The sequence below is a fragment of the Bacillus sp. ISL-41 genome (assembly GCF_018613235.1).
Classification (GTDB): Bacteria; Bacillota; Bacilli; order Bacillales; family Cytobacillaceae; genus Mesobacillus.
Map to the genome: position 1 here is coordinate 1 of NZ_JAGGQP010000011.1, position 57671 is coordinate 57671.

Below are 57671 nucleotides of genomic sequence, written 5' to 3' on the forward strand. Positions count from 1 at the left end.
GGCTTCATTTATTGAGGGAGTTTAGTTAATTCAGAAAGTAGGTGCAAAATGTCATCAGGAAGAGATAAAATGATAACCGCTTTAAAAGGCATTGTAGTTCCTAAACTTAGAGAAAAAGGATTTAAAGGTTCTTTTCCTCATTTTCGACGAATCAGCGATGAAAAAATAGATTTAATTACGTTTCAATTTGACAGGTATGGTGGAGGATTCTTTATTGAAGTTGCTGCTTGTTCTCCAGAAGGCTTTACCCATTCCTGGGGCGAGAAAGTTCCGCCAAATAAAGTAACCGCACACGACCTACATCCCGATGACAGGTTAAGATTGAATGATAAAGGTGGTCAATGGTTCAGGTATGACATAGAAAATGCAACTGAGAACATTTATGAAAATGTAGCAAATGAGGTCTTATACCATCTATATGAAGCCGAAGAACATTGGCATAAAAGCAATAATTCTTATTGAACTATCGGGTGCGTTGATCCAAGAAGGATTAACCGCCTTTTTTGTTGAATTCCTTATTGAACAAACGTGGCAGGTTAGCTAAAAAAGAAGGGGAAGGAGGTTTGGGCATGAAAGAAGTGTGGGAGAGATGGGAACCTGTTGAGGACTTTCCAGAGACAATTTATTTAGAAAGTTTAGTTGACGGTAAAAATGGTCTCACTTTGGTTTTTGAAACTGAAGACTCCAATACAAAGATCATTATAAATTTTGACAGCCACGTATTATCTTACAAGAACACCGATGAAGGGGATATTTTTGAAACTTGGCGTAATTTATCAAAGAATTTTGGTGATGAATTCTATACAAAATGGGCACTTTTCAAGGTTAGGAAGTCTTCATACCTAAAGTGGTTCCTGAGAGGAACACCGGGGAAATGGTCTGAAAAGGATATTGAGCATTTTGTATTTAAGACTCCAGCCGATGTGATTGAAGTGTTATCAAACTACTCACCGACTATTGAAATTCAAGTATAAATGCTATTGACTACCTATCCGATGCATAATAGGTATTGCTCAATATGTCCTTGGAGCAGTTTTCTTATTTAGAGATTGTGAAGGATTATACTTAAACTAAAGGGTGCTTTAGCGAAATAAGATAATACAAAAAAGGCTTAGAGTTGAAAATAACTCTAAGCCTTTTTGCCAGCGAAATATATTGTGGTTTGTGTTGTGAAATTTCCTGCTATTTGCCGTGCGATTTAACGTTTTGCACCTCACAAGTAAACCCGTTAAATTATGAATGGCGAGTTTAACTTTTTTTTATACAAATAACGATGCACTTCAACTGTCATTTCGGCATGTATTTTTAGGAAACTACCTCTAAACGGAACCCTTTAGTTTTTTAACGGGTCTAGCTTCTTATGACTTCAATGTAGCAGGAAAGAAAAATGGTTAATGTAGATCTGTAAGCCCAAGGTGATAACTTGCTTGTAGTCCAACCATTAATATAATTTGGCAAAACTCGTCCAGCCTATTATATATTGGGCGGTTCTTTCAACGATCCCAGTGAGGGGGAAAGAAGTTCAAATAAATCATTTAGATAAACATGGATATATTCTACTAGATCAATGGATAGAGTGAGGGGGCTAACAGGGAGGTTGATTACATCCCAGTAGCGGTCATCTTTTTTATTACAAAAAGTAAGTTATTCAGTTATTCCGAGAACAGCCAGAATAGTGAGGACAATAAATACAATTGATTCATTCTCCTATATTTGATGTTCTTTATAATTTTTTCACTCTACATACTTTCTCCATGATTCGCTTTTATATTTAAAGCATAGAAACAAACATCATCACCAGAAAGGAGGGGCTAGCATGATGGGACCTGGTTTTGGAGCAGCTGGGTGCGGACCGATTGGCTTACTTATTGGTTTGTTCTTGATTGGTCTCCTGATCTACTTGTTGAAGAACAGGAAGAAATCAGATGAGGCGAACCTGCCTGATTCTAGTAAAGCAATGGAACAATTGAAGATGCGGCTGGCACAAGGGGACATCACCCCGGAAGAGTACCAAAAGATGAAAGATATTGTTTCAAAATAACAGTTTTCGCTTCATACTTTCTACAAATTTTTAAAAGAGAATGAAAGTATAAAGAAATGGAAAGGAGAGAAGGAAATGATGATGGGACCTGGGTATGGTTACTTTGGAGGCTTCGGGATGGGAGGTGGATCCTTGATGATGATAATAGTTTTACTGGCAGTCGGCTATCTGCTGTATCTGGCTTTCAACCAGAATAGAAGGAGTGAACAAACGCTTCCACTCCAGGCAGTGAACAATCAAGCAATTGATCTTGCCAAGGGCAGGTTGGCAAGAGGAGAAATCACTGTCGAAGAATTCGAACAAATGAAAGCAAATCTTTTATAAAAAGTTGCATCAAAAATCTTATAAAAATAATAAAATTGGAGTGTTTACTATGATGAAAAAGACAATTATTACTGGCGCATTAGCAGCAGCCCTTATCGCAACAGGAGGTACAGGATTGTATATGGCATCCGCGAAGGAAAATGCAGTTAATCCTGCTGATTTTATGAAGGAGCAGGGAATTGATTTCAAGAATATGGCTAACATCATGGGTGAGGGCAACTTTGAAAATATGCAGGAGTTCATGGGTGAACAGGGTGTAAATATCGATGAGATGAATCAGATGATGGAATCAGGAGATTTTGATGATATGCAAAAATTCATGGATGACCAGAATATCAACTTTGGACAAATGAAGCCTTATATGCAGGAAATGCATCCTGATATGAGCACTAAAGACATTGAGGAAATGTATAAAGGGATGCATGGCACAGGTGGCGCATCTAACAGCAGGAATTTCCAGGGTATGGGGAACATGGGCTTATAAAATCTTACCGAGGGCCGGTTTTCCGGCCCTAATACCAAAATTCAGGAGGAATGGAACAATGTTTACGCTGTTGATCTTGGCAATAGGTTTTTACCTTTACAAAACAGGCGATTTACAAAAATTCTTTGGGAAGATGGGTACTCACGTTCCAGATAATAACTCGGCCAGACAAACCATTGATTTGAGGTATGCTGCAGGCAAAATTACCGAAGAAGAATACGTTAAATTGAAAAATCTTATTTAATATAAAGGAGTAATGACAAATGATGAACGGTCACATGGGTTCATTTTTAAACGGATATGGATATAGCGGTCCATCCGGCTTCACCCAGTTTGGAATGATGCCATACTTTAACTCGTCTACATTAATTTTCCTTGTTCTAATTGCAATTGGAGTATTTTTTCTGATGAAAAACCAGTCTTTATCCAAGGCGAATTCGGGGAATATCCAATCATTAGAAGCTGAAGAAATGGCAAAGTTAAGGTATGCAAGAGGAGAGATTACCTTAGAAGAATTCCAGCAAATTTTAATAACGATTAAATAGTAATCGAGGTGAATGAAGTGATTACTCTTATATTAGCAGCCATAGTCTTCTATTATTTATTGAGGACTGGAGATCTGTTCAAACTGATCAAGATGACAAGGAAGCTGATTGTTGACCTTATGTACTCTTTCAAAAAGCAGAAACAAGATTCATTACAAAAGGAATCTCCTTCTGAAACTCTTAAACTGCGTTACGTCAAAGGCGAGATTTCTCAAAGTGAATATGAAATGATTTCTAAAAACCTATTCTAAAAGAAAGCTGCCAAACGGCAGCTTTCTTTTTATCAGTTTTACGATGACTTCTTTTAGAAAAGCGAAACAAATCCCCAACCTGCTGTTGCAAATAGAGTGATGAGTCCTAGTGTCAGACCAATCAGTTGCCTGTTTCCCTTTTTCTGTTGATTTAAATATTCTTTGTAATCTATTTCCCCGCGAGCAAACTTGAGTCCGATTTCATCTGGCTCAATTCGGTACAGCTTACCACCCTTATCAGCCAGTGCGATTTTTGAAATCACTCCGTGGTTCTCAGCTGGAAAGGGTTGGCCTGCTTCAATGGCAAATCTGCCTTCCCCGATCAATTCAATATACAACGGGCGATATACTGTGAATTGAACGATTTGTTCGGCGGTATAGTATGATACCTGGTCGATATTATGATGAGAAACACACAATTTTTTCACCTCATTAAAATTATATTATAAAGGTTCAAAAATGGAACTAGAAATACCTTTATTCATTCTTTGTGCACAGTTTGCCAGTATAATGGTCACTAATCCGTATTCAGAGAGGATGGTTTCATTGGAACAGGAATTAAATGAGAAAATTAAAAAAAGATACAACCGAGTTTCAAAGATTTATGACAGTATGGATAAGATGATTCGAGAAGATTGGAGGAGGGACTTGTTGGCTGGCGCATATGGTGATGTCCTGGAAGCAGGGGTAGGTACTGGGGCGAACCTATCTTTTTATCCGAGTAGTATTAAGTCCTTGATTGGAGTGGATTTCAGCAGCGATATGTTAAAGTATGCAAAACAGAAAGCTTCACAACTAAATGCGCCTTATAAAATGGAACTGATTGAGGGTGACATCCAGGAACTGCCCTTTTCGGACAACGGCTTTGATACGGTAGTATCTACCTGTGTGTTTTGCTCTGTACCAGACCCGGTGTTGGGTCTAGAAGAACTGAGAAGGGTTTGCAAACCGGACGGACAGATTCTTATGCTTGAGCATATGAGAAGCGAAAACCAGGCGGCAGGACTTGTAATGGATTTACTGAATCCAGTAACAGTGCGAATGTGGGGAGCAAATATAAACCGGGAGACAATGGCAAACATTAAATCAGCAGGATTGTCAGTTGTTGCCGAAGAAAGACTAATGGGGTCAATAATGAGAAGACTGTTGCTTTCTCCAAATAAATAGATCTATGTAACAAAAAACGGTTCAAGAACAGAACCGTTTTTTGTTTGGTGTTACTAATTTTTTTTCGACTTATTCTCAATTGACTATTTGTGTTAGGAAAGCGAAATTCACCAATAAATAGGATATGCCATTCCTGCTAAAAGGGTAAGCATAGTATAGAACATGACAGTAGAATTGTCATTTCTGTGTCTGTCGAGGTTGAATCTGAAGTATTATTCCTTTTAAAATACGTTAGTGTCTCAGCGTGGACCTACAATCAAATTTTCTTAAGGCGGATTTTGTTGTTGGAGTTCACTTCCATTTCCAGGAGATTTTCTCCTTCCCAGTTTAGCAGTTTACGTAGTTCACAGGGTATCGTTAAGTTACCATTATATAGTGTTGCCTGATTTAAGTATTTATCTTCGTGGTCTTTCTCAATAACAATAGTATCTTTTTCGTTATAAATATAAAGCAATTGACCATCTTCAATTCCCAGCTCATGTGTTACTTTCTTCGGTATGATGATTTGGCCATTATTATAGAGTTTCCTGATTAGCATGTCTTCTCACTCCAATTAAGGATTGTTACTCTGTGGTGTTCACAAAGTTTTATTAACCTATGGTATCGAATAAATGAGAAGAAAGTATGCAGCGAGTTAATGTATATAAAAAAAATCCAAAATGTATTAATAAAAGTTCAACCCAAGTTGAGAAGAATGATTGAATATCCATAGTTATTGCACAAATATACGCTAACATGTAGGGTGGTTACTCCTTACCCCCCCTCGAAGAAACGGTCCGCATACAGCCGTTTCTTCATTTATAAATAGCTAATTAACCAATCTATCTAACAGTAATGCCCAACAAAGGAAATGTGGTAATCCTGTGTGTCCCTCCATAAAAAATCCACGATTTCCATGTATGATGGTGGAGAATGACATAGAAGAGGTGATATAAATGGGGAATTATGAACCAATTGATCGAATAGCCTTGGAATTAGGCCCTATCACTATTTATTGGTACGGCGTTATTATTGGCTTTGGGATGATTTTAGGATGGATACTTGCTACAAGAGAAGTAAAAAGAAGAGGGTTACATCAGGATGTCTTTTCAGATCTGCTTCTATGGGCGATCCCGATTTCTCTCCTTAGTGCTAGGTTATATTATGTTTTGTTCAAACTAGATTACTATTTGGACAATCCAGGACAGATTCTAGCAATCTGGGAAGGCGGCATAGCCATCCATGGAGGATTGATCGGTGCGGTAGCAACCTCGATAGTGTATGCGCGAAAAAAAGACATTTCCTTCTGGCAACTTGCCGACATAGCGGCTCCTAGCATTATTCTCGGGCAGGCCATTGGTCGATGGGGAAACTTCATGAACCAGGAAGCGCATGGAACAGAGGTGACAAGAACCTTTCTTGAAGATTTAATGCTTCCAGACTGGATTATTAACCAGATGTATATAGATGGAGCGTATTACCACCCAACCTTTTTGTATGAATCTTTATGGAATCTTTCAGGTTTTTTTGTACTCCTTGCCATCAGAAAGTTCGGAGTCAAGCGGGGAGAAGTTTTCCTTTCTTATCTCATTTGGTATTCAGTAGGCAGGTTTTTTGTGGAGGGATTGAGGACAGACAGTCTAATGGTAACGGATGGATTAAGAATAGCCCAGGTTCTGTCACTGGTTTTGATTGGCCTTTCTCTTTCACTCGTCTGGTATCGAAGGCGTAAAGGATTGGCAGATGAGTCATATAAAGAAAGTGCTGCTACTCAGTAGCTTAAACACAAATCATACCCCCAGACGCCCATAGAGATCTGGGGTTTTAAGTGAAGAATACCCATAAGATAAGAAAATGACACCCTCCATAAATTCTCCTAAATTAAATGATAACATGGTTACTAAACTAACAGGCAGGGGGAGTACAAAGATTAAGAATGTAATATTGAGTCATGCAATCATTCTGGTAACTCTCATATTTGCTTTCCTAATAGGTGCAATTTTTATCTTTTATGACAGAGGTGAATCACTTGATAAGGTGTTGGCATTGGGGGGGGATTTTGTAGGCCAAGCAACTTCAATAAAGGATTCGAATGAAAATGAGGGTCCAATAAAGGAAAAGGTGATTGTAAGAATAAAGGACAAAGTGCTTCTTGACGCACCGGTGGTTAAACAATTTCCGGAACTTCCACGAGGATGTGAAGTAACTAGTCTTGCAATGTTGCTTCAATATAATGATATTGATGTTGATAAAATGGAATTAGCTTCAGGCATTAAGAAGAATCCAGTGTTGCTCAAAAAAAGAGAGGGTGTAACTTACTGGGGACATCCAAACGATGGCTATATTGGGGATATGTATACCTATAAGAAACCCGGATTTGGTGTTTACCATAGACCAATAACTGAGCTAGCAGAAAAATACTTACCTGGTAAAGTAAAGGATATAACGGGGGCTGACTTTTCCGAAATTAAAACCTATTTATCCTTGGACCTTCCGATATGGGTGATCATTAATACAACTTATAAGAAGCTGCCGGCCTCTTCTTTTGAAGAATGGATAACGCCCTCTGGACCGGTATCAATCACATACAAAGAACATTCAGTCCTAATTACTGGTTACGACGATAAATATATATATTTTAACGATCCTATCACGGGAATAAAAAACAGGAAAGAACCATACAGCAGTTTTGAGGAGGCCTGGGAGCAAATGGGCAAGCAGGCCATAGTTATATTTACTGATTTCCTTATTTCTGAATAAGTGACATTAAGATTAACACAAATTTAAAAAGCTGTTTTGTAAATATGTTATACATAAATTAGAACCGTATCTGGTTTTCTTGATTGAATCATGGGGTACAAATAAAAAGCGACAATATCTGTTACAGGATAAAATTCACCTGGTAATTTTAACGAAATGTAATAAATGTGTAATATGAATTGCACACTATGTGCACGTTGATTCGTTATTATTTAATTACTAGGCCCCCCCCTTTTTAATATAGATTCCTTCCTATGCATGAAAGGCTGTCGTTTAAAATGCGACAGTCTTTCTGTTATAGGTACGTTATTGGCATATGCATAAACCCTGTTAAGTCCTAAAACAGGGGTCAACCAAAAGGCTCCGGTAAATCACCGGAGCCTTTTGCCTATTCCACATTAAATTGCCCCATCATCCCTGCGTCTTCATGCTCAAGAATATGGCAATGGTACATGAATAACCCTTTATGATCAAATGTTGCAATTGCTCGGACTTTTTCTCCAGGTGCAACCAAAATAGTATCCTTCCATCCGCGTTCATTTGGCGGCGGGGGATTCCCATCACGATCAAGGATCAGGAATTGGGTTCCATGGCCGTGGAACGGATGAGCCATGCCCATATTATTACCCATCATGCCCATTCCTTCATTCGAAATTTCCCAAATCTCGGTATCATGAAGCTTAAGTTGCTCGTCAATGCGATTCATGTCCATCTGTTTGCCGTTGATGCTGACATTACGGCCCATTCCTGACATGACGAATTTCCGAGTACGTGCAGCCATGGTTTCATCTGGATCTGGAATGTCAACCAATTTTGATGGAACATTATTTGGCCCTTTTTCCTCGCCCGTGACGATGAATTTCATAAATGAAGTTCCCTTATCGGTCAATTCCACGGTTTCTCCCTCTTCTATTTCTGAAAAATCAACAATCAACTCAGCACGTTCTGCAGAACTTAAAATAAGCTTGTCCATTTCTACGGGTTTTTCCAGGAGTCCACCATCTGTCCCAATCTGGTAAAATTTCTGATTGTTGCTCAGTTGGAATTGATAAATCCGTGCATTAGAGCCATTCAGCAGCCGGAAACGGACCTTGCCTTTAGGAACTTCAACATAAGGATTAATGGCTCCATTCACCATAATCGTATCTCCCTGCAGTCCCATCATGACATCGTGCATGCTCAAATCATAGGTAAACTGACCGTTTTCATCGAGCTGTTTATCCTGGACAATTAATGGGATATCATTCACCCCATATTCGTTAGGCAGATCCAGGTTCTCACTATCTTCATCATCAATTATAAATAGACCAGCAAGTCCTTTATACACGTGTTCGCCAGTTTCATGGAGAAGATGGGGATGATACCATAAAGTAGCAGCATTTTGTTCAATTTTGAATTGCGGGTTCCACGTGGTTCCAGGCTGGATGCCGGAATGAGGGCCGCCATCCTGGTCGCCGTCAACTTCTAGTCCATGCCAATGGACCGTGGTTGCTTCATCAATCTCATTTTTTACTTTTATTGAAACATCATCTCCAGTTTTTACACGAATCACGGGTCCTAGGTAATCGCCATTATATCCAAACGTATCTGTTGGTTTGCCTTCTATAAACTCCATGGATCCTTTTTGGGCAACAAGAGTGAACTCAGCTTTTCCTGGGTCCTGATTCTCGTCTTTTAGGATGGGGGGAATGGGAAGAGAGGTTCCTCCATCAGCGAATGAGTCATTCTTCATATCTTCGACCTCTCCGTTATCGTTACCCATCATACCACCATCCATCATTCCTCCCCCTTGTCCAGGCATATTGCCATTCATGCCGCCAAAACCCCTCATAAAAAACCATCCGCCCACAATGAGCAGAATCAATAAGATAAGTGCGGCCATAACAATTTTTTTCATCACTTTTACCTCCTTTAGTACTTATCTAGCTTTTACATGACATTATTTTTGAATACATAATACCTCGCTGTGTATTTTATAAACGCCGGTTTATAATTGCAAACAATACTGCTCACTGGGGTCAAATATGCATTTTCTATGGAGTTTAATTCGAGAAACCCGTGGTAGAAACTATAAAGTAAATAAAATTAAGGAGGAATAAAAATATGCTATTACCTGCATCTGACTTAGGGTTAATTGCAACTCACCTACCCGCCCATGACGGTATGATAATGAAAGTAAAGCTTATGGCAAGAGAAGCAAAAGAAGAAAAATTACTTGAATTGCTAAATACTAAGGTAGGGATTTTACGAAGCCATGTGCGTATCATGATGGATATGCTTGATCCTGACAAAAGTGATTTTGAGAAGCTTCCGGATTTCAATGAGCTTCCGGAGGGGCAGCTCGAAACTACATCTAGAGGGTCACAGCTGATGGACAAGCATATCGCAATGGAGATTAAGGCTTCAACAGAGGCAATGGCGAAGGATAACTTCGTCTCAGCTCTTAAAATGAAGGACCCACAGGTCAAACAGACTCATATTGAAATGGCACTTCAGCAAGTGCAGCTGCTTAATATGGTTACTGAATTCCTGAAGGAGATTGAAGCAGATGTAACACCTATGGGTACGCCAGATGAACAAAAGAAAGTCTTGAATCATTTCAGTCATATGATGGAAGAATAGATTTTGATTGGAGGTCGAGAGATGAATACTGAAAATGAACATAGTGCTGTAAACAATCATGACCACAGTCAGACCAGCAGTATGACTAAAGATAGTAGCCAGTCCAGTCGAACACCACATGACAGTCATGAACATCATCAAGAACATAGCATGATGGACTCCCATCAGGGACACACCGACCATAAGGAGAACATAGCAAAAGTACAGGTTGATTGGACCTCAACCCCTCATACGGTCAAAGTGGATCAACAAACAGAAATTTTTATTCACATAAAAGATTTCTCCGGGAAGGTTATCGAGACTTTTCAAGCTGTGCATGAAAAAGAAATGCACCTACTGGCAATTAAAAAGGATTTATCTGTATTCCAGCATCTTCATCCGCATTATCGTGGGAAAGGCAGATTTCAGGTGAAGACAACCTTCCCAAAGGCAGGGGAATATAAATTTTATGCAGATTTCCTGCCGGAGGGGGCAAATCAGCAGCTTGCTTCTCATGAGCTTGTCGTAAAAGGCTCAGAAACCAAGGAAGAGGTTGTTCCCGACAAGCTTTTGAAAAAGGAGATGGACGACCTGATAATCGAGCTAATTCTCCCAGAAGCGAAAGTGGATGAGCATATAAGTTTGATTTTCACTCTAAATGATAAGAATGGAAACCCAATTACTGAACTTGAACCATATCTTGGTTCTGCAGGACATGTCGTGATTGTCAGTGAGGATATGAATGAATTTCTCCATGTCCATCCAGTAGATGAAAACACAAAAGGACCAGATGTTGAGTATATGACCAGCTTTCCTCGTAGTGGATTGTATAAAATTTGGGGTCAGTTCAAGTACAAACAACAACTTTATACGGTTCCTTTTGTGGTTGAAGTCAAGTAAAAGGCATCAGTAACGGCAATGGCACACATGAATGTGTGCTATTGTTCAATTTTCTAGTTAAGGAGGTGGAACTGTGAAGGATATTGAGGGGAAAATCGACATGCCACAAACGAACAAAGGGAGATTGAAAATTATCACGGTGCTTGCTATTCCCGCAGTCATCGAAAATTTTTTCCAGACGATCCTCGGTTTTGTCGATACATACTTTGTATCAAAAATCGGTCTGGCAGAAGTTTCGGCGGTAGGGGTTACCAATGCCGTCCTAGCGATTTATTTTGCGTTATTTATGGCAATTGGGGTAGCAGCCAATGTAAGGATTGCGAACTTTATTGGTGCTAAACTTCCGGAAAAAGCAAGGCATATATCACAGCAATCAATCGTCCTTGCTGCTATATTTGGAATTTTAACAGGGCTCATTACCTTGATTTTCGCTGAACCGCTGCTGAAACTAATGGGAATCGAGGCAGAGGTCCTCGAGGCCGGTGCCCTGTATTTCCGGATTGTTGGTATACCTTCGATTGTGATGAGTTTCATGTTTGTATTAAGCGCTATCCTGCGGGGAGCAGGCGATACGAAATCGCCGATGAAGGTGAGTATTGTCATCAATATTGTCAATGCAGTTTTGGATTATGTCCTCATTTTCGGTTTTTTATTCATCCCCGAAATGGGCATCGTAGGAGCAGGGATTGCAACCGTAATTTCACGATTAATTGGCAGCATTGCGCTATTTTACTATGTCAATAAAACAGAAACCCTTATCTTCAGAAGAGATTACTGGAGTATTGACAGGACACATCTAATGGAATTGACTACTCTTGGAGCCCCAGCTGCAGGCGAGAGACTAGTCATGCGTGCCGGCCAAATCGTCTATTTTGGTTTCGTCGTTGCCCTTGGTACCAATGCATTTGCCGCTCATCAGATTGCCGGCAATGTCGAAGTATTTTCCTATATGATTGGATATGGATTTGCTACAGCCGCCACGATTTTGGTTGGCCAGCAAATCGGTGCGGGCAATCTTGAAGAAGCCAAGCATTATGCCAAATTATCCACCTATCTCACAGTAGGAGCGATGACCCTGCTCGGTGCCTTACTCTTCTTCCTCGGTGATTGGGCTGGCAGCTTTTTTACCGAAGAACAGCAAGTTATCGATGATATAGCAACCGCATTGAAAATCTCCGGTATTTTCCAGCCGTTTCTCGCTGTTTTAATGGTCCTCACAGGAGCATTCCAGGGTGCTAATAACACAAAGTTTCCAATGTACTTAACCGGATTCGGTATGTGGGCTGTTCGAACCGTGCTTGTTTACCTCCTCGGAATCAAGCTGGGATGGGGACTTGCGGGAGTATGGATAGCAATCGGAGCCGATATCGCATTTCGTGCAATAGTATTGGTAATCCAATTCAAACGTGGAAAATGGATGGCACTTGAAAAAGCACCAGATCCAGAATCTCACTGCCACCCGCAAACAACAAAAGAAACAATGTCAGCCTGCGCGAATAACTATTAATAAGGAGCATACAGTTGTCAATCTGTATGCTCTTTTTTTAGGTAACACTATTATAAAGTGAATCTAACCTTTATTGTGATGGTGTTCTTACTTAAAAAGGGGTTTAGTTTAAAAAAATAAGCCTTTAGACCAATTAATTAACTAGTAGATGAGGCAGCCCGGATTGAACTGTTTGATGAAGTAATCCCTATAGAAAAGCTTCAGACGATTTACAACAGCTTAAAGATTGATGATTTAGACAGGGTGAAGGGAAAAATTACATATATGGATGAAGGAGAGAGTATAAAAAATCACCTTCTTGCCAGGTGATGATGCTGTGTTTAATGAGTATTACTTTGCAAAAAATTATTGATTATTAGAAGCTATCAGAAATAACACAGCTTTAGTAACTATTGAAAAATCGTCCTATTAGTTAGGACGATTTTTTTATTAAATTAGCAGGTATTTCCATTAGGAATATCGAACTAATTATCGATGTATAGGAGGTTGATGACAAATGAAAGAAGGAAAACTTTATTTTTTTGATTATCCTGACCCACATCGTCCAATAGAATGTAAGTACGTCACAAGTATCGATGGAATAAACAATTATCACGTGAAAAAAGAAGACGCGCTGTTATATTTTTTTGATAACGGAGTCACTACATATCAGTTTTTAACGAAAAAAGAAGAAAACTACAAAAAGAATGCAAAAATCATGACCTATGAACTTGTGCAGATTGAAAACAGGGTAGGTACTTTACTGTATGATTATGAGCATTATGTAGATGAAAACAATAACGTGAAAAAACGCAAAGCCTTTGTCTGGCGTTTCGTAGGATTTGGCAGAAGCTGCTTTGCACCAACGAAAGAGGAATTAATTGAACTGGTAAGAAAACAAATCCATGAATATCAAAACGATTCGGATGGTCGTGGATATAATACCTATCCATACTATACAAGGCATTTTCGTCCGAAAAAGGAGGTAAGTGTAGGGATGGATTTCGTTGCGTTTGATTTTGAAACTGCCAATCGTAACCGTCATAGCATCTGCTCTGTTGGAATGGTATTTGTAGAAAACGGTGTGATTTTAGATTCTATTTATGAACTCATCAATCCGGAGGAAGAATTTGATTCTTATAATACACTAATCCATGGAATAAGAGAAAGCGATGTAGCAAATGGTCTTACCTTTCCTGTGTTTTACGAAAAGATTAAAAGCAGGATCGAAAATAAACTGTTGATCGCTCATAATATGGCTTTTGACGGGTATGCCCTGCGTGACAATTTAAGACGGTATGGAATCACACCGGTTCATCATAATCTACTATGTTCATACCAGCTCTCAAAAAGACTGGTCCCTAACCTTCCGAGTTACGGGATAAAACCGTTGTGCCAACACTTTCAACTTAGTTTAAACCAACATCACCACGCCCTTGATGACGCAAAGGCGTGTGCTGAACTGATGATGTGCTTAATTAAAAATTATGAATTACACAGTTTAGATGTTGTTTATGAAAGAACATCTATAAAACCAGGAAAAGTATCGCTTGAAAACTACTTCTCCCCAGCAGTAAGCCGAAATGGAGAAAAGTTGGATTTGCGTTCAATTGAAGTAAGCAATGAAGCAGATCCGGAACACCCATTGTTCGGGAAGAACATTGTATTCACAGGAAAACTGTCCGTGTTTTCACGAAGAGAAGCTGCAGTATTGGTAGGGAAAAAGGGCGGAACACCTCAAAACGGAATCAACAATCAAACAGATTATATTGTACTAGGCGATTTTGAGGATGTTATGATCAAAGGAAATAAATCTTCAAAGTTAATAAAAGCTGAAAAAATGATAAATGAAGGAATAAATATCGAGATTGTGAGTGAACAAGATTTCTTGAAAATGCTGTAAAGTAAATAAAAGAGTTTGAAAAGACAAGATGGTCAATTTCTTGTCTTTTTATTATTTGTCCAATATTGTTAAATCAAAAATTACCAGGTAAGTAGGTCGTCTTATCATGCTACTATTACGTTGAGTGGTTCTTAAGTTTGTTGCACCCATGCTTTTGCACAAATCCGATCATCCATTTGATGATGATAAATATATAACAGAGTTGAAGCTGGATGGCTTCCGGCTCATTCTTACTAAGTTTGAAGATAAAGTCCGTTTATACACTCGGCATAACAATGAAGTGACTTCAAAGTTCTCGGAACTACATCAGGTAGAAATCCCAAAAGGAATGGTTTTGGATGGACAAATTGTTGTGACGGACAAACAAGGTAAACCTGATTTTGAAGCCATGATGGAAATGATGGAACGATATATGTCACGTCGGTCTCACCACATGGTCCAATACTGTGTATTTGACGTCATTTACCACAAAGGAAAGAAAGTGACCCAGTTGTTAGTTGTTGCCTTTGGTAGAGCGTAAAGAGCTTGTGGATGCCATTCTGAAGCCTACAGAGGCAATCACGAAGGTTCAGTGGATGTACGGCAGGGGAACTGATTATTTTAACCTAATTAAAGAGCAAGGACTTGAAGGAATTGTCTTAAAAAAGGCAGATGCAAAATACCAGATCAATAAAAGGTCGAACGACTGGCTCAAAGTCATCCATTACCAATATGCTGATGCTGTCGTAACCGGAATCAGAAAAAGAAGAATTCGGTTTACTTCTTGGATTAGAAGAAGAAGGGAAGATAAAACCGGTAGCGGTCATGGAGTTTATAAATCCAGATGCAAGGAAATGGTTATACGATTCTTACCGGGATTATATCCATGATGAGAACACTAAGTTTATCTTCCTTGAACCCAAAATAACATGCCGCGTAAAATTTCGGAATTACACAAAGGGCGGGAAGCTCCAGATTCCTTCATTTGTCGAATATATATCTTAGCAGCAGAAACGCCCCTGAAAAGGGGCGTTAATTGCTTCTGTTTCGTCTAACGGATAGCAACAAGGAGTCATTGTTATTAGTACCCAAATCTTTTGCTTTATTTTTATTTTGATATTCAGATTCGAAAATACGATCGTTCCAAAGCCTTATAACATTAACTTCTGTCAGGTACTGCAATGACTTCATTATCCTTGATGGTCTATACATATAAGTATCTGGAATAAATCTTGATATTTCAGTGCTTCCTGCTCTTATTTCACCTTTTAAAAGCTTAACGTTCTCGCTCTCTCCGTCTAAAAGTTTCAAATAATTATTATATAAATCTATTCTTCGATCTAACAAAAGCGCTTTAACATCTGGATAAATATACTTATCAATAATCGACAGTGCAAAATAAGGGGTTACGGTTCCGTCTTCCGGATTTAGATAAATGTGATTAAAGAAATCTATATCAACAATACAACCGTGGATTGTCCCAGCACCGCCAATTTTTTTAATACTATCAGATATGGATTTTAGAGCTTGATTGTAATCGTTAAATATCCCTCTGATTGCATATGAATAATACGCCATTCTCTCAAAGTAATAATTAAGGTCGTTATGTTCTAAATTATTTATCATCCCACCATTTAACAGATAAATTTTCCCTGTGTTTTGGTTTTCAAGTATAAAACAATATACATTATTGTTTTTAAGCATATGTATATTGCCTGTTCTATTAAAAGTTACTTTAATATTAACGCCTCGGTTAAAGTCCAAATATTGCTCTCTTGAAATAGGATAAATTCCGTCAGGATAATATTTGAAAATATCATAAACTTTTGACAATTTAAAATGCTTTAAACCTATGTTTGTAGAATAATATCCAACTTGATTGTCGGAATAAAAAGTTTTTTCCTCGTCACAACAGTAGTTATTTCGATGAGTATGTCCGTTCACATATATCCAGTTACGGTTGTAATCTTCATTCGACCAGTTTTCTTTTGGCGTATGAGTTAAAATAATTACTTTATCGTTACCTAAAACGCTTTTCACCTTGTTGTAAATGAAGTTAAATTGGTTTGTGTGTTTGATGTCCTCATCTAAATACATAATGGTTTGCCGGTAAATTCCTTGATTGGCGTTGAAGTTTGAATTTAATCCAGAATAACCTAAACCACCAAGTATTACATAAGGACTTTTCAAGCAAATATGTTTCAACTCGTGATGATCAATGGATTTCAATTGTTCTTCTGATATAATCGTTCCGTCTGAAAGCAGCAAATCATTTTGTAAAAAGCGGATGCCTAGACTTGAAAATAAATCCCGGTATTGCAGAATAATTTCATCCAATGTAAGCAAATTAGAATGTGCGACTCCGCGTCGATTGAAATCCCATAATTCGTGATTACCAAGCACTACTACTATTTGACTGGGACTCCAAAATTTGACTAATTCTGTATAAAACAAAGTAGATATTTCAAAGTTAAAAGATATATCTCCCGCAATTAATAAGTAGTCGTCGTAGGATTTATCTGAAGCGGTATCAATCATTTCTTTTACAAGCTGCCTGATATACATTTTAACTTCCAGTTCTGTAGCATTTGTTGGGAATGCATTCAAAAGCTTATGGTTGAGGTGGATATCACTAATATAGTATATCTTGTAAGAAGTGTCGTTTAGTGTTGCACCCGAAACCAAATCGCTATCGTGAAGAACAGAGATAGCTTCTACTACCTCATTTTCTGCAGAAATCATAAGCTCTGTGTTGCAATCAGAATCCTTGACGTTTTCAGCGTAAAAAGAATCGTCATATAGGTATTGTTCGACTAACACATCGCTGTTAATATAGGCATCTTCAATTTTAAAATTGGCGAGACTAACATCTTTAAAATCATAATCATGTAGATTGGCATTTTTTAAATCCGCATCTAAATGGTTATAAAAATCAACAAATAAATCGAATTCTTTTACTTCATCGTCTTCTCTATAACATATTTTTTCTATCGTAATAAATCTGTGTGTTTCTTTGTCAAAGTATTTTCTCTTAAATTCCCGAACCTGTAATTGTCTTTCCAACCTGATGATTTTAACATCGCTGTTTATATCATCTGGTAAGCGGTTTGCTATCGCTCTAACATAAGATCGGTCACTATACGAAATCTCAGAAGAATCGTCGCATTCCCTTAAGATCCGTTCAAATATTTCAAGGCAATTATTTAAAGTATACATACTCTCAGGAACATAAAGGAAAGCTTTCCAGCTGGATTTTACTGCGACATTGCACAGCTCCACTTTTTTAAATTTGTCAGGTACATGCTCTAACGCCAATGCATTATTATCAACAGCAACATTACACAATCCTTTGCTTCTGTTTTTACTCGGCACATATTCCAAGGCTAATCCATTTTGCTCAACTGCTAACATGAATAATTCTTTTGACAGTATATTCTTCGGAACAAATTCTAGCGCTAAACCATTTTGTTCAGTTGCTATTCTGCAAAGACTTTCCGACTTATACTTATCGGGTACATATTTAAGGACTTTGCCGTTTTGTTTTATTGCCTCAAGATAAAGCTTTTTTGTTCGAAACTCATCAGGAATATATGAGGAGTAGGCTAGTATACTTCCATCATTTTTAACGGCTTCTATACAAATTTCATTCGTCATTACTTTTTTTGACACATATTTTATAGCTGAAGCATTTTGTTTAACAGCCTCAAAACACAAGTCTACAGAATGCAAATTTTTAGGGATTGATTTTAATGTACGACCATCTTGCTTAACAGCCTCTAAGCATCTTTCTGGCGTTTTTTCTACCTTGTCAATGTACCAACCATTTTCTTGAATGGCTGAAATTATATCACGGTCACTTATTGTAATAATCTCAGATGGCTTGTCCATGCTATCCCCTCCACTGAAAACACATTTTCCTATATACATAATACCATCTTTTTCCTTTTTGCTTAATTCATTTACTGAACTTTGATGAACCATTATCGAGGAAAAGTTGCCAAGGTTTTCTGTAAACTCGGATATACTCCAGATTCAAGCTTTTAACAATGAGGTTTATCAAGCAGCTGTTGCCATTTGGAGTTACAAGAGAAAGGTGCTAGGATTAACTTTACGCTGTGAAATCCGAACAAATAATTTTCCTTTATTGGTTGACCATATTAGCAGAGAAGCTGCATATTTTGCAAACAGATTAAAAGAGCTTAACGAAGGAAAACTAGCACCCCAACCTGATACGATTATTCAAGAAAATCTTTTCTTTTTAAAAATCATGGCTGATCATGCTAAGTTCATCGGACATCTCTTAGATCCTTCCGAGCAAAAGCTGGAACAAGCTGCTGATTATAATCAGGATTAACAACGTCTGTGACGATAAACCGCTTGCCCACCATTTGTTATGATTATTTCGTCAGCTAATTCTTTTAAACGGTCTTCTCGTCTTGCACCAAGTAAAATTTTTGCACCTTTCTCAGCTGGCAGCATAGCTGTAGCTTCTCCAATTCCTGAACTTGCTCCTGTAATTACAACTACCTTGTTTTCTACAGCCATTTAAGATTCATCCTTTCTAATTTTTAATTGAAATTTTTGAAAGAATATTTTCTATACAAGGCCTAGTATAAGAGCTAGAGTTAACTCTAGCTCAAGTGATAAATTTAAATTGTTTTTTTATTTGCGTAAACAAATGGGTAGTTTCATGGAAAACAAAGTAATCATTAGGGGATACTGTGGAATTAATAAAGTGAATGTCAAGAAAATATGATTTCGGAGATTGGTGGAGACATTAACAGGTAGTTTTCTGTTACTTACTAATAGGAACCCTATTTTATCCTCTTTATGATATCTTCTGTTCCTGCATCTATTGCAGTCTTGTAATACCAACATTTATGATTAATCAGTACCATTGTTATCTTTAGTTCTTCTATTTGAGCCTCTACACTGGCTTTTCGTTCCATAAACATTTCATATCTCTCTTTTAAGGTGGGATTCCCCTCAGAACACCATTCAAAAAAGTTTTATTTTCCGTTATTGGCATTCCAGTAGATTTCAGACATTCAACAATTTTAAAGTCTCGATATCTGAATCCTTAAACACTCTTGTACCGCTTGGTGTCCGATCTTCAAAAGGCATAAGACCCTCTTTGTCATAGTAGCGTAGAGTATACACTGTAAGATTCAATTCCTTTAATTTATGAATTTAAGGTAGAATTTTAGGTATACTGAAGTGTTTTTATATAGTAAGGATAGAATTTTAAGTTTATTAAGGTGTTTTTTTATATGCATCAAAGGACTGTATGTTTTCTGATATTTATGTTTGAATTGAATGTTGTACCTGAGAATTTCAGGTGTTTTTTAGAATAGAAAGCAGGAATTTGAGTTTACTGAGGTGCTTTTTAAGAATTTCAAGTAGAACCAAGAGTTCAACAGGGTGTATTTATGTGAATTCAAGGTGGATTTTAAGGTGTTCTGTGGTTGATTTCAGAAAATTATCTGGATAAGATAGTATTACTTTGTAAATTTTGGGTAGACTTATATATATAAAAAGATGCCCATATGAGAGCATCTCAAAAAGTAATTATCTAATTGTGATTTACTTCTTTTGTACAATCATTGCGGGGAGATGAAAATTACACTTAACGGAATCGTTTATCTAAGACGAGCAAGAATTAGTTTATTGAATTGATGTTTGAATACCCTAAGATTCTCATTACATCATAGTGTGATACCCCTTTGGAAAGTAAATGCACGGCCAGTGTGTTTCGTAGTACTATTGTAGTTACACGTTTTTCTATACTGGCATCTTTACTTAGCCGTGCTAGTCGGTACATGACTGTATTACCAGAAATAGGGGTATTAGGATTCCGGGATGAAAGAAATACATATGGTGAACTTGGCTTGGGATGGTTTTGTAAAAGCTCTTTCAGAGCAATTTTTAAACTAGGTTCAATGGGTATCTGATAATAATCACCCACTTTGTTCCTTGATAAACGCAACAAACCTTTTTCTAAATCAACATCCTCTTTTCTAATCCCCTGGACTGAACCAATACGAGCACCAGTGTAGACAAGAAAACTTATTAACACATAGGTATAGAAGCCAGCAGCTTTTGCGCTTTGAATCAACCGCTTTACTTCTTCTTCAGTTAAGACTTTAGGCATCCGCGCTATTTCTCTATTAGTGGCTATGTTTTCAGTTATATTAACTGAAGCATAACCCTCATTCATTAAGAATCTATAGAATGATTTTATCGTTGACAAATGATTCTGGACATAGTTAACTTTTAGGTTCTTATTTAACAGGAAGTCCTTAAACTTCATCAAGTCTGTTCTTTTAAGATCCTTTAGCTGTACATCAATTTTGTATTCCTGATTTATGAACTTGATGAAAGTCTCTAAATACCTAGTATGCATCCTTAAAGTAATATGAGATACCCCTTTAAGTCTCAAATGGTCTAAGAACTCTTCCATGTAATATGGAATATTATGATTGTTTTGCTCAAGCAATATAAACAACTCCTTTTTAAATTTTAATTGAGAATTACTTACAAATGTACAACGTAAAAACAGCAACAACTATCATTAATCGAGCTTCCAGTGGTTATCAGAAGCTCTTGGAAAACGTGAATCGTGGATGTTTAAAGTAGACATGTTGACTTTGCTGTTAACGAAATAGGTGTAGATTTCATGTAATGAAACCTAAGGATTAACCATATGGTAAAGGCCAGATCTTCTGAGTCATTTGCGGCATTTGTGGTTTTGTTACATAACCAACACTGATTGGACCCAACAACTACTTGAAAGAGCAGCATAGTTGCTCATTGATTGTTAAGAAGACTAAATGTAACGCCAACTCATTATGGTTATTTTCGAAGTATTCATTATGATTTTGAAGAACAACAGGTCATTTAGTAAGATATTGTGTTGGTATCTAACCACAGATAATTGTTTTCATCCTGTTTTTTTTTGTGAGTAAATGTAGCTTCAAATTTGAGATTTCATATGAAGGCAGTTGATTTTGATAAACTGATCAATTTAGCATATTCTACTTGGCAAGATAACAATTGCCTTACCAATTCATACATGCAACCTGGATGTTGAGTTAATCCCTGTTATTTTTTAACTCAAGAAGTAATTCATCTGATCCTTCTCTCTGTCCTCTAACATCCCAATATGTTGAGATGAAATATTGAACATCTCGGTAAGTGGGTTTGAGATAGCTCATATTTCTTTCTCTGTTCTTAATTTTTTTCCTAGCTCTAAATGAACCCTTTTGTATTGACTTGGATCGGTTTTTTAGGTTTGAGTTTTTTTCCTTGTTTGAAAGTTACATTCCTTCGCTCATATAAATAACCCTCCTTCCTTTAATCTTCATTTATGTCCAATTACTTTCAGATTTAAACAAAGGTTTTGAAAAGCTATTTCTCAATCACTAAAAGATGATTTTTGTTCACTTATAATGGAAAGGAGGATGTTATTGAAGTAATAATATTATTATTGAATCCAACTCCCTTTTTTACTTAAAGGGAGTTTTTTGTTATTTTCGACAAAATCAGACACTAACCATTATTTACCTACTTTATAATTGGAAAAGGGGGATCTCTTTTGACACAGTTTTTTGGAGATAATTTTATGTCTCAACTGAAAAAAGATATTAAATCATGTAAAAAGTCATTTACTATAATTTCACCATACATAACAAAAGCAGCAGTCTACGAAATAATAAAGGAACTACCTAAAAAAGAAATCAAGCTTATGATTGTAACCCGTCCACCTGGTCCTGAATATGTAGATGGTTCAATTTGTATAGATGCTCTGCAAGAGTTGAAAAATAAAGGCTCTATTATACTAATGCTTCGTAATCTTCATGCAAAGCTTTATGTGATTGATGAAAAGATACTATATATAGGTTCAGCTAACTTTACAGCACAAGGCTTAGTTATAAAGGGTCATGGGAATGTAGAAGAGATGATTAAGGTTTCGATATCAAAAGAGGATTTAATTTATTTAAACCAAAGGTATATCAACCAGCAGCCACACTTAGAACTTACCGACGAATTACTGATGACAGTAAAGCGAGGAAGGGAGTCTTTTAAAAGTAAATCATTGGAAATTGTAACAGAAATATATAAGTGGTCTCAAAAACATCTACTCCCAAATATGGAATGTTTTCCGTCTATCTTTTCAAGATATCAATCTACAAAACGTTATCCTGATAACTTTCAGTTTGAATTAAGTAAAACGAAAGGATCGGAAATTATAGCAAACAAACTAGGAGTTCTATTTAAACTTGGCGGGACGAGTGACATGCCGGATGCAACCTTAATTGTTCCATTTATAGAAGTTGAAAAGCTGTTAAAAAGAAAATTCATGAACTTAAAGTCAAACTCTTGGATGTTCCGGATTACCTTTATTGAGGGTAAGCCTTACTTTCGAATTACAAATCAAAGGAATAAGGTAGAGGAACGGATTGAATTGAGGAAGTTTGAGTTGGAAGGAAAGCTAAAGAGTAATAGGATAATCATGTAGTTTTAAACAGATACAAAATTGAAAGAGTAAACCTACCCAATATTTCTTTAAAGAAGAGAGCTGAGTACAACATTGAATTCAAATGAAAATATGGTTAACCATCTGACGACCCTTCGTGAATCAATTACTGCAGCCCTGGAAATTGAGAATCTTGATTATTATAGAATGTTATTGGAACGGTCCGGGACTAGTATTAAAAGTGCAGAGGTTTTAATAAATAATAATCTATCTCTAGATGTACCTGTACTATTACGTGTTGTATTTGAACATATTAGTAGAATTTATTTATCAAAAAAATATGGAGACGAAATTTTTAAAGGTCGTGATTCAGCTTTTCAAATGATGGGGATTGGCCCGTCACTAAAAAAAATATATGAGGATTTTGGTGATGAATTTAAGGTTATTTATGAAATATTATCATCTTTTGCTCATCCGGACATGATGGGGTTATTAATGAACCGAAATAATAAAAAGGATATGATCATGGAAAGCTTAATTGGTCTTATCATCCCATCTATTAAGAAAGTATTATCTGAGTCATATGTTGATATAAATATCGATAGCCTAAATCTGGCTAATGAAGTCCTTCAAAATTTATTATTTTTAATTCCAAAAATGAATGATCACATTGAAGCTTCAGATTGGCAAAAACAAATGCTTGTTATGAAAGAACATCCTTTTGGACAGGCTCCTTTCAGAAGAGTAGAAATGAATAAAGAAGTTGAAAAACTTACTACTATAGCGTTAAAAAATCCAGAAGAAGCTAAGCACATATTTAATAGCATGCTTCAAGATTTAGAACAAACTATATACCAAGAAACTAGTAGACGGATGAAAAACAAAGCGTGAATTAAGCATAGAAAATACCAATAAAGCTAGAAAGGAAGAAGGGGTATTAAATGCCAAAATTTAAAGGGAATGCAAATGCAGATAAACTTTTTGAATTTCTTTTATCGAGAGTAAGAGGAAATGTTAAAGAGTATACCATCGCTGAAATTGGAGCACTTATTCCTATGCAGGATACTGGAATCCTTAAATATGAATCATACAATTATGCAATGACAAGTATGTTCAGTGGTCAAAAAGAAAGAGATTATTTTGTTTTTAATAACCCCAGATTAAAGAATGAATTTACATACTTAGCTAATGATGCTACTCGAAATAATCGTGCCTGGAAACAGCTTTACGGTAAAGAAAAAGTACGGATTAATCCAGTTTATTTGCAGGATTCTTTCCCGTATTCAATTTTACACTCTATACGTATTTTACCTATGTCCGATAGAGATCCAGAATTTACTGGGAAGACTATCGAAAATATTCAAGAGTGGTTTAGAGATGAATTACCCTATAGAAATTATAACTTTAAAACTGGAATGAATGCTGAACGTGGAACTTTAGTTTTATTTCAATATAAAGCTCATATAATAGCTTCAGCCATCTTAGACCAAAAGATCATTTATGAAAAGCCAATAGAGGGTGGGTATAAAGGATATTATAACTTCATTCCGTCTTCTATTGCTTTATTTAATCCGTTAGATTTTTCGGATATGACGATGGTATGGAGTGGGTTTATTGGTTTTAAAAACTCTCAACAAAATTTGGCTATTAGCGTTTATCCTGAATTAATGAGTTTATTGCTAGATAAGAACATTGCATTCTCAATAGATAAAGATAGTGAAGATTTATACCAAGATGCCATCGAAAGAATTGTTCTTGATTATGATTCTTTAGATATTGAGGATAAACCATCTGACCCTATAAAAGTCACTACCAGCGGCGGGAAACAACTTTGGTCACGAAGTAACGTTATTCCAAAGAAGGCTATTATGTCAGCCGACTATAAATGTGAATTAGATGATACTCATATGTATTTCACTTCGAAAACTACTAGGGAAAATTATGTGGAAGCTCATCATTTAATCCCTATGGAATTTCAAGATCTATTTGAGAAAAGCTTGGATGTGGAGGCAAATATCATTTCATTATGTCCAGTTTGTCATAAAAAAGTTCATCATGCGACATTTGATGCAAAAAAGTTGATTCTTGAAAATATGTATAAGAAAAGGAAGGATAGACTGAAGAAGTGTGAGATTGATACTTCTTTGGAAGAATTGTTTTCTTTTTATAATTAAACCAATAATACATTTTTGAACTTGGTAATGGGAAAGTAGCTAAAATCCAAGTGAAGATTTTATTAACTTTTGCTTCTATTTTTTTTTGTTATTTTCAGTCATAAAATGTTTTTGCTCTAATTTATTTTTGAACAGTTTGACAAACGATTTAAGACATTTTATTAACATATATCCCCTCTGAAGATAATCCTATTTTAACAATCCTTTCCAAAATGATATCGATATATAATAATGATTATGGGTTATTGGATATTGGTTCCAGGTTGAAGTAATTAGAGGTATTTTCCAATTTATGTCGAAGTATGTATAAACTTGATCTGTAATAATTGAACTAACTAAAACGAAAATCTAGAAGGCAATAAGAACCAACGTAAAAAAAATTTGCTACTATTCGTTAATATACATAATCAGAAAAAGCAACTTATATAACCAATTATTTTAATTTATAGTAGAGAATAAGAGAAATATAGGTTTTATTGGAAAATAAATAATTGATTTATTTTATGGGGTGAATTTTTTGGAGCCTGTTTTAAATTCTTACCGAAGTAGATTGAGAATATTATTGATACTGTATTATTTCTCTGATGAAATTGAAGATAAGGAAAAAGAAAAAAATAGCTTTAAGAAGAAATTTAAAAGTGAAGTCAGAATACAAAAAATTGACTTTTTAATAAGGTATCCTGATTATTTAGCGGCTGAACTACTTTGGTTAATCGAATCAGGCGAAATCACAAGTGAAATAAAAAAGAACGAAATAAAAAGTACTATAAAACAAATGTTTCGGGACAATGAACCAGAAATTAAAAGAGAAGACATGTTACGTTATTTTTTCGGAGCCTATGAAGATATTGATGATATAATTGCTTTTTTGGTTTCGGTTGGTTTTATTGAATATACAAGTAAACGAAGTAGCATTGGAAGGGTATATGAAAAAGCATACTATTTAACAGATTTAGCTTGTAAGAAAATAGAAAATGAGATTTTAACAGGTCTTGAGAAAGTAACTTGGTACCAAAAACGGTGTGAATTAATAAAAAAGTATTTTGGTAGTCTTTCAGGTTCAGAATTAAAATTTAGACAATATGAGCATAAAGAATATAAGGGTACCCCTTTAAATGAATACATAAATGGGATTCAATTTGAAGTAGTAGAAAAATTTCGCAATATCTTTAACGAGGAGTTAATATAATGGATTGGGAGAAATTTATTAATAGTGTTTTTGAGTGTAGCAAAGGCGTAATGGGCTTTGAGGATATAAGAAGTTTACTAGATATTTCTAAACATGAACATGATAATCCTCATACACAAGGGAAAATGCTTATTATTAATAGACTAAAATTTACTGGTTCAAAAAATAATGGCGATAGAATTGATTTCGATAAAAAGTTCTATACAGGCGTTAATGTAGTTTTTGCTGACAATAATAAAGGAAAGTCCTCTATATTCAAAATAATAAAGTTTGCCTTAACAGGAGATAAATCGTCTATTAAAAAAGATGTTTATGGATGGTTGAAAAAAGTAATATTAGAATTTCAATTAAATAACACCACCTTCACAATTTACATTGATTTAACTAACCCTAGAGTCAAGAGTGGGCTATATAAAAGTACAATAGATGCATTGAAAATTTGTGAAGACGGTAAGGTGAAAATTGAGAAAATATTAGTCAATTTCGAAGAAAATACAGAACAAAATTTCAAAGATAAAATGCAAGAATTCTTCTTTGAGCAATTTTCTTATTATAATTTATTTTGGACTAGTAGTAATAAACAGAGTCTCGAATTACAAGATAATAGTACGAGCTGGAAAACCTATTATAAATCAATTTATTTGGAATCAAAAGACTACAATGTATTATTTTTAACAACAGACTTTGGATCCCAAAATAAAAAGATACTAGAAATGATTCTAGGTCTTAAATATACAGCCCTTATTAATTCTTGGAAGATACAGTTAGATTATCTAAAACACGAATCTAATAAAAAAGATTTATTTAAAGATGAAATGTTAGGTATAAATGAAGAAGACAAAATGGAACTACAAAAAGAATTGGAAGATTTACAATTTAGGATTGAGCAAGTAAAGATTCAGCAAAAGCAAAGGTTTAATAAATCAACTGGGATAGATATTTATAAAGAAAATGCTGAAAAGTTATTTTCAATAGAACAAAACTTTATAAAGACAGATGATGAGTTGAATGAATTAAATAGTGGAAAAACAAAATTAGAAAAGCAGGTAGCAAGGTTAGAAGAAGAATTAGACTTTGGTTATTATTTTAGTAACCTTGATATTAAGAGATGTCCTAGATGCGAACATGAAATAAATCAACGAAAAATAAATAAAGAAAAAGAAAGTCATACGTGTTTCTTATGTGACGATGAATTAGACTCTAGTTCTGAGAATGATAAAGAGATTCTAATGGAGAAAATTGAAGAACAAAAAAGACATCTTATAAATATAAATGCTGGAATAGATAAATTGAAGTCGCGAATTTCTGAAATATTAACTGAGAAAAAGGAAACCACCATACTATTAGAAGAAAACGAGAAAAATATTAACTCATGGGATATAGAAGGTGAAGGAATTTCTGAATTAGCGGATTTAGTTGAGAAAAAAATCGAGTTAGAAATTAAAATGAAAAAGCGTGATTATAATTCATCAGATCAGCAGCAAAAAATTGAGCATAAAAAAGATGTGGTAAACTGTGCAATCAATTTATTAAATGATTTAAGATATAGGGAAAGTATAGTTATTTTAAATAGCTTTGAAGAGCTAATATTGGAACAAATAAATAAATATGGTTTAAAAAATATAGAATCAGTAAAAGTAAGAGATGATATGGAAATTATTTTTTACCAAAACTCTGTGGAAAATAAATTTAGTGATTTAAATGAAGGGGAACAATTAAGAGCTAAACTTGCAGTGGTTATCAGCTTAATACTATTAGATGTTAAATATAGTGTTGGTAGACATCCAAGATTGTTGATAATCGATTCACCTGGTAAAGAAGAAGTAATAAGTAGGGATTTGATAGGTCTAGCCAGTATTTTTAAAGAAATTAACAAAGAATACGAAGCAAACTTACAAATAATTATTGGTACTGCTCTAGATGAATTAAAGTCGGCATCAATTAAAGAAAAAGTACTTTCTAAAGGTAAAGGGGAGGTATTATTTTAATATTGATTGTGAGTGATGATTTTTATGACAATTAACTATGAGGATTTTTTAAATAAGACTATATGTGAAAAATATATTTTTTTAGAAGACTGTATACAAAATATTTCTGATTTAAAACAACTTGATGAAAGAGATATAAAAAATTTTTTTAGACAAATCATCCAGAATGAAAATGAGCTTTATTTAAGGAAACTTAGTATTGAAATTCTGTCTTTTCTTACTGCAGTAAATAAGGTGAGAAGGATTTCTACTATAGATATTCTCTTAGATATCAAGGAAAATGATGCACCACAAATAATTGTATCGTCTTTAAAGTATCTTTTTTCTTTTTATAACTACAGCGACGATGATATAGACATTGTAAAAAAATTAGTAGAATTAAAAGATTCGGATGATGGTGAGGTATCTTCAGAAGCCTATTATAGATTAGGATTAATTTCATTATTTGAAAATTTTAATAAAGTCGATAATTTATCATTTTTTAAGCAACTAGAAGAAAGTCAAAAATATTTTAAAACTGCTGCTTCGTTAGTAGAAAATAGAACTGATGCAGAATATTTTTCTGAAGTAACGAAATATTTAATTTCTATCTTGTCAGGGGAAAAAGAAGAAATAACAATAAGTCTAGAAAAGATACTAAGCTTGTCTTTTATTCGAAGAATGTATACATACAACAATAAAGTAATTCAATTAGAAAATAAAATTCAATACGTTTTAACTAATGTTTACAGGATATTTCATATATCTTCTAATCATGAAAATTGGTTAGACTACGTTAATGAGTTCACTAAATTAGCTCAGTATTATTCAGAGTTTTTGAACATATCACTTTCTAGTGGTAGTCAGGCTAAATTAATAGAAAATTTCAAAGGAAATATTAGTTCTAATATTTTTGAAGATCTCTATATAAGAAACTTTTCTTTTTATAAGGCAAAAATAATCAATATCCAAAACAAATTTCCTGAAGATAAAGTGTTGTGTGAATTTCTAGACATTGTTAAATGTAAAATTGATAGTAAAGAAAAAAAAAAGGACAAGAACTCTACTCTATTAGAAATATCTTTGCGCATTAAAGACTTCTTACCTGAAGTAGATGCAGATGTTCTAGCTTCTAAAGTAAACAATCTTACAGATCCCAATGATGTTAGGGAGATATTAACAATTATAAAACCATTCATAGAACAAAGACATGAACAAGATTATGATGTATTAACAGGTGACACCACCGGTGAAGAAATGTTTCTCGAAGTTATTTCATATATTAATAAATCCCTTCCAGAATATAGTCCTAAGAAATTAAGTGTTTTTAAACGAATTTTAGAAGAGACGATTAGATATTTAATGCTCACAATCAAATCTAAGAGAACGGAAGACTTTAATTTGTTTTATGCAGAAAAGCATGGTGGTAAAGGAAGTAAAGTTACAGAACGAGAATTTCAAGATAATATGTATAAGCATTTTCAGTATAGTAATATTGCATACGGTGCTGAAGAAGAAATAAACAACTTCACCGATGGAGGGAGAATTGACATAGTTTTTAACATGAAAAATTTCACCTTCCCAATTGAATTAAAAAAGACAACCAAACCTATAACAAAAGATTCTATTAGAGAAAAATATTTAGAACAAATACATTCTTATGTCTATGCATATGATCAACTAGGGATATTTGTTGTTTTAGACTTGAATGAAAAAACTAAACCTATAAATGGAGTTAGGGAGCTAGTTTATGTGGATCATTTAGAACCACTATATAAATTAGATAATAAGTATCCTGACTATATTGTAGTAATGATTATACCAGGTAATAAGCCATTACCCAGTGACAAATCAACTTATGGCTAAACTTAAGAGATTAATTACTCTTGATCGATATAAATGGGGAACTATATTTTATATTTCTACCTTTAAGTAGTGAATAAATTGGTATTATTAAAGAGGTCTATCATAAATTATTGATTGTACTGAACACCGATATGGAGTGTAGATAGATTAAATTTTTATATTTTATATAATTATCATCATGTCTAATTGATACTGCAAATTGAGGTATTATAAAATCTTGATTTGCAGTTTTTAGTTAAAATAGTCCCATCTTTCGATTGCGATGCACAAGGTGGAGCAGGAAGATTGCGTTGCAGCCGATTTACTCAATTACCTAGAATGAAGATAAAGTAGCCTTACGAAAAATTAAGGGTATCCTCACTTCTTATCCAAAGCCTCAAAAATTGATTTAGATTAAGGAACAATTAAAACAGAATGAACTTTTGAAGTTTTAGCTTGGTTAATAAGGGTTTTTTTAATATTTCTATTTCTGGAGGGTAAAGATGCAAGGTGAATTAAAAGTATTTCATGACACATTTCAAAAATCTTCAATTTCTGACTTTAGAAAATTTATTAAACCATTTAATAAAATGGGTGTTACAAAGTGGATGATCTATAGTGACTATTGCCTTGACGATGAAAATAAACTATATAATGCTGCTACTTTCACTATTCTTCCATACATTGATGATATTGATGTTTTAAAAAAGTTGATAAAAGAATGGGCACCAAAAGATCTAAAAAGAACTTCCAATGTAGATGAGCGATTTTGTGCATTTCTGAAATCTGGATATTTATTTAATATTTCAATTGTATTTGAAAAGGGTAAAAATCACTTTTTTGGACGTTCTTCAAAAGAGCAGAATATTCTAGCCTTAGATAAAATTATCGAACAATTTAATCTATGGATAGAAACGACACCGAGCAATGAGACTTATTTCAACACTGTAATTAGAAAGATAAAGAAATTAAAACAAGAAATGGAAAGAAAAACATTCAGTTTAAAGCTCTTCCAAAATATTACTATGGTTCAAGCGATTGTTTCCTATCTAATGCTTACTATAAGCAAGGAGTCAACTATAAAGCCAGAAATAATAGGTTGGTTTTCAGATAGGGATAATTTAATAACAGCTTTCGATGGAATATTATATGATTTAATTTATATGAATTACCATAATATGTGCGAAATGGAGAAAATGAGTGATAAAGAAAGTGTTAAAATCGCAGTAGCGGAACCTGATTTAAAAGTAAAATCGTTATGGTACGATGAGATGATAAGAATGTCAGACTATCTTTCAGGAGCTCTAGCAGGAAGAAACTTCATAAATCCTCAAAAGGATAAGTATGATGAACTTTTCGAAAGGGCAATAGTTGAAAATCCTTATTTAGCTATTTTGTCCTTCAATGTAATTGGGGAAAAGAACAATATTGGAAGATTAAATTTTAAAAAAGTTCTATCTAGGAAAAATGAGGAGATTTAACAAATACTACTTATCCCTTATTGTTTTGCTCAATAGGTTATTCATTTACTTTAGGAGAGTGAATAAACGTGTTCTGAAAATTACATAATTATCATTATGTCAATTAAAAACTGGAAATTAAGATCATAATTGATCTTAATTTCCAGTTTTTATCATTTTTATAGTACTTACAATAAAAAACGCCGTCCCAACCTTCGTAGTCGATGCGCCTGGTGGCGGCGGGAAAATTTCCTTGCAGCCAAATTACCTGATTTCCCAAAGCCCTGAAAAAGTTGTCCTCCGCAATTTTGAAGGTGTAATCACCTCTTACCCAGAGCCTGAAAATTATGTTCCAGGCAAAGCGGAAGGATACTTCAAACAAGTGTATCCTGACTATGAAAAGAAAAAATCGAATACTGGTATCGCAGCAATCATGAACGACAGTGAATTCAACCTGATTCCAGAAGGTCTTGGAAGGCTCGACCGCAGGGAAAAGTATGAGGAAGACCCTGCACATGCTTCTTTGAAGGATAAGCGTGAAAAACGTGATGAGCTGAAGGAAAAGAAATTCCTGGCACAGCAGAATAAATCGTCAGCTGAAGCGGTTGAGGGCCAGGGAGCTATTCCTTCGACTAAGGGGGTTGACTGATGGCAAAGTGCGAGTGGTGCTGCAGTGAAAAAACGAAATCTGTAACAGACAAAGTCTATTGGGAACTCCCGGACGGTACAAAAGCAATTCAAATCAATGAAACTCCTGCCATCCATTGTCTCGATTGTAAGATGACCTACCAGACAGAGTTGATCATAAAGGAAATCGAAGACCAATTATTTTTAATCGATACGAAAAAACTCGGCAAAGTGATTACCTTTGAAGGATTGATGGCACAGCCAAGATTGCTGAAGCGGAATTACTTTGATTTTTCATCTTGAAGTCCAAGTGTGACAAAAATAACCTGAGTCGGGAAGCTGTTCACAAAAGTTTCACACTTCCTTTTTATCCAGTTACTCCCTCCTCTTTATAATAGAGTGGGGAGTATTTAATTTTGAAATGGGGAGAGAAAATGTCTATCGCTTTATCCATCATGCTGGTAGCGGCAATGGTTGTCCTATTCTTTTGCGGATATTATGTAAGGCTGATCATTGAGAAATTCGGAATGAACTGGCTTCATGCCGTGCCAATCACCGTCGCGATTTTAATGTTCAATATCATATGGGCATTGCTGGAGATGGCCAAATCAGCCAGATGGCAATAAGAAAAGTGCAAGCGCCTTGATCAGCCCCGAAATGCGGTGCCCGCCTTATAACGCCACGTACTGTGGCTGGCGGGTCTAGCACATCCTGTGCCTCGGAGGGCCTGACGGTGAAGTCGTTCTTTGACTTCATTGGCAGTACCCAAATCGAAAAGTATAGCCGACTGATCAGAAACGCAGAAACTGGAGACTCCGACAAAGAAGCGCTTTTTGCTTCTGCCTGCGGAGTTGAAGTTTCGGAGTTTCTAGGAGGCGACACTAGCCTGCAGTTTCGAGCTGCTCAAAGCTAACTCTTCTCGGAAGATACTCGAGGAAGCATATTCTTGGATGAAAACTGGCTAGGCGCTGGAGCTAGACACTAATCTGAGTGTAATAAGTTTATACTTTCTTATAAAGTTGAAAAACAGAGCACCTTACCTAATCGAAAGGTGCTCTGTTTTTTTGCATTAAAGTGGACGTGCCCTTAACAAATCCGTTATAGTATGGACAAACTAATTTTATCAATAGGCAGGCGTTCATATATGTATAAAAGCTTTTACCACTTTCTCATGAAGTATCGCTCCACCAAACCGAAGGATCCGATCAGCAGGTTCGCGAATTCAGCGTACGATGATCTCTCATTCCCAAAAAACTCGGAGGATTATAATGAAATCAGTTCCTATTTGGAAATGAATGGTCAATATCCGGAAAGTATGACTGTGTTTGACGAAGCCTGGGATGAATATTTAATTGCAGAAAGTTAAAGGCTCTTGCGGCTATCCGCAGGAGCTTTTTTATATACTAGGAAGTTGGAGTAAAGCGTTCATAAGGCTGATTAAATTTGGTTTTAACAAATGATAAAAGCTTCTTCCATCCACCATCTAGGCGTAGCGATTTTCAGAAAAATGCATATACTGTTGTAATCACAATTCACGACTCATCGTTGAGAGGATGGAGGAAATGGAAAAACGGAAGAAACCTAAGTTTAACATCGGTGATACAGTCGTGATCACTATTTATGGGACTGTGGGGAAAGTGACAGATGTAAAATGGCTTGACGGCCTTCATGTATATGAGATAAATAAGAGCGAGGGCTTGTATTTGGAAACAAGTTTGCAGATGCTCTCTGAGTACGATGGGAAACTGCTTGAAAAGGAGCAAATCGACATCGAGTACAAATATTTTTTTGGGGACCTGGTTCAGGTAAAAGGTTATGGTTCAGACCTATTTAAGGTTGTGGGATTTCGAACTGAAATCTGGAGATACAAAGAAGATGCCTGGGAGGATGTCATATATGAACTTTCCAGGATCAAAGATGGTGAATGGCTTGAAGCCGGGGAAGAAGAACTGACACTTGTAGCGGATTCGGACAGTGCTGATACATTTATCCAGAAGCTGGGGCTTCTGTTTTCTGCCAATAAAGAAGTAAAGCCATCAGTCAACCTCGAGAAAAAGTCTCATCAGCCGCGAGCAGGTGAAAAAGAAGAGCTGAGGAAAACCAATCAAAAGAGGATGACGATCGATAACCTGCTTGATATTTATAATGATTACCGGATTTTATATAAGTGGTTCCAGGATGATGAATACGCCCATGTCATGAGAGTAATTCTTCGTAAACTGTCAATGCTCGTTAACAATGATGGAAAAAGCCATGTTTAAAATAGCCCTGCAAATTCAAGCAGCACATAAACAAAAAAAGGAATTCCTGCCCACAAAAGAAATTTAAACAAGAAATTTACGAGATTGCCAAACAACTTAATAATCATACTATCTTCTTTGTTCACATCCTCTACAAATGTTGCCGCAAGATTACCAAGTCTCTCCATACCCGATCACTCCTATTTTGATTTATTCCATTCTATGCTTGTCCAAAAGCAATAGAACAATTTTCAGAAAATTGATTGAGCTTGGCATTAAACATGGGTTTTTCACATACATTTGGAATAAAGGGGGGCGGAATCTGTGAAAGAGATTGAGGTTATTATCGATACAGAGGAGATTGCTGAATTTTTCTTTCATGAACTTGTAAAAAGGGGATACGTTCCCACAGAGGAAGAACTTGAAGAGATGGCAGACATCACATTTGAATATCTGATCGAAAAATGCATCATCGATGAGGAAGAAGATATAGACTAATTAGATAAACTTGGTTATGGGCAGATTCTGATGAATCTGCCTTTTTATATTTGGTTAAAAAAACATTTTTTTATTGAAACTCTCTCTGTTTATAATCGTATACATTTATAAGAAAGAAAAATGTGAAATCAGGGAGGCAAGGGATATGTCATTTTTAAATAAGGTTTTTGCCAGCGTCGGCATTGGAGCAGCTAAAGTCGATACGAAGCTGGAGAAGGACCGGGTAATGCCTGGGGAAGAAGTACGTGGAATTGTAGAAATTCGCGGTGGAAACACGGAGCAGAACATCGATGAAATCTATTTGAGTTTACATACAACCTATATAAAAGAAGCGGATGACAAAAAGTATACCGCCACAGCCCAAATCGACCGATTCAAGCTGACGCAGTCATTCATAATCAAAGAGAATGAAACAAAGGAAATTCCTTTCTCTTTCAGGCTTCCATTGGAGATGCCATTATCGATGGGCAGGACAAAGGTTTGGGTGTCGACTGGGCTTGATATCAAAAATGCAGTGGATCCAAGCGATAAAGATTTTCTGACGGTAGTGCCAAATCAGGTAATGCATGGCTTATTTAACGCTGTTAGCGACCTTGGCTTCCGTTTGAGGGAAGCTGAGTGTGAACAAGCGCCAAGACATCTCCGCAGAAACCTGCCATTTGTCCAGGAGTTTGAATTTGTGCCCTCATCAGGTCCATTTAGAGGACGGTTGGATGAATTAGAAGTAATTTTCTATCCAGTCAGCGAGAACGAAGTTGAGGTCTTGATGCAAGTTGACCGCAGGGCGAGAGGGCTTGGAGGCTTCTTGTCAGAAGCCATGGGGATGGATGAAACATATGTAAGAATGAATATCCATGCTTCCGACCTTCCGTCTTTGAAGCAGAAAATACAGAACACGATCGAGGGTTATTGCTAATAAGCAGGTAAAGACGATGAAGCAAATGCTTCATCGTCTTTTTGTTATCCTTGTTTCTTTCTTCCTGTTGCTGAAAATTCTTTGCCGTGAGCTTCCTGTTCAGCAACAATTGCTTCAGGAGGAATATGATTGTTTTTCTTTGGTGAATTGATTCGGTTGCGGTGTTTCTTGCCCATTGCTTCATCACCTTCTCTTTCGGTTTTTATATAACTGGTGAAGAGGATTTTTTCTTTCAGCTTTGGTAAAGCTATTTTTAGCTTGCCCGTATACAAAATTGTCATGAAACTGAAGATTTTCCTGCCTAACTATATTGTGGTATAGTTTTGAGGTAGCAACCTATAGGATGGAGGATTTTGAATGAGTGTACATATTGGTGCTAAAGAAAATGAAATCGCAGAAACGGTATTACTCCCTGGAGACCCATTAAGGGCGAAATACATTGCGGAAACATTCCTTGAAGATGCGAAGTTATATAATGAAGTCAGAAATATGTTTGGCTACACAGGTACATACAAAGGTAAAAGAGTTTCTGTACAGGGGACAGGCATGGGAGTTCCGTCCATTTCAATTTATATTAATGAATTGATGAATAGCTATAATGTCCAAAACCTGATTCGCGTAGGTACATGCGGAGCAATCCAAAAGGATGTCAAAGTACGCGACGTAATTCTGGCTATGAGTTCTTCAACCGATTCACAAATGAATCGCCTTACTTTCGGCGGAGTGGATTTTGCTCCGACAGCAAACTTTGATTTATTGTACAAAGCGTATAATACAGGGCTTGAAAAAGGTTTGAACCTTAAAGTCGGCAACGTTTTCACTGCAGACCAGTTCTATAATGATAACGCTGAATTAGAAAAATGGGCACAGTACCAGATTCTTGCTGTTGAAATGGAAACAACAGCTCTTTACACCTTGGCTGCTAAATATGATCGCAAGGCCCTTTCAATCCTAACAGTCAGCGACCATATCCTGACGGGTGAAGAGACTACTTCAGAAGAGCGCCAAACAACATTCAACGACATGATCGAAGTTGCGCTCGAAGCAGCAATTAAAGAATAAAAATTGATGAAAACCCTTTCCCTTTTGGAGAGGGTTTTTTTGTGATGACTTTTCTGAAGAACGGAGTTAATTAGACATTTCTGGATTTGTTGTAGCCATAACGTTCTAACTTAATGGACATTTTGAACGGCAGTAGAAGCCAAAATGTCTAATAAATCTATTTAATGGACATTTCGAATGGCGGATAAAGCAGAAATGTCTAATAATCCCTATTTAATAGACATTTCGAATGAAAGATGAAGCCAAAATGTCTAATAAACCATGCTTAATGGACATTTCGAACGGCGGTTGAAGCCAAAATGTCTAATAAACCTAATTTAATGGACATTCCGAATGCCAATTTGAACCAATAATGTCTATAAAATTTGCATAATAGATATAACCAGTGCCATGGTTGAACTGTGTATCCAAACATTATCAGGTCTTGCAGAAGTTTGAACAATCCCTGAAGCAGGCATAATGAATAAAGGTGTTAATGGGAAAAAAGGCCATTCGAAAGTTTGCCGAAAAATGTTAGAATGGTGTTATTGCTTTAAAATGTTGAAGATTGGTGGACATAATGAAAAAAATATTGCTGATAATCGCATTGCCGATTTTTTTGACAGGATGCTCACAGGTAGAGCCGTATCTTGAAAAAATTCCTTATTTGGGGGATAAATTAGTTGGACAAGATGATCAGGATGACCAGCCATCTGAGGTTAACGAACCTGAACAAAATACGGAAAGCAACCCTCCTATAGAGGACAAGCCAGCAAAAGACGAATTGACACTCGAAGCTGCGTATTTCAATATAGTCCGGGATACGGATGGAAAGAACGTCATCCAGAATCCGCAGAATACTTTGGCGCTTGTCAATAAGATTTTTGGGTTGCCAGATCATTATATCCCAGTCGATTTGGTTCGACCAAATGTTCCCTTCTCTTTTGGTGATGCCAAGCTTGAAAAAAGCCTTATGAGGAAAGAAGCTGCAGCAGCTTTGGAAGAAATGTTTGCCGGCGCAAGGAAGGATGGTATTGAACTTGCTGCCGTTTCAGGGTACAGATCATATGGGCGCCAGGAAAACCTTTTTATTGCCGAGGTCAATAAGGTGGGAGAGGAAAAAGCCCTTCAGGCGGTTGCGAGACCCGGAAGCAGCGAACACCAGACAGGCTTGACAATGGATATTTCCAGCAAGACCAATAATTTTAATCTGAATGAACAATTCGGTACAACAAAAGAAGGAGTGTGGCTTGCCCACAACGCCCATGAATACGGGTTTATCCTCAGATACCCAAGGGGTAAAGAAGATTTAACAGGCTATATGTATGAACCATGGCATTTCAGGTATGTGGGAATCAAAGCCGCAACTGAGATGTATGAAAATGATTGGACACTTGAAGAGTATTTTGAAAATGTAAGGAAGATATAAAGGGGAAAGCCTGGCTTGTTTGCCAGGTTTTTTGTTTATCCTCTGCTGAACTTATATTAAACTATGGCATATGTGACATTTTTAACTGTTATATACACATTTAGGGGTAAAATAAAAAAAACACAAACTTTATTATTGATTAATATACTATACAGGGGTATAGTAATTAGTGAAGATGAAAGAAACATTTCGAATGAACGGGGTGTATACGATGAAAGAACAAATGACTGTCGACATAACAGGTATGACATGTGCCTCTTGTTCCACAAGGATTGAGAAGGTCCTTAATAAGATGGACGGCGTCGATGCAACTGTAAATCTGGCGATGGAAAATGCCTCAGTCACTTATGAATCAGAAAAAATTAAACCAGACGATATATTTAATAAAATCAACGACCTGGGGTACGGTGTCCGAAACGAAAAGATGGATTTGGATGTTTTCGGCATGACATGTGCAGCTTGTTCCACAAGGATTGAAAAGGTACTCAACAAGATGGACGGAATGAAAGCAGCAACCGTTAACCTTGCAACCGAATCAGCTTCAGTTGAGTTTAATGGTGCTGTTTTGTCAGCTGATAAAATTATCGCGAAGATCCAGGATCTGGGCTATGATGCAAAGGAAAAAGTCCAGAGGGAAGCGAAGGCCCAGCAAAAAGAAGAGGAAATCAATGCAAAGAAACGTAAGTTATTTATATCCATCCTTTTGTCACTTCCGCTTCTTTATACAATGATTGGCCACGCACCATGGGATACGGGACTGCCAATGCCTCATCTGTTGATGAATCCATGGTTCCAGCTATTATTGGCTACTCCGGTCCAATTCTGGATTGGCGGGCAATTTTATGTAGGAGCCTATAAATCACTAAAGAACAAGAGTGCGAATATGGATGTTCTGGTGGCACTAGGTACATCCGCTGCGTATTTTTATAGTCTTGCCGAAGCTATAAAAACAATTGGTAATCCAGATTATATGCCGCATTTATACTTTGAAACCAGTGCTGTCCTGATTACATTGATCCTTGTTGGGAAACTATTTGAGGCACTTGCAAAAGGACGCACGACTGAAGCGATTTCCAAGCTTCTAAGCCTGCAAGCTAAAGAAGCGACTGTTATCAGGGATGGCGAGGAGATTAAAATCCCGATTGAAGAAGTAAGAGTAAATGATACGATCGTCGTTAAACCAGGTGAGAAGATTCCTGTCGATGGCAAAGTTGTGTCCGGCCAGTCCGCTGTTGATGAAGCGATGATCACCGGGGAATCAATTCCGGTTGAAAAAGCAGCTGGCGATACTTTGATCGGTGCTACCATTAATAAAAATGGTACTTTGACGATGACTGCAACAAAGGTCGGTAAAGACACGGCTCTGGCAGGAATCATCAAGGTAGTCGAGGACGCGCAGGGAAGCAAAGCTCCAATCCAGCGTGTGGCAGATCAGATCTCCGGAATTTTTGTTCCGATTGTTGTCGCAATCGCAATCGTTACATTCCTTGTCTGGTACTTTGTCATCACACCTGGCGACTTTGCTTCAGCCCTTGAAACAGCCATTGCTGTGCTCGTAATTGCCTGCCCTTGTGCACTTGGTCTGGCAACTCCAACCTCCATCATGGTTGGAACGGGAAAAGGTGCTGAAAACGGAATTCTTTTTAAAGGCGGAGAGCACTTAGAAGCTACTCACAAAATTGATGCTATTGTTCTTGATAAAACGGGTACAATTACTAAAGGGAAACCTAGCGTAACCGATCTTGAAATTTTCGGGGACGAGGAGAAGGTCCTGAAATATTTAGTTTCTGCCGAAAAGGCTTCTGAGCATCCTCTTGCTGAAGCCATTGTGGAATACGGCAACACAAGAAATATAGAAGTATTACCAATGGATGAGTTCGCTGCAATACCAGGCCACGGAATTGTAGCAACCATCAGCGGTGAAAAAGTATTTGTTGGAACCAGAAAGCTGATGGGTAAAGAGGGTATCGAATTCGCTCTATTTGAAGAAAAGCTTGAGCGACTCGAGACTGAAGGCAAGACTGCGATGATGATAGCAATCAACAAAAAGGTGGCAGGAATTGTCGCTGTTGCCGATACAGTCAAAGAAACAGCGAAAACAGCGATTGAAGAACTCAAATCCATGGGTATAGAAGTGTATATGCTTACTGGTGACAATACGCGTACAGCTAAAGCAATTGCATCCCAGGTTGGAGTAGACAATGTAATTGCAGAAGTACTCCCTGAAGAAAAGGCGAACCATGTCAAAGAACTTCAGTTAAAAGGAAAAAAAGTGGCGATGGTAGGAGACGGCATCAATGATGCACCAGCTCTTGCGCTGGCTGATATCGGCATCGCCATCGGAACCGGGACGGATGTTGCTATCGAGGCTGCTGACGTCACCATTCTTGGCGGGGAATTGACTCTGATTCCTAAGGCAATCTCTTTAAGTAAAAAAACGATGCAAAACATCCGCCAAAACCTATTCTGGGCTCTTGCATACAACTCAGCGGGAATCCCGATTGCTGCCATGGGTCTCCTGGCTCCATGGGTGGCAGGTGCAGCAATGGCTTTCAGTTCAGTTTCAGTAGTGACTAATTCCCTTCGTTTGAAGCGGATTAAGTTATAAATTTTAATAAAAGAGAGGGAGATTTGAAATGGAAAAAACAACTTTAAATGTATCAGGTATGACTTGCGGACACTGCGAAAAGGCAGTTAAGAACGCTTTGATGGGAGTAGACGGAGTAGCTAGCGTCGTCGTTTCCCTTTCAGAAGGAAAAGCTGAAGTAGAATATGATGCCTCAAAAGCAGAAGTAAGCAAAATGAAGGAAGCTGTTGAAGATCAAGGGTACGATGTAGAGTAATTTGAAAAATTCTGATTGGCTGTGTGTAAATCAACTTTTCAAAGCCACCTAAAAAGAGGGTGTCCCAAGAGTTTTGGGACCCCTCTTTTTGCAATACCTATTTTTCTGTTAATTTTACAGTAAAAATGTTATCCTAATCATTAAGGATTTTAAGCTTGATTGGAAAGTGGTGAAAGGGTTGGATCAGCAAAATATGAATGAAGAAAACAAAGAAGAGCTAAAGGGTCAAGAAAAGGCTGCAGAAGCAGAGACTAAGAATAGTTTTCTTCGGATAAAAAAGTTCCACTTTGCAATGCTGTTGTTTTTTCTAGTCTTTTTAACAGCGGGTATCACTACCTTTGCACTTGCTTTCGGCGAGGACAAGCCAGCGGTGCAGGTAATTAGGGAAAGAGAAGAATTTGCAAAGCTATACGACGCATACGATACTTTGAAAAATGACTATTTTGAGGAAGTCGATCAGGAAAAGCTAATAAATGGTGCGATAGATGGAATGCTTGAATCCTTGGATGATCCATATTCGGATTATATGAGCCAGGAAGACGCAAAGAATTTCCATCAGAGTCTGTCATCTTCCTTTGAGGGAATTGGCGCAGAAATCCAGGAGCGGGATGGATTCATATTCATTGTCACTCCATTGAAAGGGTCTCCGGCTGAAAAGGCCGGCCTTCAACCAGAGGATAAAATCATGTCCGTCGATGGAAAAAGCCTTCAGGGTATGAGTTCAACCGAAGCAGTCGCTCTTATAAGAGGTGAAAAGGGAACAGACGTTAAGCTTTCCATTCTTCGCCAGGGTACAGAAAAACCAGTTGACGTCACCATTACCCGAGACACTATACCAATTGAAACGGTATATGGTGAGATGATGGACGACGGAATAGCGAAAGTCCAGATTACCAATTTCTCGCAAAACACGGCAAATGAGCTCGTGAAGATATTGAATGACCTGCAAAAACAAGGGATGAAAGGTCTAGTTTTGGACCTTCGTCAAAATCCAGGCGGACTGCTGGATCAGGCAATAAAAATATCCAGCCTCTTTGTACCTAAGGGAGAAATACTTTTCCAGGTTGAAGACCGTGAAGGTAATGTAGATAAGTATCCATCAGAGAACGAAAATAAGAATAACCTTCCTTTAGTTGTCATCATTGATAAAGGGAGTGCGAGTGCATCCGAAATCCTGGCAGGAGCAGTCAGCGAATCTGCTGGAGTGCCTCTTGTAGGGGAAAAGTCATTTGGCAAAGGTACTGTCCAGCGGGCGGAAGATTTTTCAGACGGATCGAATATGAAGTTTACCACAGAAAAATGGTTGACACCTGAGGGCAATTGGATTCATAAGAAAGGCATAAAGCCGGACCATGAAGTATCCATGCCTGAATATGCATCATTACCATTTATCGATCCGGAAACTGAATTGAAGGAATCAACAGCATCCGAACAGGTCAGGGCTGCACAAAAAATGCTCAAAGCTCTTGGGTTTGATCCAGGCCGCGAAGACGGTTTTTATGATGAAAAAACAAAGGAAGCTGTGATTGCCTTCCAAAAATCAAAAGAACTGGATGAAACAGGTATCCTTAAAGGCAGCTCAACAATCGAACTAATGAATGCTTTACGCGAACAGATTAAAAATGACGACCCGCAAATTCAGAAAGCGATAGAAGTGTTGAAGCAGGAAATGAATAATTAAAAAGAATCTCCAGCTTTTGCTGGAGATTTTCCACATTACATAGAAAGGATAGGCGGATGTGAAATGAAAAAAACAGAGGTTTACATTTTATCCGGTTTCCTTGGTACCGGCAAAACGACATTACTTAAGCAAATTTTACAGCATGAAAAAGATAACGGACGCACCATTGCCGTTATGATGAATGAGCTTGGCAGTGTTTCGATCGATTCGGATGCTGTTGATACAGATGTTCCATTAAAAGAGCTTTTGGGAGGATGCATCTGCTGCACGATTCAGGATAAACTCGAATCTCAGATTCAGGGATTACTATTTGATCATGATCTCGATGCGATTTATATAGAAACCACAGGTGCCGCACATCCAGTAGAGGTATTGGATGCTGTCCTTTCCCCATTGTTTGCTGACAAGCTTGCAATCAAGGGGATCATCACAACAGTTGATGGCCAGCAGTGGCTCAATAGGAGAACGCTAGACCCCCAGGTACATCAGCTCTTGCTTGAACAAGTGAAGCATGCGGATCTGATTATCGTCAATAAATCAGACTTGCTCAATGAAGCCGAGAAGGCAAAAGTTAACATGGACATTCAGGGATTCAACCCACAAGCTAAATGTATTTTAAGTACCTATTCGAAAATGCCTATGAAACTGCTGGAAGGATTGGCTTATACCGAAGAAGCTAAAAGTTCTGGGGCGCATGTTCAGTCTGATCTGAGGATAAGCACGTTTGTGCATCGATTTGACGGAGCGATCAGCCAGAAAGATTTTGAAGATTTTTTGAGGGCGCTGCCGGATTCCATATACCGGATAAAAGGATATGTTTTATTTGACCATTCCCAGTACCCAGACCTGTTCCAGTACTCATACGGGATGCCATTGTATATGAAGGAATATATGAAAATGCCGCTCAATCTCGTATTCATCGGCCAGGTAACAGACTGGAGCCTGCTTAAACAGCAGCTGATGGATCTGGAAAAGTAAGTTCATCACCAATTTACCCAGCTAATGCTGGGTTTTTTGTTTGCTTTAATGGAGTCACCTGAATAGCAGCAAGCAAAAAAGCAAAAACTTTCATGAAGCATTATTCTGTTCAGTTGGAATTTAAAAGCAAATCAAGGTTAAAGCCGAGTGAAAAAGAGATGATCAAAATGCAAACAATAAAAGTAATAATATTGACAATTGTTCTCCTTGCCACAGCCGGGTATAGCATAGAAGCAGGGAAGACTGCCAAAACAGAGCAAGTCAAAATGTTACAGTGGGAAGAGGTAAATGAAATTCTGCCAAGGTATAGCAAGTTCACAGTTGTCGATCTTGAAACAGGCATGAAATTCCGAGTACAAAGAAGGGCAGGAAGCAACCATGCAGATGTCCAGCCATTATCACCAAAAGATACTGCAATCATGAAGAAAATTTATGATGGGAAATGGAGCTGGAAGCGGAGGGCGATTATCGTCATCTCGGAAGAAGGGAAAATCGCAGCGTCAATGCATGGGATGCCACATGGCGGAGGAGCCTTGAAGAATAACTTTCCGGGTCATTTTTGCATCCATTTTTATGGAAGTACGACGCACCGGACAAATTTCATGGATCTATCCCATAAACTTATGATCTTGAAATCAGCAGGAAAGCTTGAAAAATATTTGGAACAAACTGACCCTTACGACTTGGTAAACGCGTATATCGCCGGATTGAAGCAGCAGGACCCTGACATCGTCTCTTTGGTCTCACTGCAAAACCTTGAGTGGGGGAAGGTCCTGTACAAAATCGAGAATATCAGGGTTTCACGGATGGAAGTACTGCCCGCTGAAGATGTGGGAGATCAGATGAGCCTTACTGTCCCTGTCGAGGTTAATTTACAGCTAAAAGGGATTGGCGGCAAGAGCTTTACGGGTAAAGTCCTCCTGGTGAGGTTCATGCCTAATGAACAATGGAGAGTTGATTCAATAAAGTTTTTTGAGAAAGCTGGAATAAATGTAAGCAATTAAAAAGCTTGAGAAAAATCTCAAGCTTTTTTCTTCTGCAATAAGATCAGTGGTCATAACGCCTGGTTTTCCTTAGCTTTCCCCAAACTTGGCAAATGTCTTTTCATCCTCAACAAGTCCACAAGCAGCACACTGGATTTTAAGTTCTGGACCTTTGTATGGAAGATGAAAAGGCTCAAGCTGGTCATTTGAATATTGCTCCACAATTTCACCTGATTGAGGATTCAGCTTTACAGGCTGGGGAACTTGGGAAATCATATTGAATCTAGTCCTGTTCGTCTTGCAGTTAGGGCATCGATACGGTTTGCTCATAGTTATTCTCCTTTAAAGTAATTTAACTTATTTTTTGCATTGTCAGCCTGAATTATGTAAATATACTAGTGAGGGTTTGACTATGTTATGTATATCAGGAGGCTACATGATGGCAGCGAGGGATTATGAAAAGTTACTTAATGAATACAGGACCATATGGAACAACCGGAAACTTCATTCTGAACAGTTACCAGAAAAAATACTTAAAGATGCTATTTATAGAGAATTGAAGGATGAAAACTCCCATCCAAGAGCAAGAAGGACATTAATGGAAAAATACTACCTTTCCACAAAAAGGATCCTGGAAGCATCTTTGGAAAGTGACAGTAAAATGATGTTAATACAGTTGCATATGGAATTGGCTGAGGCAATTAAAGAAGAAGCGGGAAAATAAATCCATAAACAGCACTTCAACCAGGGAAGGCATTGATTTCAAAGCACCTAAAAAGCACCAAAACTCATCTGCAAAACAAATTAGCCTGGACCGCATCATAACTGATAATTGGCATTTAAATAACGGTGTGTATGATGCCAAAATGATATAGAATGTTTAAAGAGGGAAGGGATCCTTGCTTCTTTTTTTGCTTGGCAAAACAAATGTCAAAAAATATCATCATAACTATTGATTTTATACCCCGTATGGTATAATATCAATATTATAAGTTCAGTAATGAACAAGTTAAAACAAGAGGTGAAGAGTAGTTGCTCACAACTTTAATCATCAGTCTCCTTCTAGTTACCTTGGTTTTTAACCGTTACGTTCCAGTCAGGAATCTACCGGCGGTAAAGGACTATGAAAAGGATGCGGTTTTTGTCGATCTCAGAGATTATCAGGATTCTGCGAAAAATCCAGTAAATGGTGCCATTAATATTCCTTGTGGATATTTGAAACGTTATATAAAAGAAATTCCAGACAGGCATATCGTCATCATTGCCTCAAATGAATTGGAAAAGAATTTTGGAGCAAGATTGCTTAAGAAATATGGTTACAATGTTAAAGGATATACAATTACTGGACCATCACAATAGGAGGTGGCAAGGTGGAGTACAATAAAGAGATAGTCAATCGCTTGAAAAGAATTGAAGGACAGGTCAGGGGAAGTATCCGGCTGCTTGAAGAACAGGAAGAATGCAAGTCGGTCGTGACACAATTGTCAGCAATTCGCTCTGCGGTTGACCGAACCATTGCTTTGGTTGTCAGCAAAAATCTTGAACAATGCCTAATCAGCGATTTACAAGAAGGCAGAGAAACGTCCCAGGCTGTAAATGATGCTGTAGAATTGCTTGTTAAGAGCAGGAAATAATGAATTTCTGTTCTTGACAAGGCGATTTTTGTCACTTAAAATACCCTTATGGGTATATGGGTGTATAAGCATGCATCCCTGATAAATCATGACTTACTAAAATATGAGAAAAAAGAGGTGCATTCGGATGGATGTAGTAATTAATGTATTAATCGTTGTCCTTGCAGCAGCTTTCTTATGGAGCCGCTTCGCTCCAACTAAGGGAGTAAATCAAATCACGACAGCACAATTAGGTGAAATGATGAAAGCCAAGAAGGCTGGAGTGCAATACGTGGATGTAAGAACTCCTGGAGAATATAAAGGAAACCATATCAAAGGATTTAAGAACATCCCACTGCAGCAGCTTGGTAACCGCACAGGAGAACTTTCCCAGGAAAAAGATGTAGTTGTTATTTGCCAGAGCGGTATGCGCAGCAGCCAGGCAAGCAAGTTGTTGAAAAAGGCTGGATTTAAAAGTGTGACTAATGTAAAGGGCGGCATGAGCGCCTGGTAATGATAAGGAGGAAATTGAAATGCGTCAGATGACACCAACAGAAGTGCAAAATGGATTGGGCTCCAATGAATTCGAAGTTGTAGATGTTCGTGAAGTAAATGAAGTAGCACAAGGTAAAATTCCGGGAGCAATTCATATTCCATTACGTCTGCTTGAATTCAGGATGAATGAGTTAGACAAGAACAAAACTTATGTAATGGTCTGCCGTTCAGGCGGCCGCAGCTCCAGAGCTACACAGTTCCTTGACTACTATGGCTATAATGTGATCAATATGCAAGGCGGCATGATGGCTTGGCAGGGTTCAACAGAATAAAACAAAAATGGAGATGGCGGAAGCCATCTCTTTGATTTTGAGAAAGTGAATATAATCTTCTAGCATTTGAATACATAAAGAGAAGGATTTTTCCAGTAAATGTCGAAATATGCTTGATTGTGCGTTGCTTTATTCGTACACTAAGAAAGAAGGGGAAATTTCGACAATTAGTAACAAGGAGGAATTCTGATGTCTGGTTTAAGCCGCGTGGAGTTGGAACTTGTTAATGAAACTGTTCATGTCGAAGGTATCCATGACTTGCTTGTTAGGGGATGCTGGGTTGAGGAAGATGACCATCGCTGCATAATATCCCTGGGTCAAATTGAGTTCACTGGTGGTTTTCATGATTCTTATTTTAAAATTAGCCTGAAACCTTATGAGCTTTTCATTGAATCAGATAGCCCGTGGGAGCTGGAAGTGCTTGCAGAGGAACTGAAAGAGATAGCCGTAAAAAAGGCAATAATGACAAAATGACAATATACATATTTATGACTTGTCTCCTCGGGGGGCAAGTTTTTTCATTTTACTGGGGTGGTCCGATTTCATAGAATTATCACAAATTAGAGATATAATAATGTGAGATACTTGTGAGAGAAAAGGAGTAAATTATGAAGCAGATTTTAATAATTGCCGCAACGACTTTCACTGTTTTTTTATCTGCCTGCTCTTTGAAATCTTTTGAGCCTATACCAAGAGATTCTTCTTTTATTTCTACGATAAATATCAAGGAAATGACAATCTCCTTCTATGACATGGATAAAGATGAAAAGTTACCTGACTGGAATGTTGACCGCCCGTACATTGGAGGTCTGATTCTGCCTGACAAAGATACAATATTGCTTTATGGAAAGGCTGTAGAGACCGCAGACTTATATTCATTAAGCAGAGGGAAGAAGATTGAATCCTGGAAAACAGGAGAGGGAATCGTGAACGCACTATTAGTCGGGGATGGAACCGAAATAGCCTTTGCTGACCAGGAAAGAGACAGTGTGCGATTTTTTGATATAGATGGTACAGAATTGGATGAAGTCAAAGTAGAAAAAGAGCCGTTGACACTTCTTGAGGCCGAGGAAAAACTTTATGCAATCAGTGATAAACAAGAAATGCTAAGCATAGTGAACCTGGAAAATAAAGAGCGGCTTCCAGGGTTTGAGATTCACCCAGCTGCAGCCGGTGCGTTAATGTGCAGGGAAAAAGGGGAGCTGTGGATTGGTGGACATGGAAAAGGAACTGAAGTTGAGGAGCGGATACACATATACGACTTTAATAATGGCACTTTGATAAAAGAGATTTCTGCACCTGTCATGCCTGTGGATTTCACCAAGGGTGAAGATGATATATTTGTCCTGAGCCATGGTTCGAATATGCTTTATAAATTAGCTGGGGACGGATCAAAGAAGGATTCGATAAAGGTAGGTGCGAATCCGTTCGAAATCGACTTTTTTGCGGATAAGCTTATTGTTGCTGGTTATGACAGCAATGAGGTATATATAATCGACCCAGACAGCCTGTCCATTGAAAAAACGCTTGAAGTTGGCAACGGGCCATTCCAAATAGTGAAAAGGGAGAGATAACAGGATGAATCCCATAAATGTTTTAATCATAGACGACGAAGAGGATATGCGCAATCTTGTCCAAATGTATTTGGAGAACTCTGGATTTAGATGCGTCCATGCTGCTGATGGAGCAGAAGGATTGAGAAAACTGCATGAAGAAGATTTTGACCTCGTCATTCTTGATATTATGATGCCTTTTGAAGATGGCTTTGCCGTGTGTGGAAAGATACGCACCTTTTCACAAGTGCCGATTATCTTTTTATCAGCTAAAGGCGAAGAATGGGATAAAGTTAGAGGGCTCCAGCTCGGAGGAGATGATTATATCGTCAAGCCTTTCAGCCCGGGAGAACTTGTAGCCAGAATTAATGCATTGTTAAGAAGAACATCTTTTGTCAAGAATGATGAAGACACAGTGACTTTAGGCAAGATTAACATTGATAAAAAGGGAAGAAGGGTCAGTGTGGAAGGAGAAATTGTCCCGCTTACCCTCAAAGAGTTTGAGTTGCTCGTTTTTCTGGTTCAACACCAGGGCCAGGCCCTAAGCAGGGAGCAGCTTCTTGAATTTGTGTGGGGTATGGATTATCATGGCAGCTTGAGGACTGTCGATACGCACATCAAGACGCTGAGGATGAAATTGGGAACAGGAGACTATATTCAAACCATTTGGGGTGTAGGGTATAAATTCGAGGTGCCGGCAACATGATCTCATTTTCAGACAGCCTGTTTAAAAAACTCTGGCTGACAGTCACCGCTACAATCCTGGTGACCGTATTGTATTCCTTTTTTTTATCCTATCTATTTTATGAAAAGCTCTATGTCGACATAGTTGAAGAGTCACTTATAGAAGAAGGGAACCGCCTTGCCAGCGACTATACAGGGGGTCCATTGACCGATGAAATGAGGCAGCGAGTTGATTGGTATAATGAAAAATCAGAATCTGAGGTTTTCCTTGTCAGTAATCCAAAAGAGTTAAGCGCCTGCCTTCCTTATTCTATTGATTATGAAACATTGATTGGGGAGGAAGACCGTGAACTGCTTTTAAAAGGTGAACCAGTCATGAAATCAGGTTTTGAAGAGAGGTTTGGCAGGAAAATCCTTGCTGTGGCAATACCACTCCTTGATCATAACCGTCTCGAAGGAATTATATATTTATATGTTCCCCTTGCTAAGATATCTGAGTTAACCGTTGATTTCTCCTTTTTATGGCTTATAGGTGGAGTATTATTCATTATCATTGCAGCATTCCTGGGGTTTAAAATGCTTCACAGGCTTACCAGGCCTCTTGCTGCCATGAAGGAGGCAGCCGAAAGAGTATCTGGAGGCGATTACTCTGCGCGTGTTAACATCAAGTCCGATGATGAAATTGGTCAGCTTGCTAAAGCCTTCAATCATATGTCTGAGTCTGTTCAGAAAGAGGATGAGAAAAAGAGGGAATTCCTCGCCGATGTATCTCATGAACTGAGGACTCCAATCAGCTATATAAAGGGATATAGCGAAGCACTTGAAACAGGGATGATAAAAGAAAATGATGAAAAAAGTAAATATTTAAAGCTTATTAACAGAGAATCTGGCAGGATGGTAAAGCTTGTTGAGGATCTTCTCGATTTATCAAGACTGGATGCGGATGAATATCGTTTACTTAAAAATCCTTTTCCGCTGGCACAGCTCATTGAGGATTTTATTATCAAATATGGGCCAGCCTTAAAAGAAAAGAATATCAGCTTAACACTTGAACTTGATCCAGATATCATCATAAACGGAGATGAGGGGAGACTTGAACAGATCTTCCAGAATATCATCGATAATTCGATTCGCTATACAGAGAGTGGCGGAACGATTTCTGTCATACTATCCAAGCATTCCTATGGATGTAAAGTTGAAATAAAAGACACCGGAATTGGAATCCCAGAAGAAGATGTCAACAAGCTAACTGAACGCTTTTATAGAGTGAATAAGGCGAGGTCAAGGGCCGATGGCGGTACAGGACTTGGTCTGGCGATTGTTGATAAATTAGTGAAGCTGCATGATGGTAAAATGGAAATAGCAAGTGAGCTAGGACAAGGAACAACCATCAGGCTTTATTTTCCCGCCGTGGAATTATAAAATTTAAGACTTCATTTCTGTTTTCTAAATGATTGTAAATGCAGTTAGCTCGATCTTTCGACTTGGAAATTAAGGTTATACAACATTATTATTTTAAGGGGTTTATTGAATGAAACGATTTTTGCTTATATTAATGACAGTATTGATCGGATTGTCAGCGACAGCTTGTGCCCAACAGGAAGTAGAAGAAGAACCGCAATTTCTGGATGTTCAGCTTAAAGCAAATCCGGAAAAGGCTCAATTAAATGAAGAAGTTACTTTCGAGGCTAAGGTTACTTATGGTACAGAAGAAGTAGAGGATGCCGACGAGGTGAAATTTGAAATATGGCGTTCACAGGCAGAGGAGCATGAAAAGATAGTAGTGGAACACGATGAAAGCGGAATTTATCGCTTGAAGAAAGCCTTCAGTGAAGAAGGGACCTATTATATTATTGCTCATGTAACAGCGCGGAGTATGCATAACATGCCAAAGATTGAATTTGTAGTCGGCAGTCCAAGTGAGCCAGAGGGAAATGGGGAATCCACTGAAATGGAAGATATGGATGAACAAGATACAGATGCTCATGAAGAGAGTGGACATTAAAGGAAAGCGGCGATTGCCGCTTTTTTTCATGTCATTGCCTTCACATGCTAATTGAGGTAAAAACTCAGAACGGGATCATGTCATGTAACATACTTTAATGATTGTCATATTAACGAAAAAAATGTCATGAACCATCACTGTTACAAAAACTGTCAATCCTTTTATTTTTCCTATTTGTGGTTCTGATGGTATTTATGAAAATGATTAGGAAAATACTGCAATTAAAAGAATATATGCAAATTATCATTGAAAGCCTTTGTATTCCTGGTTTTTTGAACTTAGGTAAAACATCCTGCGGAAATATTATTAAAAGAATAATAGTTTTCCCGTTTTATTCCAGGTTTATTACAAAAAAACCATGATATGATTAGTTTGCAAGAGAGAGACAAACTAAAATTTCGGGAGGAATTCGGGAATGAAAAAGAAAATGATTCTTACAGCTTTTGCAGCTGCAGCATTATTCGCAGCAAATCCAGCTATGGATAAAGCAGATGCATCTACTATACAGTCAAAAGTTTACTATTATCAGAGTGGTAACTTAAGTAATGAACAAATCAATTCTATTTTACAAAAGTATTTTAAGAACTATCAATTCTCTTGGAAACAGGCTCAGCAAGCTAAACCTAACGTCCAGGAGCCTGTAAAAACTCCTGCGCCAACAAATGTACAAGAGCCTGTAAAAGCACCAGCACCAGCACCAGCACCAGCACCAGCACAGGAGCCAGCTAAAGCGCCTGCTCAAGAACCAGCTGCAGCACCGGTATCTTCAGCTGTTAGTGCTTACGAGCAAAAAGTGGTAGAGTTGACAAATCAAGAGAGAGCCAAGAATGGATTAAAGCCACTTGCGCTTGATACTGAGCTTAGCAAAGTAGCGAGGGAAAAATCCCGCGATATGCAGAACAAAGGCTATTTCAGCCACACTAGCCCAACTTATGGTTCACCTTTCGATATGATGAAGAAGTTTGGAATCTCATACCGTTCGGCTGGTGAAAATATTGCAATGGGTCAGCGTACTCCAGAGGAAGTAGTAAATGCGTGGATGAACAGTTCAGGTCACCGTGCGAATATCCTAAACTCTAGCTATACACACATTGGCGTTGGCCATATAGCAACAGGCAACTATTGGACACAAATGTTCATTGGGAAATAAGAAATGAAAAGAGCAGCCATCAGGCTGTTCTTTTTTGAGTTCATTTGGATATGTCGATTTCCGCAAATTGCAGATCGACCATTTTTTGAAGCCTTAATTCCAGTATACCATCCCGGTAGTTTGCTGCTGCTCCCTTACGCTTGACGGTTGCTGGCAAAACTAGTGTGTGTTTATCGGATAGATCAGGAATGTGTTCAATGATTACCTGGTTCGAGGTATAGAACAGTTTCATTTGTTTTAGCAGAGCTTCATCTTTTAGCGGGATCCTTACAAAAACAAAATCATGAGTTTCAAACATTTCCGCTTTTAATCCGGTGTTCGGTTTGACTGGCTCCGATGAATTTTGCTGCTGCATTCCTTTGAGCCATTCTTCCGGCTTTAACATTCCTTGCATATTTGGCTGAAGCATTTTGCCCATCATTTGCTGGACATAATTTTCGATTTCATCTGGTTTCATTTCCAAAAACTTTTTCTGTGTATTTCGGTCAAACGGCAATAGATTCCAAGGAAACAATTATATCCCGCCTTTCCAGCAGACCATCTTCGATATGAATAGTATATGCAGGCACCGGCCCAGCGGTTAAAGCGGAATTGTGGTATAAAGGTTAAAAGTTGCAAAACAGCTGGCTTCTTTTTAGTATAGGGATAAGTAATCTAAGAAGATGAGGGGTACCGTTGTGAAAAATAAAACTGCTTTGATTACCGGAGGTGCCACCGGTTTAGGAAGGCGAACAGCACTTCAGCTTGCTGCCGAAGGAATAAACATAATCATTAATTATCGTAACAGTAAGACAGAGGCTGAACAGCTTGCTGAAGAATTATCGGATCGGTTCAACACAAAGAATCTTTGTGTTCAGGGAGATATCACAAACTATGATGACTGTAAGCAAATTGTTTCTCAGGCCTTGAAGGAATTCACTGCGGTTGATATAGTCGTTCATAATGCAGGCCCATATATTTCGGAGAGGAAAAAGATGGCTGATTATCAGGTCGATGAATGGACGTACTTGATTAATGGCAATCTGAATGCAGTTTTCTATTTATCTAATTTGCTCATACCATCGATGAGGGAACGGAAGTGGGGAAGAATCATTACAGTTGGTTTCGACAGAGTCGAATCTGCTCCCGGGTGGATTTACAGGTCTGCTTTCGCGGCAGCAAAGTCAGGATTGGCTTCTTTGACAAAGACACTTGCAATGGAAGAAGCGGAAAACGGGATTACAGCAAATATGGTCTGTCCCGGTGACATAACAGGTGAGTGGAAAGAAAGAGCAATCAATGAATCATTAGATTCAATGGACCCTTCAGTACCGGTAGGCAGACCGGGTACCGGGGAAGATATATCAAGAGTTATAAGCTTCCTTGCGAATGATGATTCAAGTTTCATTACCGGCAGTATCATCCCTATTACAGGTGGAAAAGATGTGCTTGGAAAAGCTTTTCGTGAAATTCTATAGAATGAGCTGCAAAAACGCCAGTTGGCGTTTTTTTATTTCTCTTTTTGAGAAAGGCTGGTTATCTGCTGAACGTTAATGAAAAAACTGATTGAATAACATGAAACAGGATGGGAAAACTACTAGCAATTAGCAATCTTTTTGAATCGAATTATCTAATTATTATTAGTATTTAGTTTAATTGAGCGGGGTGGTTAAAATGGGAATAGGGTTTAATATGAATAGGATCAACCCAAATCAGACGCAGGTTTTCTTTGAGGATGGACGGTATGAAACATTGACAGATGCCGAACTTGAATTATTCCTGTCTGAAGCTTCCTTATCGGAACGGGAAGAAGCAACAGGGCAGGATCTGCTGAATTAGAAAACGCCCTGTTCATTTTTCAGGACGTTTTTATATGGTATTAAATTATGCCTCCAGTAATTGGGCAGCCCCATCTTCCTGGAAACTAGACCTTTTCAGGTACAAAGTATATTGGTCTTTTGGGATTTCATACAAATCATAAATCTCTTCATTAGCATTTAGCTGATCATAAATGTGCTTGCGTGTTTCGTTCGCTTTTACCACATAAGGCAATTTCTCAGCTGCTCTGATGGAACGGATATTCACTTTCCTGATACGCATAAAGATAGTTTCAATCCCTAGTTCGTAGAATAATTCCTGGAAGAAAGCATCCTTGGCCAATGTATTATACCCTTTTCCATGGAATGGTTTCCCGAGCCATGTGCCTAAGAATCCGGCTCCTTCCTGGATATCAAAAAGATTGATCGTGCCGATAGGATCTCCCCACTCATCAAGGATGGTACGGGAAATCAGTTCTCCTTGCTCTTCGGCTTCAATTGTTTGCTTCGTGACAAATACAAATTCTTCATATGAATGTGCCTTCTGGCGTACAAAAGGGAAGACCTCCGGATGCGCCATCAGCTCAAATAATTCATGGCAATCATGCAGATCGCGTTTCTTGAGCATTTTGTATCCCTCCACTCAGGGCAGTCCTATCCCGTGCGAATGTAACTACACGGCCACCCTCGAAATTTTTTGTAAGTTGCTAAAAAATTTCGGGGTGGGAATCGAACCCACTAGAACCAGGATACTGGTGGCGCACCATTTGCCTTCCCTAATCACTTTGCTTTATTAAATTTTATTTCCAAAGAGTATAATACAGGATATTTTCAAAAAAGAAAATAGTTTTTTCGCCCTTTTTTTCTGTGTTTTTTTGGCAAGAATCTACACCGAATTTCGACTAATTTTGATAAACAATCTTGCCATTGACCATTGTCCATATTGGCTTTGCGCTAAAGTGGAATGGATGTTGATTCCAAAGGACCAGATCAGCATCTTTCCCAGGCTCGATACTGCCGACACGGTCATCGACCCGAAGGTTCCTTGCTGGCAAAATTGTAATTCCCTCGAGTGCTTTTTGTTCAGATAATCCTTCCCTGACCGCAATGGATGCACAAAGATTTAAGTACTGGATCGGGGTGTAAGGGTGATCAGTCGTGACAGATACTTCAACACCATGGTCAGTCAATTCCTGATAGGTTTTCCAGCTCTTATTCTTAAGTTCCACCTTAGAGCGGCGAGTGAGTGTTGGACCTACCGAAACTTTCAAATTAAGGCCTGCCAGCTCTTCTGCAATCAAGTGGCCTTCCGTGCAATGCTCGATTCGCAAATCCAGATTGAATTCATCCGCAAACCTGATCGCAGACATGATATCATCTGCACGATGGGCATGGATCCTAACAGGTATTTCCCTGTTCAATGCTTTAATGATCGGCTTAATCCTCAAGGAATCAGGATTATCAGCATTCATCGCCTCGTAAAAAGCTTCCCTAAGCATCCCCATGATTCCCATTCGTGTGATGGAATCTTTATTCCCCATACTATGGATTCGTTTTGGGTTCTCACCTAGAGCAATTTTAAGTCCTGCTGTTTCCTGAATGATCATATTCTTAATGTTTTTCCCAGCCGTTTTAATGACAGATGTCGTTCCTCCGATTACATTGGCACTCCCTGGCATAACATGTGCAGTGGTAATACCATATTTAAGGGCATCGCCAAATGCAGGGTCGAGCGGGTAAACACCGTCAATCGCCCGAACATGGGGACTCATCGGTTCAATCGTTTCGTTGGCATCATTTCCGGCCCAGCCTGTACCTTCATCATAAAGGCCAAGATGGGTATGGACATCGATGAAGCCTGGCAGCAAAAAATTTTTACTGCAATCAATAAGCTCATCTCCAGGCTCGATCGCAATATCAGTTTCGATTTTGCTTATTATTCCATCCTCTATTAGCACATCACAATTTGAGCTTGGCTCAGAGGTGATTGGCATTACATTTGCATTCTTAAGTAGTATCCTGTTCATTTTCCATCCTATCCCGAAATTATTTTTTTGCACAATGGCTTGAATCAAGGGTTTATAAAGTACCCATTAATTTTCATTATAAAGAAAAAGTGCGCCAATAATGAAACTTTTTTACACCTTCTCCGTAAATTTAACTATAAGAGTATTGGAGGGAGAAAGACAATGCCGAAAAATGATGAAAGACTTATTGCAGCAGGCATTTATGTTATTAGCTTTTTTACTGCATTTCTTGGGCCGCTGATTATCTGGCTGATAAAAAAGGATGAATCGAGCTATATTGATTACCATGGAAGGGAATATATGAACTTCTTTATTTCTTATACTATTTATGGGATCGTTAGCGGAATACTTGTCATCCTGTTGGTTGGGATCTTCATGTTATGGGTCATCGGGATTTTAGCCATGGTATTCACCATAGTAGGTGCAATAAAAGCGTATGAAGGACAGGAATATCGAATTCCATTCATTTTCAGGATTCTTTAATATGGTTTTATAAAAATGTCCGGCAGTTATTTGCCGGATTTTTTTTGTATAGGTTTTTTTATATTTTAGATTTTGCTTTCCGAAAGCTTAATATAGAAATTTTTTTCGGAAATTTTTGAACGATTTTACCCTTCACCCGTCTTATGGGTGTAAAACAAATGAGGGGGTTATCAAAATGGAATTATTGGCTGATTTAAATTGGGCTTTACTTGCACCTATAATCATCATTCAGGTAATTTTATTGATTGTTGCACTGGTTGATCTTATAAAGATAGAAAAAACGAATGGTCCTAAATGGGTTTGGGCTATTGTCATATTAGTGGTTAACATCATCGGGCCTATCCTGTATTTCGTGATTGGAAGGAGAAATCAATAATGCCCTTAGTCCGAGTTGAAAATTTGGAAAAGAGTTTTAAAGACTTACGGGTGATCAAGGGATTGAATTTCGAGCTCGAAAATGGTAAATGTGTAGCGTTAATTGGAGCAAATGGTGCAGGAAAAACGACCACTCTTAAAATGCTCTCCGGGCTCCTTGAGCCAAGCAAAGGGGTGATTTCTTTTGTGGGAGAAAAGCAGGGCGGTGACCATCGACGATTGATTGGTTATCTTCCGCAACATCCTGTATTCCATGACTGGATGACGGCGAAAGAGTTTCTCGAGTATGTCGGGAAGCTATCAGGATTGAGTTCAAAGGAATCGAAGGAACGGTCCGCTGAACTTCTCGAGCTTGTGGGCATTGCGGATGCAAAAAACAGGAGGATCGGCA

General features: G+C 37.6%; 65 protein-coding genes and 4 pseudogenes (1 of these 69 running past the window's edge). 56 read left to right on the top strand and 13 right to left on the bottom strand.

Translation table 11 applies throughout. The features are described from left to right. The first annotated feature begins 48 nt into the window (after positions 1-48). The 8 genes from J7I80_RS05115 to J7I80_RS05150 all read left to right on the top strand — a co-directional run bounded on the left by J7I80_RS05115 (position 49) and on the right by J7I80_RS05150 (position 3645). On the top strand, positions 49-462 hold the full coding sequence (locus J7I80_RS05115; protein WP_214736314.1) for a DUF4304 domain-containing protein: 414 nt from the start codon (positions 49-51) through the stop codon (positions 460-462). Between the two features lie 107 nt (positions 463-569). Further along, positions 570-974: a hypothetical protein gene (locus tag J7I80_RS05120; protein WP_214736315.1), complete on the top strand. Its 405-nt coding sequence runs from the start codon at positions 570-572 to the stop codon at positions 972-974. Positions 975-1816: 842 nt separating this feature from the next. Next, complete coding sequence (locus J7I80_RS05125) at positions 1817-2041, top strand: SHOCT domain-containing protein (protein ID WP_214736316.1); 225 nt, start codon at positions 1817-1819, stop codon at positions 2039-2041. A 75-nt stretch (positions 2042-2116) separates the two neighbouring features. Continuing rightward, the gene (locus J7I80_RS05130) at positions 2117-2365 is read left to right on the top strand and encodes an SHOCT domain-containing protein (RefSeq protein WP_251027608.1); all 249 of its coding nucleotides are present in this window, start codon (positions 2117-2119) and stop codon (positions 2363-2365) included. A gap of 49 nt (positions 2366-2414) precedes the next feature. After that, the gene (locus J7I80_RS05135; RefSeq protein WP_251027609.1) at positions 2415-2849 is read left to right on the top strand and encodes a hypothetical protein; all 435 of its coding nucleotides are present in this window, start codon (positions 2415-2417) and stop codon (positions 2847-2849) included. 58 nt (positions 2850-2907) lie between these two features. Next, a complete protein-coding gene (locus J7I80_RS05140; protein ID WP_214736317.1) occupies positions 2908-3093 on the top strand; it encodes an SHOCT domain-containing protein in 186 nt (61 codons plus the stop codon). 19 nt (positions 3094-3112) lie between these two features. Then, on the top strand, positions 3113-3394 hold the full coding sequence (locus tag J7I80_RS05145; protein WP_251027610.1) for an SHOCT domain-containing protein: 282 nt from the start codon (positions 3113-3115) through the stop codon (positions 3392-3394). Positions 3395-3411: 17 nt separating this feature from the next. Further along, positions 3412-3645: an SHOCT domain-containing protein gene (locus J7I80_RS05150; protein WP_214736318.1), complete on the top strand. Its 234-nt coding sequence runs from the start codon at positions 3412-3414 to the stop codon at positions 3643-3645. A gap of 53 nt (positions 3646-3698) precedes the next feature. Here J7I80_RS05150 and J7I80_RS05155 read toward each other — a convergent pair whose 3' ends face one another. Next, positions 3699-4064, bottom strand: a complete 366-nt coding sequence (locus J7I80_RS05155; RefSeq protein ID WP_214736319.1) for a hypothetical protein — start codon at positions 4062-4064, stop codon at positions 3699-3701. Positions 4065-4182: 118 nt separating this feature from the next. On the opposite strand from J7I80_RS05155, the gene J7I80_RS05160 reads away from it, so the two are divergent. Next, positions 4183-4812, top strand: a complete 630-nt coding sequence (locus tag J7I80_RS05160) for a methyltransferase domain-containing protein (protein WP_214736387.1) — start codon at positions 4183-4185, stop codon at positions 4810-4812. 256 nt (positions 4813-5068) lie between these two features. Here J7I80_RS05160 and J7I80_RS05165 read toward each other — a convergent pair whose 3' ends face one another. After that, positions 5069-5350 carry an AbrB/MazE/SpoVT family DNA-binding domain-containing protein gene (locus tag J7I80_RS05165; protein WP_214736320.1) on the bottom strand — a complete coding sequence of 94 codons (282 nt, stop codon included), beginning with the start codon at positions 5348-5350 and terminating at the stop codon, positions 5069-5071. 397 nt (positions 5351-5747) lie between these two features. On the opposite strand from J7I80_RS05165, the gene lgt reads away from it, so the two are divergent. Continuing rightward, positions 5748-6569: a prolipoprotein diacylglyceryl transferase gene (lgt, locus tag J7I80_RS05170; RefSeq protein ID WP_214736321.1), complete on the top strand. Its 822-nt coding sequence runs from the start codon at positions 5748-5750 to the stop codon at positions 6567-6569. Between the two features lie 166 nt (positions 6570-6735). After that, on the top strand, positions 6736-7551 hold the full coding sequence (locus J7I80_RS05175) for a C39 family peptidase (protein ID WP_251027612.1): 816 nt from the start codon (positions 6736-6738) through the stop codon (positions 7549-7551). A 388-nt stretch (positions 7552-7939) separates the two neighbouring features. Here J7I80_RS05175 and J7I80_RS05180 read toward each other — a convergent pair whose 3' ends face one another. Next, complete coding sequence (locus tag J7I80_RS05180; protein ID WP_251027613.1) at positions 7940-9448, bottom strand: multicopper oxidase family protein; 1509 nt, start codon at positions 9446-9448, stop codon at positions 7940-7942. A gap of 206 nt (positions 9449-9654) precedes the next feature. Between J7I80_RS05180 and J7I80_RS05185 the strand changes: the two genes are divergently transcribed. The 6 genes from J7I80_RS05185 (at position 9655) to J7I80_RS23245 (ending at position 15310) form a co-directional block, all read left to right on the top strand. After that, complete coding sequence (locus tag J7I80_RS05185) at positions 9655-10173, top strand: hypothetical protein (RefSeq protein ID WP_214736322.1); 519 nt, start codon at positions 9655-9657, stop codon at positions 10171-10173. A gap of 21 nt (positions 10174-10194) precedes the next feature. Beyond that, entirely contained in the window at positions 10195-11052 is an 858-nt protein-coding gene (locus J7I80_RS05190) for a hypothetical protein (RefSeq protein WP_214736323.1), read from the top strand. Between the two features lie 100 nt (positions 11053-11152). Beyond that, positions 11153-12559, top strand: a complete 1407-nt coding sequence (locus tag J7I80_RS05195; RefSeq protein ID WP_214736393.1) for an MATE family efflux transporter — start codon at positions 11153-11155, stop codon at positions 12557-12559. A 496-nt stretch (positions 12560-13055) separates the two neighbouring features. Beyond that, positions 13056-14441, top strand: a complete 1386-nt coding sequence (locus tag J7I80_RS05200; protein WP_251027614.1) for an exonuclease domain-containing protein — start codon at positions 13056-13058, stop codon at positions 14439-14441. A 148-nt stretch (positions 14442-14589) separates the two neighbouring features. Further along, entirely contained in the window at positions 14590-14961 is a 372-nt protein-coding gene (locus J7I80_RS23240; protein ID WP_251027615.1) for an ATP-dependent DNA ligase, read from the top strand. Then, the gene (locus J7I80_RS23245) at positions 14948-15310 is read left to right on the top strand and encodes an ATP-dependent DNA ligase (RefSeq protein WP_251027616.1); all 363 of its coding nucleotides are present in this window, start codon (positions 14948-14950) and stop codon (positions 15308-15310) included. The genes J7I80_RS23240 and J7I80_RS23245 overlap by 14 nt, the downstream gene beginning before the upstream one ends. 142 nt (positions 15311-15452) lie before the next feature. Here J7I80_RS23245 and J7I80_RS05210 read toward each other — a convergent pair whose 3' ends face one another. Continuing rightward, positions 15453-18308 carry a DUF4116 domain-containing protein gene (locus tag J7I80_RS05210; protein WP_214736324.1) on the bottom strand — a complete coding sequence of 952 codons (2856 nt, stop codon included), beginning with the start codon at positions 18306-18308 and terminating at the stop codon, positions 15453-15455. Positions 18309-18402: 94 nt separating this feature from the next. Here J7I80_RS05210 and J7I80_RS05215 point away from each other — a divergent pair. Continuing rightward, a pseudogene (locus tag J7I80_RS05215) lies at positions 18403-18771 on the top strand (DUF2935 domain-containing protein); the annotation flags it as partial. Here J7I80_RS05215 and J7I80_RS05220 read toward each other — a convergent pair. The 3 genes and pseudogenes from J7I80_RS05220 to J7I80_RS05230 form a co-directional block, all read right to left on the bottom strand. Beyond that, a pseudogene (locus J7I80_RS05220) lies at positions 18746-18965 on the bottom strand (SDR family oxidoreductase); the annotation flags it as partial. The pseudogenes J7I80_RS05215 and J7I80_RS05220 sit on opposite strands and share 26 nt — an antisense overlap. 269 nt (positions 18966-19234) lie before the next feature. Then, positions 19235-19610 (bottom strand): annotated as a pseudogene (locus J7I80_RS05225) (MerR family transcriptional regulator). Between the two features lie 469 nt (positions 19611-20079). Then, complete coding sequence (locus J7I80_RS05230) at positions 20080-20916, bottom strand: tyrosine-type recombinase/integrase (RefSeq protein WP_214736326.1); 837 nt, start codon at positions 20914-20916, stop codon at positions 20080-20082. A gap of 1098 nt (positions 20917-22014) precedes the next feature. Between J7I80_RS05230 and J7I80_RS05235 the strand changes: the two genes are divergently transcribed. The 13 genes and pseudogenes from J7I80_RS05235 (at position 22015) to J7I80_RS05295 (ending at position 34419) form a co-directional block, all read left to right on the top strand. Further along, positions 22015-22938 carry a phospholipase D family protein gene (locus J7I80_RS05235; protein ID WP_214736327.1) on the top strand — a complete coding sequence of 308 codons (924 nt, stop codon included), beginning with the start codon at positions 22015-22017 and terminating at the stop codon, positions 22936-22938. Positions 22939-23010: 72 nt separating this feature from the next. Next, complete coding sequence (locus J7I80_RS05240; RefSeq protein ID WP_214736328.1) at positions 23011-23787, top strand: hypothetical protein; 777 nt, start codon at positions 23011-23013, stop codon at positions 23785-23787. Between the two features lie 50 nt (positions 23788-23837). Beyond that, complete coding sequence (locus J7I80_RS05245; protein ID WP_214736329.1) at positions 23838-25070, top strand: HNH endonuclease; 1233 nt, start codon at positions 23838-23840, stop codon at positions 25068-25070. Between the two features lie 517 nt (positions 25071-25587). Then, the gene (locus tag J7I80_RS05250) at positions 25588-26259 is read left to right on the top strand and encodes a hypothetical protein (protein ID WP_214736330.1); all 672 of its coding nucleotides are present in this window, start codon (positions 25588-25590) and stop codon (positions 26257-26259) included. Further along, positions 26259-28247 (top strand): AAA family ATPase, encoded by a 1989-nt coding sequence (locus J7I80_RS05255; RefSeq protein ID WP_214736331.1) that lies wholly within the window; start codon positions 26259-26261, stop codon positions 28245-28247. The genes J7I80_RS05250 and J7I80_RS05255 overlap by 1 nt, the downstream gene beginning before the upstream one ends. Before the next feature lie 24 nt (positions 28248-28271). Continuing rightward, positions 28272-30092 carry a hypothetical protein gene (locus tag J7I80_RS05260; protein ID WP_214736332.1) on the top strand — a complete coding sequence of 607 codons (1821 nt, stop codon included), beginning with the start codon at positions 28272-28274 and terminating at the stop codon, positions 30090-30092. Positions 30093-30574: 482 nt separating this feature from the next. Then, positions 30575-31552, top strand: coding sequence for a hypothetical protein (locus J7I80_RS05265; RefSeq protein WP_214736333.1), 978 nt, complete (start codon positions 30575-30577; stop codon positions 31550-31552). Between the two features lie 181 nt (positions 31553-31733). Next, a pseudogene (locus tag J7I80_RS05270) lies at positions 31734-32180 on the top strand (lysine 2,3-aminomutase); the annotation flags it as partial. Further along, positions 32180-32461, top strand: a complete 282-nt coding sequence (locus J7I80_RS05275) for a YokU family protein (RefSeq protein WP_214736334.1) — start codon at positions 32180-32182, stop codon at positions 32459-32461. The pseudogene J7I80_RS05270 and the gene J7I80_RS05275, both read left to right, overlap by 1 nt. A gap of 131 nt (positions 32462-32592) precedes the next feature. Next, complete coding sequence (locus J7I80_RS05280; RefSeq protein ID WP_023627685.1) at positions 32593-32784, top strand: hypothetical protein; 192 nt, start codon at positions 32593-32595, stop codon at positions 32782-32784. 107 nt (positions 32785-32891) lie between these two features. Then, the gene (locus J7I80_RS05285; protein ID WP_214736335.1) at positions 32892-33071 is read left to right on the top strand and encodes a hypothetical protein; all 180 of its coding nucleotides are present in this window, start codon (positions 32892-32894) and stop codon (positions 33069-33071) included. A gap of 231 nt (positions 33072-33302) precedes the next feature. Beyond that, the gene (locus J7I80_RS05290; protein ID WP_214736336.1) at positions 33303-33524 is read left to right on the top strand and encodes a YozE family protein; all 222 of its coding nucleotides are present in this window, start codon (positions 33303-33305) and stop codon (positions 33522-33524) included. 196 nt (positions 33525-33720) lie between these two features. Further along, positions 33721-34419 (top strand): hypothetical protein, encoded by a 699-nt coding sequence (locus J7I80_RS05295; RefSeq protein WP_214736337.1) that lies wholly within the window; start codon positions 33721-33723, stop codon positions 34417-34419. On the opposite strand, the gene J7I80_RS05300 is transcribed toward J7I80_RS05295, so the two are convergent. Next, positions 34416-34586: a hypothetical protein gene (locus J7I80_RS05300; protein ID WP_214736338.1), complete on the bottom strand. Its 171-nt coding sequence runs from the start codon at positions 34584-34586 to the stop codon at positions 34416-34418. The genes J7I80_RS05295 and J7I80_RS05300 overlap by 4 nt on opposite strands. Positions 34587-34722: 136 nt before the next feature. On the opposite strand from J7I80_RS05300, the gene J7I80_RS05305 reads away from it, so the two are divergent. Continuing rightward, positions 34723-34896 (top strand): YozD family protein, encoded by a 174-nt coding sequence (locus J7I80_RS05305; RefSeq protein WP_144479852.1) that lies wholly within the window; start codon positions 34723-34725, stop codon positions 34894-34896. A 145-nt stretch (positions 34897-35041) separates the two neighbouring features. Further along, entirely contained in the window at positions 35042-35812 is a 771-nt protein-coding gene (locus tag J7I80_RS05310) for a sporulation protein (RefSeq protein WP_214736339.1), read from the top strand. Between the two features lie 44 nt (positions 35813-35856). Here the strand turns inward: J7I80_RS05310 and J7I80_RS23455 are convergent, their stop codons facing one another. After that, entirely contained in the window at positions 35857-35988 is a 132-nt protein-coding gene (locus tag J7I80_RS23455; RefSeq protein WP_285289116.1) for a hypothetical protein, read from the bottom strand. A 181-nt stretch (positions 35989-36169) separates the two neighbouring features. Here J7I80_RS23455 and deoD point away from each other — a divergent pair, with 181 nt between their 5' ends. From deoD to J7I80_RS05345, 7 genes are all read left to right on the top strand, one after another. Continuing rightward, positions 36170-36874, top strand: coding sequence for a purine-nucleoside phosphorylase (deoD, locus tag J7I80_RS05315; RefSeq protein WP_144479849.1), 705 nt, complete (start codon positions 36170-36172; stop codon positions 36872-36874). Between the two features lie 559 nt (positions 36875-37433). Next, positions 37434-38282 (top strand): M15 family metallopeptidase, encoded by an 849-nt coding sequence (locus J7I80_RS05320; protein WP_214736340.1) that lies wholly within the window; start codon positions 37434-37436, stop codon positions 38280-38282. Positions 38283-38493: 211 nt separating this feature from the next. After that, positions 38494-40890 (top strand): heavy metal translocating P-type ATPase, encoded by a 2397-nt coding sequence (locus J7I80_RS05325; RefSeq protein ID WP_214736399.1) that lies wholly within the window; start codon positions 38494-38496, stop codon positions 40888-40890. Between the two features lie 28 nt (positions 40891-40918). After that, positions 40919-41125: a copper chaperone CopZ gene (gene copZ, locus J7I80_RS05330; RefSeq protein WP_102263227.1), complete on the top strand. Its 207-nt coding sequence runs from the start codon at positions 40919-40921 to the stop codon at positions 41123-41125. A gap of 193 nt (positions 41126-41318) precedes the next feature. Then, the gene (locus J7I80_RS05335; RefSeq protein ID WP_214736402.1) at positions 41319-42806 is read left to right on the top strand and encodes a lmo1851 family serine protease; all 1488 of its coding nucleotides are present in this window, start codon (positions 41319-41321) and stop codon (positions 42804-42806) included. Positions 42807-42869: 63 nt separating this feature from the next. Continuing rightward, the gene (locus J7I80_RS05340) at positions 42870-43784 is read left to right on the top strand and encodes a CobW family GTP-binding protein (protein WP_214736341.1); all 915 of its coding nucleotides are present in this window, start codon (positions 42870-42872) and stop codon (positions 43782-43784) included. 167 nt (positions 43785-43951) lie between these two features. Next, positions 43952-44788 carry a hypothetical protein gene (locus J7I80_RS05345; RefSeq protein ID WP_214736342.1) on the top strand — a complete coding sequence of 279 codons (837 nt, stop codon included), beginning with the start codon at positions 43952-43954 and terminating at the stop codon, positions 44786-44788. A 69-nt stretch (positions 44789-44857) separates the two neighbouring features. On the opposite strand, the gene J7I80_RS05350 is transcribed toward J7I80_RS05345, so the two are convergent. Continuing rightward, the gene (locus J7I80_RS05350) at positions 44858-45097 is read right to left on the bottom strand and encodes a hypothetical protein (RefSeq protein ID WP_023627701.1); all 240 of its coding nucleotides are present in this window, start codon (positions 45095-45097) and stop codon (positions 44858-44860) included. A gap of 109 nt (positions 45098-45206) precedes the next feature. Between J7I80_RS05350 and J7I80_RS05355 the strand changes: the two genes are divergently transcribed. The 11 genes from J7I80_RS05355 to J7I80_RS05405 all read left to right on the top strand — a co-directional run bounded on the left by J7I80_RS05355 (position 45207) and on the right by J7I80_RS05405 (position 52599). Continuing rightward, entirely contained in the window at positions 45207-45491 is a 285-nt protein-coding gene (locus J7I80_RS05355) for a hypothetical protein (protein WP_214736343.1), read from the top strand. 308 nt (positions 45492-45799) lie between these two features. After that, positions 45800-46126 carry a rhodanese-like domain-containing protein gene (locus tag J7I80_RS05360; RefSeq protein WP_214736344.1) on the top strand — a complete coding sequence of 109 codons (327 nt, stop codon included), beginning with the start codon at positions 45800-45802 and terminating at the stop codon, positions 46124-46126. A gap of 11 nt (positions 46127-46137) precedes the next feature. After that, the gene (locus J7I80_RS05365; protein WP_167833712.1) at positions 46138-46401 is read left to right on the top strand and encodes a metal-sensitive transcriptional regulator; all 264 of its coding nucleotides are present in this window, start codon (positions 46138-46140) and stop codon (positions 46399-46401) included. A 127-nt stretch (positions 46402-46528) separates the two neighbouring features. Then, positions 46529-46894, top strand: a complete 366-nt coding sequence (locus tag J7I80_RS05370; protein WP_214736345.1) for a rhodanese-like domain-containing protein — start codon at positions 46529-46531, stop codon at positions 46892-46894. A gap of 19 nt (positions 46895-46913) precedes the next feature. Next, positions 46914-47207: a rhodanese-like domain-containing protein gene (locus J7I80_RS05375; protein WP_214736346.1), complete on the top strand. Its 294-nt coding sequence runs from the start codon at positions 46914-46916 to the stop codon at positions 47205-47207. 189 nt (positions 47208-47396) lie between these two features. Continuing rightward, entirely contained in the window at positions 47397-47681 is a 285-nt protein-coding gene (locus J7I80_RS05380; protein ID WP_214736347.1) for a hypothetical protein, read from the top strand. Positions 47682-47815: 134 nt separating this feature from the next. Next, positions 47816-48781, top strand: coding sequence for a YncE family protein (locus J7I80_RS05385; RefSeq protein ID WP_214736348.1), 966 nt, complete (start codon positions 47816-47818; stop codon positions 48779-48781). A 4-nt stretch (positions 48782-48785) separates the two neighbouring features. After that, complete coding sequence (locus tag J7I80_RS05390) at positions 48786-49466, top strand: response regulator transcription factor (RefSeq protein WP_214736349.1); 681 nt, start codon at positions 48786-48788, stop codon at positions 49464-49466. Then, positions 49463-50866 (top strand): sensor histidine kinase, encoded by a 1404-nt coding sequence (locus J7I80_RS05395; protein WP_214736350.1) that lies wholly within the window; start codon positions 49463-49465, stop codon positions 50864-50866. Before J7I80_RS05390 ends, J7I80_RS05395 begins: the two co-directional genes overlap by 4 nt. Positions 50867-50975: 109 nt before the next feature. Further along, on the top strand, positions 50976-51449 hold the full coding sequence (locus J7I80_RS05400) for a FixH family protein (protein ID WP_214736351.1): 474 nt from the start codon (positions 50976-50978) through the stop codon (positions 51447-51449). Between the two features lie 415 nt (positions 51450-51864). Next, the gene (locus J7I80_RS05405; protein WP_214736352.1) at positions 51865-52599 is read left to right on the top strand and encodes a CAP domain-containing protein; all 735 of its coding nucleotides are present in this window, start codon (positions 51865-51867) and stop codon (positions 52597-52599) included. Positions 52600-52639: 40 nt separating this feature from the next. Here the strand turns inward: J7I80_RS05405 and J7I80_RS05410 are convergent, their stop codons facing one another. Next, a complete protein-coding gene (locus J7I80_RS05410) occupies positions 52640-53113 on the bottom strand; it encodes an Hsp20/alpha crystallin family protein (RefSeq protein ID WP_214736353.1) in 474 nt (157 codons plus the stop codon). Between the two features lie 163 nt (positions 53114-53276). Between J7I80_RS05410 and J7I80_RS05415 the strand changes: the two genes are divergently transcribed. Both J7I80_RS05415 and J7I80_RS05420 read left to right on the top strand, forming a co-directional pair. Continuing rightward, entirely contained in the window at positions 53277-54056 is a 780-nt protein-coding gene (locus tag J7I80_RS05415) for an SDR family oxidoreductase (RefSeq protein ID WP_214736354.1), read from the top strand. A gap of 196 nt (positions 54057-54252) precedes the next feature. After that, positions 54253-54417 carry a hypothetical protein gene (locus tag J7I80_RS05420; protein WP_192470590.1) on the top strand — a complete coding sequence of 55 codons (165 nt, stop codon included), beginning with the start codon at positions 54253-54255 and terminating at the stop codon, positions 54415-54417. A 45-nt stretch (positions 54418-54462) separates the two neighbouring features. Here J7I80_RS05420 and J7I80_RS05425 read toward each other — a convergent pair whose 3' ends face one another. Further along, a complete protein-coding gene (locus J7I80_RS05425; protein ID WP_214736355.1) occupies positions 54463-55023 on the bottom strand; it encodes a GNAT family N-acetyltransferase in 561 nt (186 codons plus the stop codon). A gap of 274 nt (positions 55024-55297) precedes the next feature. Then, on the bottom strand, positions 55298-56422 hold the full coding sequence (locus J7I80_RS05430) for an amidohydrolase (protein WP_214736356.1): 1125 nt from the start codon (positions 56420-56422) through the stop codon (positions 55298-55300). A 162-nt stretch (positions 56423-56584) separates the two neighbouring features. Here J7I80_RS05430 and J7I80_RS05435 point away from each other — a divergent pair, with 162 nt between their 5' ends. The 3 genes from J7I80_RS05435 to J7I80_RS05445 all read left to right on the top strand — a co-directional run. Beyond that, entirely contained in the window at positions 56585-56905 is a 321-nt protein-coding gene (locus tag J7I80_RS05435; protein WP_214736357.1) for a DUF4870 domain-containing protein, read from the top strand. A gap of 175 nt (positions 56906-57080) precedes the next feature. Continuing rightward, positions 57081-57281 (top strand): PLD nuclease N-terminal domain-containing protein, encoded by a 201-nt coding sequence (locus tag J7I80_RS05440; protein WP_214736358.1) that lies wholly within the window; start codon positions 57081-57083, stop codon positions 57279-57281. Then, a protein-coding gene (locus J7I80_RS05445; RefSeq protein ID WP_214736359.1) for an ABC transporter ATP-binding protein crosses the window boundary here: on the top strand, positions 57281-57671 show its start. 518 nt of this gene lie beyond the right edge of the window; only the first 391 of its 909 coding nucleotides appear in the window; it begins with the start codon at positions 57281-57283; its stop codon lies off the right edge, out of view. The genes J7I80_RS05440 and J7I80_RS05445 overlap by 1 nt, the downstream gene beginning before the upstream one ends.

Excerpts from the sequence above, each read along its gene's own strand:
- J7I80_RS05115 (WP_214736314.1), top strand. The coding sequence starts at position 49 with ATGTCATCAGGAAGAGATAAAATGATAACCGCTTTAAAAGGCATTGTA.
- J7I80_RS05120 (WP_214736315.1), top strand. The coding sequence starts at position 570 with ATGAAAGAAGTGTGGGAGAGATGGGAACCTGTTGAGGACTTTCCAGAG.
- J7I80_RS05125 (WP_214736316.1), top strand. The coding sequence starts at position 1,817 with ATGATGGGACCTGGTTTTGGAGCAGCTGGGTGCGGACCGATTGGCTTA.
- J7I80_RS05130 (WP_251027608.1), top strand. The coding sequence starts at position 2,117 with ATGATGATGGGACCTGGGTATGGTTACTTTGGAGGCTTCGGGATGGGA.
- J7I80_RS05135 (WP_251027609.1), top strand. The coding sequence starts at position 2,415 with ATGATGAAAAAGACAATTATTACTGGCGCATTAGCAGCAGCCCTTATC.
- J7I80_RS05140 (WP_214736317.1), top strand. The coding sequence starts at position 2,908 with ATGTTTACGCTGTTGATCTTGGCAATAGGTTTTTACCTTTACAAAACA.
- J7I80_RS05145 (WP_251027610.1), top strand. The coding sequence starts at position 3,113 with ATGATGAACGGTCACATGGGTTCATTTTTAAACGGATATGGATATAGC.
- J7I80_RS05160 (WP_214736387.1), top strand. The coding sequence starts at position 4,183 with ATGGTTTCATTGGAACAGGAATTAAATGAGAAAATTAAAAAAAGATAC.
- J7I80_RS05165 (WP_214736320.1), bottom strand. The coding sequence starts at position 5,350 with ATGCTAATCAGGAAACTCTATAATAATGGCCAAATCATCATACCGAAG.
- lgt (WP_214736321.1), top strand. The coding sequence starts at position 5,748 with ATGGGGAATTATGAACCAATTGATCGAATAGCCTTGGAATTAGGCCCT.
- J7I80_RS05180 (WP_251027613.1), bottom strand. The coding sequence starts at position 9,448 with ATGAAAAAAATTGTTATGGCCGCACTTATCTTATTGATTCTGCTCATT.
- J7I80_RS05185 (WP_214736322.1), top strand. The coding sequence starts at position 9,655 with ATGCTATTACCTGCATCTGACTTAGGGTTAATTGCAACTCACCTACCC.
- J7I80_RS05190 (WP_214736323.1), top strand. The coding sequence starts at position 10,195 with ATGAATACTGAAAATGAACATAGTGCTGTAAACAATCATGACCACAGT.
- J7I80_RS05195 (WP_214736393.1), top strand. The coding sequence starts at position 11,153 with ATGCCACAAACGAACAAAGGGAGATTGAAAATTATCACGGTGCTTGCT.
- J7I80_RS05200 (WP_251027614.1), top strand. The coding sequence starts at position 13,056 with ATGAAAGAAGGAAAACTTTATTTTTTTGATTATCCTGACCCACATCGT.
- J7I80_RS23240 (WP_251027615.1), top strand. The coding sequence starts at position 14,590 with ATGCTTTTGCACAAATCCGATCATCCATTTGATGATGATAAATATATA.
- J7I80_RS05210 (WP_214736324.1), bottom strand. The coding sequence starts at position 18,308 with ATGGACAAGCCATCTGAGATTATTACAATAAGTGACCGTGATATAATT.
- J7I80_RS05245 (WP_214736329.1), top strand. The coding sequence starts at position 23,838 with ATGCCAAAATTTAAAGGGAATGCAAATGCAGATAAACTTTTTGAATTT.
- J7I80_RS05255 (WP_214736331.1), top strand. The coding sequence starts at position 26,259 with ATGGATTGGGAGAAATTTATTAATAGTGTTTTTGAGTGTAGCAAAGGC.
- J7I80_RS05260 (WP_214736332.1), top strand. The coding sequence starts at position 28,272 with ATGACAATTAACTATGAGGATTTTTTAAATAAGACTATATGTGAAAAA.
- J7I80_RS05265 (WP_214736333.1), top strand. The coding sequence starts at position 30,575 with ATGCAAGGTGAATTAAAAGTATTTCATGACACATTTCAAAAATCTTCA.
- J7I80_RS05275 (WP_214736334.1), top strand. The coding sequence starts at position 32,180 with ATGGCAAAGTGCGAGTGGTGCTGCAGTGAAAAAACGAAATCTGTAACA.
- J7I80_RS05280 (WP_023627685.1), top strand. The coding sequence starts at position 32,593 with ATGTCTATCGCTTTATCCATCATGCTGGTAGCGGCAATGGTTGTCCTA.
- J7I80_RS05290 (WP_214736336.1), top strand. The coding sequence starts at position 33,303 with ATGTATAAAAGCTTTTACCACTTTCTCATGAAGTATCGCTCCACCAAA.
- J7I80_RS05295 (WP_214736337.1), top strand. The coding sequence starts at position 33,721 with ATGGAAAAACGGAAGAAACCTAAGTTTAACATCGGTGATACAGTCGTG.
- J7I80_RS05300 (WP_214736338.1), bottom strand. The coding sequence starts at position 34,586 with ATGGAGAGACTTGGTAATCTTGCGGCAACATTTGTAGAGGATGTGAAC.
- J7I80_RS05310 (WP_214736339.1), top strand. The coding sequence starts at position 35,042 with ATGTCATTTTTAAATAAGGTTTTTGCCAGCGTCGGCATTGGAGCAGCT.
- J7I80_RS23455 (WP_285289116.1), bottom strand. The coding sequence starts at position 35,988 with ATGGGCAAGAAACACCGCAACCGAATCAATTCACCAAAGAAAAACAAT.
- deoD (WP_144479849.1), top strand. The coding sequence starts at position 36,170 with ATGAGTGTACATATTGGTGCTAAAGAAAATGAAATCGCAGAAACGGTA.
- J7I80_RS05320 (WP_214736340.1), top strand. The coding sequence starts at position 37,434 with ATGAAAAAAATATTGCTGATAATCGCATTGCCGATTTTTTTGACAGGA.
- J7I80_RS05325 (WP_214736399.1), top strand. The coding sequence starts at position 38,494 with ATGAAAGAACAAATGACTGTCGACATAACAGGTATGACATGTGCCTCT.
- copZ (WP_102263227.1), top strand. The coding sequence starts at position 40,919 with ATGGAAAAAACAACTTTAAATGTATCAGGTATGACTTGCGGACACTGC.
- J7I80_RS05335 (WP_214736402.1), top strand. The coding sequence starts at position 41,319 with ATGAATGAAGAAAACAAAGAAGAGCTAAAGGGTCAAGAAAAGGCTGCA.
- J7I80_RS05340 (WP_214736341.1), top strand. The coding sequence starts at position 42,870 with ATGAAAAAAACAGAGGTTTACATTTTATCCGGTTTCCTTGGTACCGGC.
- J7I80_RS05345 (WP_214736342.1), top strand. The coding sequence starts at position 43,952 with ATGCAAACAATAAAAGTAATAATATTGACAATTGTTCTCCTTGCCACA.
- J7I80_RS05350 (WP_023627701.1), bottom strand. The coding sequence starts at position 45,097 with ATGAGCAAACCGTATCGATGCCCTAACTGCAAGACGAACAGGACTAGA.
- J7I80_RS05355 (WP_214736343.1), top strand. The coding sequence starts at position 45,207 with ATGGCAGCGAGGGATTATGAAAAGTTACTTAATGAATACAGGACCATA.
- J7I80_RS05370 (WP_214736345.1), top strand. The coding sequence starts at position 46,529 with ATGGATGTAGTAATTAATGTATTAATCGTTGTCCTTGCAGCAGCTTTC.
- J7I80_RS05375 (WP_214736346.1), top strand. The coding sequence starts at position 46,914 with ATGCGTCAGATGACACCAACAGAAGTGCAAAATGGATTGGGCTCCAAT.
- J7I80_RS05380 (WP_214736347.1), top strand. The coding sequence starts at position 47,397 with ATGTCTGGTTTAAGCCGCGTGGAGTTGGAACTTGTTAATGAAACTGTT.
- J7I80_RS05385 (WP_214736348.1), top strand. The coding sequence starts at position 47,816 with ATGAAGCAGATTTTAATAATTGCCGCAACGACTTTCACTGTTTTTTTA.
- J7I80_RS05390 (WP_214736349.1), top strand. The coding sequence starts at position 48,786 with ATGAATCCCATAAATGTTTTAATCATAGACGACGAAGAGGATATGCGC.
- J7I80_RS05395 (WP_214736350.1), top strand. The coding sequence starts at position 49,463 with ATGATCTCATTTTCAGACAGCCTGTTTAAAAAACTCTGGCTGACAGTC.
- J7I80_RS05400 (WP_214736351.1), top strand. The coding sequence starts at position 50,976 with ATGAAACGATTTTTGCTTATATTAATGACAGTATTGATCGGATTGTCA.
- J7I80_RS05405 (WP_214736352.1), top strand. The coding sequence starts at position 51,865 with ATGAAAAAGAAAATGATTCTTACAGCTTTTGCAGCTGCAGCATTATTC.
- J7I80_RS05420 (WP_192470590.1), top strand. The coding sequence starts at position 54,253 with ATGGGAATAGGGTTTAATATGAATAGGATCAACCCAAATCAGACGCAG.
- J7I80_RS05425 (WP_214736355.1), bottom strand. The coding sequence starts at position 55,023 with ATGCTCAAGAAACGCGATCTGCATGATTGCCATGAATTATTTGAGCTG.
- J7I80_RS05430 (WP_214736356.1), bottom strand. The coding sequence starts at position 56,422 with ATGAACAGGATACTACTTAAGAATGCAAATGTAATGCCAATCACCTCT.
- J7I80_RS05435 (WP_214736357.1), top strand. The coding sequence starts at position 56,585 with ATGCCGAAAAATGATGAAAGACTTATTGCAGCAGGCATTTATGTTATT.
- J7I80_RS05440 (WP_214736358.1), top strand. The coding sequence starts at position 57,081 with ATGGAATTATTGGCTGATTTAAATTGGGCTTTACTTGCACCTATAATC.